Source organism: Bittarella sp. HCP28S3_D9, from assembly GCF_052065655.1.
Taxonomy (GTDB): domain Bacteria; phylum Bacillota; class Clostridia; order Oscillospirales; family Ruminococcaceae; genus Bittarella; species Bittarella massiliensis.
The window spans coordinates 1-57,339 of record NZ_JBQHTP010000020.1 but is presented as its reverse complement, the minus strand read 5'-3'; the positions used below and the strand labels follow the sequence as shown (position 1 = coordinate 57,339).

The 57,339-nt window shown below is 63.9% G+C and carries 50 protein-coding genes, 1 tRNA gene and 1 riboswitch; of the genes, 37 read left to right on the top strand and 14 right to left on the bottom strand.

Annotated elements, in window-relative coordinates; translation table 11 throughout:
* Positions 1-1,293 precede the first annotated feature (1,293 nt).
* The 4 genes from ACTNAU_RS10640 to ACTNAU_RS10625 all read left to right on the top strand — a co-directional run bounded on the left by ACTNAU_RS10640 (position 1,294) and on the right by ACTNAU_RS10625 (position 7,304).
* Positions 1,294-1,812, top strand: a complete 519-nt coding sequence (locus tag ACTNAU_RS10640; RefSeq protein WP_441098401.1) for a hypothetical protein — start codon at positions 1,294-1,296, stop codon at positions 1,810-1,812.
* Positions 1,813-2,102: 290 nt separating this feature from the next.
* Positions 2,103-4,082 (top strand): DNA gyrase/topoisomerase IV subunit B, encoded by a 1,980-nt coding sequence (locus ACTNAU_RS10635; RefSeq protein ID WP_216402267.1) that lies wholly within the window; start codon positions 2,103-2,105, stop codon positions 4,080-4,082.
* Positions 4,083-4,124: 42 nt separating this feature from the next.
* On the top strand, positions 4,125-6,365 hold the full coding sequence (locus tag ACTNAU_RS10630) for a DNA gyrase subunit A (protein ID WP_441098400.1): 2,241 nt from the start codon (positions 4,125-4,127) through the stop codon (positions 6,363-6,365).
* 282 nt (positions 6,366-6,647) lie between these two features.
* A complete protein-coding gene (locus ACTNAU_RS10625) occupies positions 6,648-7,304 on the top strand; it encodes a CatB-related O-acetyltransferase (protein WP_441098399.1) in 657 nt (218 codons plus the stop codon).
* A gap of 101 nt (positions 7,305-7,405) precedes the next feature.
* Here the strand turns inward: ACTNAU_RS10625 and ACTNAU_RS10620 are convergent, their stop codons facing one another.
* Positions 7,406-7,735 (bottom strand): winged helix-turn-helix transcriptional regulator, encoded by a 330-nt coding sequence (locus tag ACTNAU_RS10620; RefSeq protein ID WP_216402264.1) that lies wholly within the window; start codon positions 7,733-7,735, stop codon positions 7,406-7,408.
* Positions 7,736-7,927: 192 nt separating this feature from the next.
* On the opposite strand from ACTNAU_RS10620, the gene ACTNAU_RS10615 reads away from it, so the two are divergent.
* From ACTNAU_RS10615 to ACTNAU_RS10600, 4 genes are all read left to right on the top strand, one after another.
* Positions 7,928-8,329: a pyridoxamine 5'-phosphate oxidase family protein gene (locus ACTNAU_RS10615; protein WP_441098404.1), complete on the top strand. Its 402-nt coding sequence runs from the start codon at positions 7,928-7,930 to the stop codon at positions 8,327-8,329.
* A 15-nt stretch (positions 8,330-8,344) separates the two neighbouring features.
* The gene (locus ACTNAU_RS10610) at positions 8,345-8,968 is read left to right on the top strand and encodes a 4Fe-4S binding protein (protein WP_216402263.1); all 624 of its coding nucleotides are present in this window, start codon (positions 8,345-8,347) and stop codon (positions 8,966-8,968) included.
* 109 nt (positions 8,969-9,077) lie between these two features.
* Positions 9,078-9,854, top strand: a complete 777-nt coding sequence (locus ACTNAU_RS10605) for a protein-ADP-ribose hydrolase (RefSeq protein WP_441098398.1) — start codon at positions 9,078-9,080, stop codon at positions 9,852-9,854.
* The gene (locus tag ACTNAU_RS10600) at positions 9,799-10,668 is read left to right on the top strand and encodes an SIR2 family NAD-dependent protein deacylase (RefSeq protein WP_441098397.1); all 870 of its coding nucleotides are present in this window, start codon (positions 9,799-9,801) and stop codon (positions 10,666-10,668) included. The genes ACTNAU_RS10605 and ACTNAU_RS10600 overlap by 56 nt, the downstream gene beginning before the upstream one ends.
* A 78-nt stretch (positions 10,669-10,746) precedes the next feature.
* Here ACTNAU_RS10600 and ACTNAU_RS10595 read toward each other — a convergent pair whose 3' ends face one another.
* The 4 genes from ACTNAU_RS10595 to hemA all read right to left on the bottom strand — a co-directional run bounded on the left by ACTNAU_RS10595 (position 10,747) and on the right by hemA (position 14,998).
* Positions 10,747-11,274, bottom strand: coding sequence for a QueT transporter family protein (locus ACTNAU_RS10595; protein WP_243164493.1), 528 nt, complete (start codon positions 11,272-11,274; stop codon positions 10,747-10,749).
* A gap of 172 nt (positions 11,275-11,446) precedes the next feature.
* Positions 11,447-12,724: a glutamate-1-semialdehyde 2,1-aminomutase gene (gene hemL / locus ACTNAU_RS10590; RefSeq protein WP_441098396.1), complete on the bottom strand. Its 1,278-nt coding sequence runs from the start codon at positions 12,722-12,724 to the stop codon at positions 11,447-11,449.
* Positions 12,724-13,707, bottom strand: coding sequence for a porphobilinogen synthase (gene hemB, locus ACTNAU_RS10585; protein WP_441098395.1), 984 nt, complete (start codon positions 13,705-13,707; stop codon positions 12,724-12,726). The genes hemL and hemB overlap by 1 nt, the downstream gene beginning before the upstream one ends.
* A gap of 49 nt (positions 13,708-13,756) precedes the next feature.
* Positions 13,757-14,998 (bottom strand): glutamyl-tRNA reductase, encoded by a 1,242-nt coding sequence (gene hemA / locus ACTNAU_RS10580; RefSeq protein WP_441098394.1) that lies wholly within the window; start codon positions 14,996-14,998, stop codon positions 13,757-13,759.
* Positions 14,999-15,370: 372 nt separating this feature from the next.
* Here hemA and secG point away from each other — a divergent pair, with 372 nt between their 5' ends.
* From secG to ACTNAU_RS10560, 4 genes are all read left to right on the top strand, one after another.
* Positions 15,371-15,622 (top strand): preprotein translocase subunit SecG, encoded by a 252-nt coding sequence (gene secG / locus ACTNAU_RS10575; protein ID WP_207721336.1) that lies wholly within the window; start codon positions 15,371-15,373, stop codon positions 15,620-15,622.
* Between the two features lie 123 nt (positions 15,623-15,745).
* A complete protein-coding gene (gene rnr, locus ACTNAU_RS10570) occupies positions 15,746-17,854 on the top strand; it encodes a ribonuclease R (RefSeq protein WP_441098403.1) in 2,109 nt (702 codons plus the stop codon).
* A 160-nt stretch (positions 17,855-18,014) separates the two neighbouring features.
* Complete coding sequence (locus ACTNAU_RS10565; protein ID WP_021659759.1) at positions 18,015-18,284, top strand: DUF2508 family protein; 270 nt, start codon at positions 18,015-18,017, stop codon at positions 18,282-18,284.
* Positions 18,285-18,320: 36 nt separating this feature from the next.
* Complete coding sequence (locus ACTNAU_RS10560) at positions 18,321-18,587, top strand: pro-sigmaK processing inhibitor BofA family protein (protein WP_161213615.1); 267 nt, start codon at positions 18,321-18,323, stop codon at positions 18,585-18,587.
* A 219-nt stretch (positions 18,588-18,806) separates the two neighbouring features.
* On the opposite strand, the gene ACTNAU_RS10555 is transcribed toward ACTNAU_RS10560, so the two are convergent.
* The 5 genes from ACTNAU_RS10555 to serS form a co-directional block, all read right to left on the bottom strand.
* On the bottom strand, positions 18,807-19,394 hold the full coding sequence (locus ACTNAU_RS10555; protein ID WP_441098393.1) for a hypothetical protein: 588 nt from the start codon (positions 19,392-19,394) through the stop codon (positions 18,807-18,809).
* A gap of 358 nt (positions 19,395-19,752) precedes the next feature.
* Entirely contained in the window at positions 19,753-20,379 is a 627-nt protein-coding gene (locus ACTNAU_RS10550; RefSeq protein WP_441098392.1) for a hypothetical protein, read from the bottom strand.
* Between the two features lie 106 nt (positions 20,380-20,485).
* Positions 20,486-21,145 (bottom strand): hypothetical protein, encoded by a 660-nt coding sequence (locus ACTNAU_RS10545; RefSeq protein ID WP_441098391.1) that lies wholly within the window; start codon positions 21,143-21,145, stop codon positions 20,486-20,488.
* A 1-nt stretch (position 21,146) separates the two neighbouring features.
* The gene (locus ACTNAU_RS10540; RefSeq protein ID WP_441098390.1) at positions 21,147-21,341 is read right to left on the bottom strand and encodes a hypothetical protein; all 195 of its coding nucleotides are present in this window, start codon (positions 21,339-21,341) and stop codon (positions 21,147-21,149) included.
* Positions 21,342-22,481: 1,140 nt separating this feature from the next.
* Positions 22,482-23,765, bottom strand: a complete 1,284-nt coding sequence (gene serS, locus ACTNAU_RS10535) for a serine--tRNA ligase (RefSeq protein ID WP_441098389.1) — start codon at positions 23,763-23,765, stop codon at positions 22,482-22,484.
* A 459-nt stretch (positions 23,766-24,224) separates the two neighbouring features.
* On the opposite strand from serS, the gene vanR reads away from it, so the two are divergent.
* From vanR to ACTNAU_RS10465, 14 genes are all read left to right on the top strand, one after another.
* Positions 24,225-24,920: a VanR-ABDEGLN family response regulator transcription factor gene (gene vanR, locus ACTNAU_RS10530; protein ID WP_441098402.1), complete on the top strand. Its 696-nt coding sequence runs from the start codon at positions 24,225-24,227 to the stop codon at positions 24,918-24,920.
* Positions 24,910-26,064: a sensor histidine kinase gene (locus tag ACTNAU_RS10525; protein WP_441098388.1), complete on the top strand. Its 1,155-nt coding sequence runs from the start codon at positions 24,910-24,912 to the stop codon at positions 26,062-26,064. Before vanR ends, ACTNAU_RS10525 begins: the two co-directional genes overlap by 11 nt.
* 857 nt (positions 26,065-26,921) lie before the next feature.
* Positions 26,922-27,680 (top strand): coenzyme F420-0:L-glutamate ligase, encoded by a 759-nt coding sequence (locus ACTNAU_RS10520; protein WP_441098387.1) that lies wholly within the window; start codon positions 26,922-26,924, stop codon positions 27,678-27,680.
* Positions 27,681-27,694: 14 nt separating this feature from the next.
* On the top strand, positions 27,695-28,183 hold the full coding sequence (locus ACTNAU_RS10515) for a hypothetical protein (RefSeq protein WP_441098386.1): 489 nt from the start codon (positions 27,695-27,697) through the stop codon (positions 28,181-28,183).
* Between the two features lie 77 nt (positions 28,184-28,260).
* Positions 28,261-28,716, top strand: a complete 456-nt coding sequence (locus tag ACTNAU_RS10510) for a GNAT family N-acetyltransferase (protein WP_216402253.1) — start codon at positions 28,261-28,263, stop codon at positions 28,714-28,716.
* Between the two features lie 219 nt (positions 28,717-28,935).
* Positions 28,936-29,382, top strand: a complete 447-nt coding sequence (locus ACTNAU_RS10505) for a CtsR family transcriptional regulator (protein ID WP_021658814.1) — start codon at positions 28,936-28,938, stop codon at positions 29,380-29,382.
* 12 nt (positions 29,383-29,394) lie between these two features.
* Positions 29,395-29,889, top strand: a complete 495-nt coding sequence (locus tag ACTNAU_RS10500) for a UvrB/UvrC motif-containing protein (protein WP_185916410.1) — start codon at positions 29,395-29,397, stop codon at positions 29,887-29,889.
* A complete protein-coding gene (locus tag ACTNAU_RS10495; protein ID WP_216402251.1) occupies positions 29,889-30,965 on the top strand; it encodes an ATP--guanido phosphotransferase in 1,077 nt (358 codons plus the stop codon). The genes ACTNAU_RS10500 and ACTNAU_RS10495 overlap by 1 nt, the downstream gene beginning before the upstream one ends.
* Positions 30,966-31,030: 65 nt before the next feature.
* Positions 31,031-33,466 carry an ATP-dependent Clp protease ATP-binding subunit gene (locus tag ACTNAU_RS10490; RefSeq protein WP_185916412.1) on the top strand — a complete coding sequence of 812 codons (2,436 nt, stop codon included), beginning with the start codon at positions 31,031-31,033 and terminating at the stop codon, positions 33,464-33,466.
* Positions 33,467-33,493: 27 nt separating this feature from the next.
* Entirely contained in the window at positions 33,494-33,883 is a 390-nt protein-coding gene (locus ACTNAU_RS10485) for a thioesterase family protein (RefSeq protein WP_216402250.1), read from the top strand.
* Between the two features lie 174 nt (positions 33,884-34,057).
* Positions 34,058-35,434 (top strand): MATE family efflux transporter, encoded by a 1,377-nt coding sequence (locus ACTNAU_RS10480; protein WP_441098385.1) that lies wholly within the window; start codon positions 34,058-34,060, stop codon positions 35,432-35,434.
* 133 nt (positions 35,435-35,567) lie between these two features.
* A complete protein-coding gene (locus ACTNAU_RS10475) occupies positions 35,568-36,089 on the top strand; it encodes a GNAT family N-acetyltransferase (protein ID WP_021658821.1) in 522 nt (173 codons plus the stop codon).
* Between the two features lie 212 nt (positions 36,090-36,301).
* Positions 36,302-36,799 (top strand): helix-turn-helix domain-containing protein, encoded by a 498-nt coding sequence (locus ACTNAU_RS10470; RefSeq protein WP_059005495.1) that lies wholly within the window; start codon positions 36,302-36,304, stop codon positions 36,797-36,799.
* Positions 36,796-37,038: a hypothetical protein gene (locus tag ACTNAU_RS10465; protein ID WP_021658843.1), complete on the top strand. Its 243-nt coding sequence runs from the start codon at positions 36,796-36,798 to the stop codon at positions 37,036-37,038. The genes ACTNAU_RS10470 and ACTNAU_RS10465 overlap by 4 nt, the downstream gene beginning before the upstream one ends.
* A 990-nt stretch (positions 37,039-38,028) precedes the next feature.
* Here ACTNAU_RS10465 and ACTNAU_RS10460 read toward each other — a convergent pair.
* Complete coding sequence (locus ACTNAU_RS10460; RefSeq protein ID WP_044992182.1) at positions 38,029-39,126, bottom strand: DUF362 domain-containing protein; 1,098 nt, start codon at positions 39,124-39,126, stop codon at positions 38,029-38,031.
* A gap of 34 nt (positions 39,127-39,160) precedes the next feature.
* Positions 39,161-39,844: an endonuclease III gene (nth, locus tag ACTNAU_RS10455; protein WP_021658848.1), complete on the bottom strand. Its 684-nt coding sequence runs from the start codon at positions 39,842-39,844 to the stop codon at positions 39,161-39,163.
* 631 nt (positions 39,845-40,475) lie between these two features.
* On the opposite strand from nth, the gene ACTNAU_RS10450 reads away from it, so the two are divergent.
* From ACTNAU_RS10450 to ACTNAU_RS10440, 3 genes are all read left to right on the top strand, one after another.
* The gene (locus ACTNAU_RS10450; protein WP_021658851.1) at positions 40,476-40,901 is read left to right on the top strand and encodes a DUF2752 domain-containing protein; all 426 of its coding nucleotides are present in this window, start codon (positions 40,476-40,478) and stop codon (positions 40,899-40,901) included.
* A 399-nt stretch (positions 40,902-41,300) separates the two neighbouring features.
* Positions 41,301-42,557 carry a serine hydroxymethyltransferase gene (gene glyA / locus ACTNAU_RS10445; RefSeq protein ID WP_161213524.1) on the top strand — a complete coding sequence of 419 codons (1,257 nt, stop codon included), beginning with the start codon at positions 41,301-41,303 and terminating at the stop codon, positions 42,555-42,557.
* Positions 42,558-42,660: 103 nt separating this feature from the next.
* Positions 42,661-43,944, top strand: coding sequence for a replication-associated recombination protein A (locus ACTNAU_RS10440; protein ID WP_021658854.1), 1,284 nt, complete (start codon positions 42,661-42,663; stop codon positions 43,942-43,944).
* A gap of 73 nt (positions 43,945-44,017) precedes the next feature.
* On the opposite strand, the gene ACTNAU_RS10435 is transcribed toward ACTNAU_RS10440, so the two are convergent.
* Positions 44,018-44,524 carry an MFS transporter gene (locus ACTNAU_RS10435; RefSeq protein WP_021658855.1) on the bottom strand — a complete coding sequence of 169 codons (507 nt, stop codon included), beginning with the start codon at positions 44,522-44,524 and terminating at the stop codon, positions 44,018-44,020.
* 180 nt (positions 44,525-44,704) lie between these two features.
* Positions 44,705-44,944, top strand: a riboswitch (cobalamin riboswitch).
* A 143-nt stretch (positions 44,945-45,087) separates the two neighbouring features.
* Here ACTNAU_RS10435 and ACTNAU_RS10430 point away from each other — a divergent pair.
* From ACTNAU_RS10430 to ACTNAU_RS10420, 3 genes are all read left to right on the top strand, one after another.
* Entirely contained in the window at positions 45,088-49,473 is a 4,386-nt protein-coding gene (locus ACTNAU_RS10430; protein WP_216402247.1) for an immunoglobulin-like domain-containing protein, read from the top strand.
* Between the two features lie 254 nt (positions 49,474-49,727).
* Positions 49,728-50,288 carry a hypothetical protein gene (locus tag ACTNAU_RS10425; protein WP_216402246.1) on the top strand — a complete coding sequence of 187 codons (561 nt, stop codon included), beginning with the start codon at positions 49,728-49,730 and terminating at the stop codon, positions 50,286-50,288.
* 50 nt (positions 50,289-50,338) lie between these two features.
* Positions 50,339-51,598, top strand: coding sequence for an Ltp family lipoprotein (locus ACTNAU_RS10420; protein ID WP_441098384.1), 1,260 nt, complete (start codon positions 50,339-50,341; stop codon positions 51,596-51,598).
* A 288-nt stretch (positions 51,599-51,886) separates the two neighbouring features.
* On the opposite strand, the gene ACTNAU_RS10415 is transcribed toward ACTNAU_RS10420, so the two are convergent.
* Positions 51,887-51,963: transfer RNA gene (locus ACTNAU_RS10415), tRNA-Pro, on the bottom strand.
* A gap of 340 nt (positions 51,964-52,303) precedes the next feature.
* Between ACTNAU_RS10415 and potA the strand changes: the two genes are divergently transcribed.
* The 5 genes from potA (at position 52,304) to ACTNAU_RS10390 (ending at position 57,246) form a co-directional block, all read left to right on the top strand.
* Entirely contained in the window at positions 52,304-53,353 is a 1,050-nt protein-coding gene (potA, locus tag ACTNAU_RS10410; RefSeq protein ID WP_256136650.1) for a spermidine/putrescine ABC transporter ATP-binding protein, read from the top strand.
* Positions 53,350-54,162, top strand: a complete 813-nt coding sequence (locus ACTNAU_RS10405) for an ABC transporter permease (protein WP_185916050.1) — start codon at positions 53,350-53,352, stop codon at positions 54,160-54,162. Before potA ends, ACTNAU_RS10405 begins: the two co-directional genes overlap by 4 nt.
* Positions 54,163-54,176: 14 nt before the next feature.
* A complete protein-coding gene (locus ACTNAU_RS10400; RefSeq protein ID WP_185916216.1) occupies positions 54,177-54,965 on the top strand; it encodes an ABC transporter permease in 789 nt (262 codons plus the stop codon).
* Positions 54,962-56,209 carry an ABC transporter substrate-binding protein gene (locus ACTNAU_RS10395; RefSeq protein WP_185916051.1) on the top strand — a complete coding sequence of 416 codons (1,248 nt, stop codon included), beginning with the start codon at positions 54,962-54,964 and terminating at the stop codon, positions 56,207-56,209. The genes ACTNAU_RS10400 and ACTNAU_RS10395 overlap by 4 nt, the downstream gene beginning before the upstream one ends.
* A gap of 200 nt (positions 56,210-56,409) precedes the next feature.
* Complete coding sequence (locus ACTNAU_RS10390; RefSeq protein WP_185916052.1) at positions 56,410-57,246, top strand: endonuclease/exonuclease/phosphatase family protein; 837 nt, start codon at positions 56,410-56,412, stop codon at positions 57,244-57,246.
* The last annotated feature ends 93 nt before the right edge of the window (positions 57,247-57,339 follow it).

Sequence of the window (57,339 nt, the reverse complement as noted above, 5' to 3'; positions counted from 1 at the left end):
TGTTTGGGGGGTGCCTTTGTATGGGCAGCCGCCTTTTTGCGCCCGCTGGCAGGGGGCCATCTGCTTGGCAGCCGGTGTGTTTTTTGCCCTCCTCCCTTTTTTTCGCAGTCCCGGAGGAGGAAGCGGCAGTCGTCCTGGCGCACTGGTCTGCCGGTGCAGTGGGAAAAGTAGCGCTCTTGGCCCGGGAAAGAAAGTGCCGGTCCTATCGCCACGCCAATCCGCCGATGTAGTGGAAAAGCCGCCCTCTTGCCCTAGAGGAGGAGCCGGAAGCTTTCCCGCTGCGTCAGCCCACCAGTGAAGTAGGAAAAGCCGACCTCTTGGCCCGGAGGGGGTGGCAGTCCTCCCGCTGCGCCGGTTCGCCGGAGCAAAAGAAAAAGCCGACCTCTTGACTCAGAAGGGACAACATTCGCCCTGCCGTGCCGGTTCGCCACTGCAGTGGGAAAAGCTGCCCTCTTGTCCCAGAGGAGGAAGCGCTAGCCCTCCTATCGTATCAGTTCGCCGATGCGGTGAGAAAAGTCGTGCTCTTGCCCTAGAGAAGGGGACGATAGTCCTCCCATCTTGCCGATTTGTCGGTGCAGCGGGGAAAGCCTCGCTCTTGCCCTAAAGGAGGGAACAGCAACCCTATCGCTGCGTCAGCCTGCCAGTGAGATAGGAAAAGCTTACCTCTTGTCCTGGGGGAGACGTCGGCCCTCCCGCCGTGCCGGTCTGCCGGTGCAGTGGAAAATGCAGCGCTCTTGACCGGGAGGAGGGGATGCCGGCCCTCTCGCCGCGTCAGCCCGCCAGTGAAGTAGAAAGAGGCTACCTTTTGGCCCGGAGGAGGTGTTCGCCGGAGCAAAAGGGAAAGCCTCCCGCTAGACTCAGAGGGGACAATATTTATCCCGTCACGCCAGTTCGATGGTGTAGAAGGAAAAGCCGATCTCTTGTCCCAGAGGAGGAAGCGCTAGCCCTCCCGTCGTATCAGTTCGCCGATGCAGTGAGAAAAGTCGTGCTCTTGCCCCAGAGGAGGGAACACCAACCCTCTCGCCGCGCCAACCTGCCAGTGAAGTAGAAAGAGCTTACCTCTTGCCCTGGGAGGACGCCAGCCCTCCCGCCGTGCCGGTCTGCTGATTCAGTAAAAAATGCCGTGTTCTTGACCGGGAGGAGGAAGGGCTAGCCCTCCCATCGCGCCAACCCGCCGGCGCGAAAGAAAAAGTTGTCCTCCCTTTCGCCGCCCATTTTTTACCCAAATCTCACCGCCCCGTCACTGTTTTTTCACAAAAGCTGGGTATCCTATCAGCACAGTGAGGTGACGCGATGGATTGCTATTACGAGATCGACAGCTATGTGACGAGAGAGGGGCTGCAGGCCATGGGCGCGGCGCTGGCCCCCGGGCGCGGGGTACAGCGCGTCACCCGCGCCGCCCTGTTTGCTACCGCCCTCCTCTTTTTTGCCGCCGCCCTCGCCCCGGCCCTCTCCTCGGTGTGGGGCGGGCTCCTCCTGCAGGCTGCCTTCTTCCTGCTGGGGCTTACCGTGTTGGCCCTTGCCCTCTTCTGGGAGGGGCTGCTGCCCCGGCTCTACTGCCGGAAAAACAGCCCTCTGCTGGGCCGCCAGCACCTGATGCTGGGGCGGCGGCAGCTGATCTGTGCTGCCGGCGGGCGGGAATGGCGCCTTGTATACGCCGAGGTGGTGCGTGCCCGAGAGCAGGGCGGCGTCATCTACTTGAGCGACGGGGCGCGGCACCTGGCGGTGGACCGCCGCGGTCTGCCCCTGGAACAGGCGCAGGAGATCGCGGCGCTGCTGCACCGAAAGCTGCCCGGCGGGGTCTGGGGATAGCCCCCCTTTTGCCCGCCGGCAGAAAAAATAGATGGCGCGGGGGACCGGCTGTGCAATGAGCCGGCCCCCCCGCGCCCCTTTTGTGCGCGCCCCGAGGCGGGTGCATAAGTGGGCAAAAAGGGCGCAGAATCACCAAAGACGGCTGTCGGCCCTTGACAGTCCGCCCTGTTTTGAGATACTCTAATAAAGTTGGGAAGTGCGCCCGCCGCCCCCTGATCCAGAGGGGTCCGCCGGGCGCCGCTCCCGTTATCCGACGCCGCACCGACAGAGAAAAAGGATGTAGAGCAGATATGACAGCGAAAGCCAAGCAGTACGGCAACGAAAGCATCACCGCCCTGAAGGGGGCTGACCGGGTCCGCAAGCGCCCCGGTGTTATTTTTGGTTCAGACGGGCTGGAGGGCTGCGAGCACTCGGTCTTTGAGATCCTCTCCAACTCCATCGACGAGGCCCGCGCGGGCTTTGGCGATAAAATCGTGGTCACCAAGTACCGGGACAACTCCATCGAGGTGGAGGACTTTGGCCGGGGCATCCCGGTGGACTACAACACCCGGGAGAAAAAGTACAACTGGGAACTGGTGTTCTGCGAGCTCTACGCCGGCGGCAAGTACGGCCAGGGCGGGGACAACTACGAGTACTCCCTGGGCCTCAACGGCCTGGGGCTCTGCGCCACCCAGTACGCCAGCGAGTACATGGACGTGGAGATCTACCAGGGCGGTTTCCGCTACGAGATGCACTTTCAAAAGGGCGAGCCGGTGGGGGAGCTGCAAAAGGAGCCCACCACCCGCAAAAAGACCGGCACCCGCATCCGCTGGCGGCCCGACCTGGACGTCTTCACCGCCATCGACATCCCGCTGGAGTACTACCAGGAGACCATCAAGCGCCAGGCGGTGGTCAACCCGGGGGTCCTCTTTCTGCTGCGGGCAGAGGGGGACGGCGGCTTTGAGGAGTTCACCTACCGGTACGAAAACGGCATCAAGGACTATGTGCAGGAGCTGGCGGGGGAGGACACCCTCACCGCCGTCCAGTACTGGCAGACCGAGACGGCCGGCCGGGACCGGGCCGACAAGCAGGACTACAAGGTCAAACTGTCGGTGGCCTGCTGCTTCTCCAACCGGCGGCAGGTGGTGGAGTACTACCACAACTCCAGCTTCCTGGAGCACGGCGGCTCCCCCGAGCGGGCGGTGAAGACGGCCTTTGTCTACCAGATCGACGCCTACTTGAAGCAAAACGCCAAGTACCTCAAGGGGGAGAGCAAGATCACCTACCAGGATGTGGCCGACGCGCTGGTGCTGGTCTCCTCCTCCTTCTCGACCCAGACCTCCTATGAAAACCAGACCAAAAAGTCCATCACCAACGCCTTTATCGCCCAGGCCATGACCGACTTTCTCAAGCGCTCGCTGGAGGTCTACTTCATCGAGAAGCCGGAGGAGGCGGGGAAGATCGCCGACCAGGTGCTCATCAACAAGCGCAGCCGGGAGAAGGCGGAGAACACCCGCAAAAACCTGAAAAAGACCCTCACCGCCACCATCGACATGGCCAACCGGGTGCAGAAGTTCGTGGACTGCCGCACCAAAGACGTCTCCCGGCGGGAGGTCTACATCGTGGAGGGCGATTCGGCCCTGGGGGCCTGCAAGCTCTCGCGGGACGCCGAGTTTCAGGCCATCATCCCGGTGCGGGGGAAGATCCTCAACTGCCTCAAGGCCGAGTACGACAAGATTTTCAAGAGCGAGATCATCACCGACCTGATCAAGGTGCTGGGCTGCGGGGTCGAGGTCAAGAGCAAGGCCAACAAGGACCTCCTGAGCTTCAACCTGGACCAGCTCAAGTGGAACAAGGTCATCATCTGCACCGATGCCGACGTGGACGGCTTTCAGATCCGCACCCTGATCCTCACCATGCTCTACCGGCTGACCCCCACCCTCATCCGGGAGGGGTACGTCTTTATCGCCGAGTCCCCCCTCTATGAGATCACCACCAAGGACAAGGTCTACTTTGCCTACAACGAGAGCGAAAAGGCCGACATGCTGCGGGAGATCGGCAGCCAGAAATACACCATCCAGCGCTCCAAGGGGCTGGGCGAAAACGACCCGGACATGATGTGGATGACCACCATGAACCCCGAGAGCCGGCGGCTGATCAAGGTCACCCCCGACTCGGTGGAGGAGACCGCCGCCATGTTCGACATCCTGCTGGGGGACAACCTGGCCGGCCGCAAGGAGTTTATCGCCGAGCGCGGACAGGACTACCTGGACATGCTGGACGTGTCCTGATCCAGACGCGCCCCAGGAAAACGCTTTTGAGAGGGAAATGATATGGCACCCAAAAAGAAAAAAGAGGCCCCGCGGCAGAAGCGGGCCATCCCCAACGCCGAGATCGCCGGGGCGGGGATCGTGGTGGAACAGCCCATCACCAACACCCTGCAGGAAAACTACATGCCCTACGCCATGAGCGTCATCGTCTCCCGGGCCATCCCCGAAATCGACGGCTTCAAGCCCGCCCACCGCAAGATCCTCTACACCATGTACAAGATGGGGCTGCTCAAGGGCGGGCGCAGCAAGTCGGCCCGCATCGTGGGCGAGACCATGAAACTCAACCCCCACGGGGACGCCGCCATCTACGAGACCATGGTCCGCCTCTCCAAGGGCAACCAGACCCTGCTGCACCCCTACGTGGACTCCAAGGGCAACTTCGGCAAGGCCTATTCCCGGGACATGGCCTACGCCGCCTCCCGGTACACCGAGGCCAAGCTGGACCCCATCGCCGAGGAGCTCTTTCGCGACATCGACAAGGACACGGTGGACTTTGTCGACAACTACGACAACACCATGAAGGAGCCCACCCTGCTGCCGGCCACCTTCCCCACCATCTTGGTCAACGCCAACCTGGGTATCGCCGTGGGGATGGCCAGCGCCATCTGCTCCTTCAACCTGCGGGAGGTCTGCGAGGCCACCATCGGCATCCTCAAGGACCCGGACTGCGACATCAGCGAGACCATCAAGGCCCCCGACTTCCCGGTGGGGGGCATCTACCTCTACGACGAGGCAGAGCTTCGCAAGGTCATCGACACCGGGCGGGGCAGCTTTAAAATTCGCGCCAAGTACCGCTATGACGAGAGGGAAAACTGCCTGGAGATCACCGAGATCCCCCCCACCACCACGGTGGAGGCCATCATCGACAAGATCATCGACCTCTCCAAACAGGGCAAGCTGCGGGAGGTCAACGACATCCGCGACGAGACCGACCTGGGCGGGCTCAAGATCGCCATCGACCTAAAGCGCCGGGTGGAGCCGGACAAGCTGATGGCCAAACTCTACCGGATGACCCCCCTGCAGGACAACTTCTCCTGCAACTTCAACGTCCTCATCGCCGGGTCGCCCCGGGTGATGGGGGTGCGGGAGCTGCTGCAGGAGTGGACGGCCTTTCGCCGGGAGTGCGTCCGCCGCCGTGTCTATTTCGATTTGGAGAAGAAAAAGGCCCGACTGCACCTGCTGCTGGGGCTCGAAAAGATCCTGCTGGACATCGACAAGGCCATCCGCATCGTGCGGGAGACCAGGGAGGAGCAGGAGGTCGTCCCCAACCTGATGATCGGCTTTGGCATCGATAAGATCCAGGCCGACTACGTGGCCGAAATCAAGCTGCGCCACCTCAACCGGGAGTACATCCTCGCCCGCACCGGCGAGATCGAGACCCTGAAGGCGGAGATCGCCGAGATGGAGGAGATCCTCGGCAGCCAGAAGAAGCTGGACAAAATCATCATCGGCGAGCTCAAAGAGGTGATGGCCAAGTACGGCCAGGACCGCCGCACCGAAATCAGCTATGTGGACGAGCACGTCTACGAGCCGGAGGAGGAGCAGGTGCAGAGCTACGAGGTGCGGCTGTTCTTCACCGCCGAGGGCTACTTCAAGAAGATCACCCCCCAGTCCTGGCGGATGAGTCAGGTGCACAAGCTCAAGGAGGGGGACTTCATCGCCCAGGAGATGGACGCCAACAACGACTGCGAGCTGCTCTTCTTCACCGACCGCCAGCAGGTCTACAAGGCCCGCTGTGCCGACTTTGCCGACACCAAGGCCAGCCTCATCGGCGACTTCATCCCCGCCAAGCTGGAGATGGAGCCGGGGGAGAAGTGCCTCTACATGGTGGCCACCAAGACCTTTGAGGGGTACATGCTCTTCTTCTTTGAAAACGGCAAGGTGGCCAAGGTGGGCCTCTCGGCCTACCAGACCAAGACCAACCGCAAAAAGCTGGTGGGCGCGTACAGCGACAAGTCCCCCCTGGTGGCCATCGACTACGCCCCCGAGGACAAGGAGTACCTGCTGCGCACCTCACTGGACCGGATGCTCATCGTCAATTCGGCCCTCATCGCCCCCAAGCAGACCAAGAACACCCAGGGGGTGGCGGGCATCAAGCTGACCAAAAAGGCGGTGCTGCAGAGCGTGCGCCCCCTGCGGGAGGCCGAGCTGGCCGACGAGCACCGCTACCGCACCAAGACCATCCCCTCTATGGGGTCCAAAATCGCCGCGGAGGACCTGGCCAGCCAGCTGACCCTGGGCTGATGGGCCGACGGCGAAAAACGCTTTCAAAATGCAGTGGGCGCCCTGCGGCGCGGCGAGAGGCCGTGCCGGGGGCGCCCCTTTTTTGTGCGGCTGGGGAGGATCTGCCTCTGCCTTTCCACCCGCCTGGGGTGTGGACAACGGCCCTTTTGTGGGGTAGGATAGAGGGGAAGGCGGGCCGCCCGGCCCGCAGAGACAGAGAGAAGGGGATCGGGTGAAGCGCTGCATTGCCGCCGCCGGGATAGCACCGAACTAAAACACCGCTTACAAGGAGGTTTTTCAGTTATGTCTATTCCGGCCAAAACCATCTACCCGCGCACCGGGGACCGCCAGACGGTCTATCTGGACGCGGTCACCGAGGGGCCCCGCATTCAGGTGGGGGCCTACACCATGTACAACGATTTTGTCAACGACCCGGTGGACTTTGCCAAAAACAACGTGCTCTACCACTACCCCGTCAACGGCGACAGGCTGATCATCGGCAGCTTCTGTTCGATTGCCTGTGGGGCCAAGTTCCTCTTCACCAGCGCCAATCACACCCAGCGCTCCCTCTCGACCTACCCCTTCCCCCTCTTTTACGAGGAGTGGGGGCTGCCGGTGGCCGAAGTCGCCACCGCCTGGGACAACCGGGGGGACATCGTCGTCGGAAACGACGTCTGGATCGGCTACGAGGCCGTCGTCCTCTCGGGCGTCCACATCGGCGACGGGGCCATCGTCGGGGCGCGGGCGGTGGTGACCAGGGACGTGCCGCCCTACACCGTGGTGGGGGGCGTGCCGGCAAAGCCCATCAAGCGCCGCTTTGATGAGGAGACGGTGCAGCGGCTGCTGGCGGCCCGCTGGTGGGACCTGCCGCGCCCGGCCATCGAGGCGCTGCTGCCCGCCATCCGCAGTGGCGATGTCGAGGCCCTCTGCCGGGCGGGGGAGGGGCGTCCCCTGTACTGATTGCCCGCCCCATTGCCCTGAGACGGGGTGACAGGGGAGAGATAAAAAGAGAGGGCGGGTCGCCGGCGCAGAGCTGGCAGCCCGCCCTCTTCTCTTTTTCCCTAGGCGGAGGGGGCGTTTTGGGCCTTGTACTGTTCGCCCCAGTCCCACATGGCGTCGAGGATGGGGCGGAGGCTGTACCCGGTCTCGGTGAGGGTGTACTCCACCCGGGGCGGCACCTCGGGGTAGACCTTGCGGCTCACCAGGCCGCTGGCCTCCATGGCCCGCAGCTGGGCGGTGAGCACCTTCTGCGAGACGCTGCCGATGGAGCGCTTGAGCTCGCCAAAGCGCTTGGTGCCCGAGAGCAGGTCCCGCAAAATCAGCACCTTCCACTTGTCGCCGATGAGGGTGAGGGTGGTCTCCACCGGGCAGGCGGGCAGCTGTTTTTCCATCTCGACTCCTCCTTTTCCCGTGTGCGGAGGGAAGGGAGTTCCCCACAAACCGCACGGTTACACAATGGTTTCTATTTGGTAACTACACCACTTTGCAGTGCGTACTTTACGAAAAGCACCTGTGGGACTAGTATAAAGTCGTGGGAGGAAAAAGTCAACTCCTCCCCTAAGCGACACAGGAGGTGCCTTATGATGAGCGAAGTGGTCACATTTTTGCAGGAGAACCCGGTACAGTATCTGGCGACCGTGGGGCGGGACGGCAAGCCCAAATGCCGGCCGTTCATGTTCTGCTTTGAGAGAGAGGGCAAACTCTGGTTTTGCACCAACAACACCAAAGAGGTCTACAAGGACCTGCAGGAAAACCCCTATGTGGAGGTCTCCACCTCCAGCCCCGCCTACGCCTGGATCCGCCTGAGCGGCAAGGCCGTCTTTGCCGACGACCGGGCGGTGAAGGAGGGGTGCATGGAAAACCCCATTGTCAAGGGCCAGTACCAGAGCGCCGACAACCCGATCTTCGTGGTCTTCTATCTGGAGGGGGCCAAGGCGGTCCTCGCCGACTTTTCCGGCAACCCGCCCCGGGAGTACACGCTTTAGAGGGGAGAGAACGCGGTGAACGCACAGCAGTGTCTGACCTACCTGGTGGAGGGGATCCACTCCACCGTGGCGGCCACGGTGGATGAGCAGGGACTGCCCCACACCTGCGCCATCGACATGATGCTCGCCGACGAGGGGGGCCTCTACTTTCTCACCGCCCGGGGCAAGGCCTTTTACCGGCGGCTGATGGCCCGGCGCTACCTGGCCCTCAGCGGGATGAAGGGAGAGGACACCCTCTCCACCGTGGCCGTCTCGGTGCGGGGCTGGGTGAAGCCCATCGGCCAGCAGCGGCTGGAGGAGATCTTCGAGAAAAACCCCTACATGCGGGAGATCTACCCCACCGAGGCCAGCCGCCGGGCGCTGGAGGTGTTCTGCCTCTACCGGGGGGAGGGGGAGTATTTCGACCTCTCCCAGCTGCCGCCCTTTCGCCAGACCTTCTCCTTTGGCGGGGAGAGAGCCCGGGCGTCGGCCTATCAAATCGACCCGGCCCGCTGCATCGGCTGCCAGGCCTGCCGGGAGGTCTGCCCCACCGGCTGCATCAGCGGGGAGAGCCCCCGCGCCATCGACCCGGCCCACTGCATCCACTGCGGCAACTGCGCGGACGCCTGCCCGGTGGGGGCGGTGGAACGACCCAGTTGAGCGGCAAGCGCAAGTCCCCCCGACAGGGCAAAACCGGCCGGGGGGCATTGCCATCTCAAAACGGAGGACCCGAAACCGGCGCACAGCGACCAGAAGAGGAGGAGAAGCGATGAATCAGGACGAGCGCAGAGTCTATCTGCTGCGAACCCTTTTGGCGGAGCGGCAGGAGGAGAGGGGGACGATCCCCCCCTCGCCGGAGGAACAGTGGCGGCTGCTGCGCAGCCTTTTCAACGTCCGCCCGCCCCGGCCGGTCAGCGAGGCATTTTTGCAGGTGCAGGACGCCTACTTGCAGGAGGAGACCGCCCGCAAGGGGATCGTCGACTGGGCGGACCTCCCCCCGGTGGAGGAGGGCATCGCCCTCTGGCGGGGGGACATCACCGCCCTGCGCATCGACGGCATCGTCAACGCCGCCAACAGCCAGCTGCTGGGCTGCTTCTGCCCCTGCCACGGCTGCATCGACAACGCCATCCACACCTACGCCGGGGTGCAGCTGCGCCTGGCCTGTGCCGAGCTGATGGCCCGCCAGGGGGAGGAGGAGCCGGTGGGCCGGGCCAAAATTACCCCCGGTTTCAACCTGCCCTGTCGATACGTCCTCCACACAGTGGGCCCCTACGTGGCCGGCCCCCTGACCGAGGGGCACCGCCGTCAACTGGCCGACTGCTACCGCGCCTGCCTGGCGCTGGCGGAGGAGCGGGGGCTGCACTCCCTGGCCTTTTGCTGTATCTCCACCGGGGAATTTCACTTCCCCGCCGAGGCGGCGGCCGAGATCGCCGTCGAAACCGTTCGGGCCCACCGGGCCCTGTCAAAGCGACCACTGGAGGTGGTGTTCAATGTCTTTACAGAGAGGGACCTCACCCTCTACCGGCGGCTGCTGGGCAGAGGTTGAGCGGCTGCGGCAGGCCCTGGCGGCGGCCGACGCGGTGGTGGTGGGGGCCGGGGCCGGGCTCTCCACCTCGGCCGGGATGACCTACACGGGGGAGCGGTTCGAGAAGAACTTTGCCGACTTCAAGGCCCGCTACGGCATTGGGGACATGTACTCCGGCGGCTTCTACCCCTACGGCAGTTTGGAGGAGTACTGGGCCTGGTGGAGCCGCCAAATCCTCCTCAACCGCTATGACCAGCCGCCGGGCGAGCCCTATCTCGACTTGTTGCGGCTGTTGGCGGGAAGGGACTACTTTGTCCTCACCACCAACGTGGACCACCAGTTTCAGCTGGCGGGCTTTGACAAGAGGCGGCTTTTCTACACCCAGGGGGACTACGGTCTCTGGCAGTGTTCCCGCCCCTGCCATGACCGCACCTACGACAACGAGGAGACGGTGCGGCAGATGGTCCAGCGCCAAAAAGGCCAGCGAGTCCCCAGTGAGCTGGTGCCGCGCTGCCCGGTCTGCGGCGCGCCCATGGCTATGAACCTGCGCTGCGACGGCCGCTTCGTGGAGGACGAGGGCTGGCATGAGGCGGCCCTGCGCTACCAGGCCTTTTTGAAGGGCCACCGGGGCCGGCGCCTCCTCTTTTTGGAGCTGGGGGTGGGGGGCAACACCCCGGTCATCATCAAGTACCCCTTCTGGCAGATGAGCGCCGAAAATCCCAGGGCCACCTACTGCTGCATCAACCTGGGGGAGGCCTCCGCCCCGCGGGAGCTGGCGGGGCGGGCCATCTGCATCGACGCCGACATCGGTCAAGCCCTGGCGGCCCTCGAGTAAAAAGGGGGAGCCCAAAAAGAGAGAGTGCCCGGCACGCAAACTGCGCGCCGGGCACTTCTTTTGACCTATATCAACGACTTACTCCCCAAAGAGCTGGCGGTGCAGCCCCTTTTTCTCCAGCAGCAGGGCCAGGGGGATGCCCAGCAGGTAAACTATGGTGACCTCGCCCACCGCCACCCAGAGGGCGTTGGTGAAGAAGACCGGCAGGGTGAACGCCTCGCCGGGCACCAGCCAGATGGTCAGCTCGACGCCCACCACCACCGCGTTCCACAGAACCGGCATCAGCGCGGGGAGGAGGGGGAGCCGCCGCACCCGCACCTGGCGCAGGGCGCGGGTGCAGAGGGCGGCCCCCAGGGTGGCCAGGGTGCCAAAGACGATGTCCACCACCCCCATGGGGCTGCCCAGGTTGCCCACAATGCAGCCCACCGCCAGGCCGGGCACGGCGGCGGGGGTGAAGAGGGGCAGGATGCACAGCGCCTCGGACAGGCGAAACTGCACCATGCCGTAAGCGAGCCCCAGGGCGTTGGAGAGGTAGGTGAGCGCTACATAGAGGGCGGCGATCATGCCGGCCTGCACCAGGTAGCGCGTCGGGTTCCTTCGTTTCATCATTTCATCCATCCTTTAGTTTTATTTTGGGTCAGGAAGGTCTCGAACTGACCGCGCCGCCGGAGAAGGACCCGGCAGACGCAACTCCTAGAATAGCGCATTTTTCGGCAGAAAACAAGCCTCTTTCCGCCGCCGAAAAGAGGCTTGTGAGGGGCGCTGAAAGGGGGGGAAATCAGCGGGTGAAATAGGCCCTGGCCACCTCCAGGGTGCGCTCGATGTCCTCGCTCTGGTGGGCGTTGGAGAGGAAGATGGCCTCGAACTGGGCGGGGGCGAAGTAGCAGCCGTTTTGCAGCATGTGGCGGAAGTAGGCGCCGTAGGCGTCGGTGTCGGCGCGGCGGGCGCTGGCGGCGTCCACCACCGGACCGGGGGTGAAGAAGAGGCAGCCCAGGGAGCCTACGCTGTTGACGGTGCAGGGCGCGCCCCTCTCCCCGATGATCTCCCGCAGCCCGTCAAAGAGCTCGGTGGCGCGGGCGGCGGCCCGGGCATAGACCTCCGGGTGGCCCTTGAGGATGCGCAGCTGGGCCAATCCGGCGGCCATGGCCACCGGGTTGCCGCTGAGAGTGCCCGCCTGGTAGACCGGCCCCACCGGGGCGATCTGCTCCATCACGTCCCGGCGGCCGCCGTAGGCCCCCACCGGCATCCCCGCGCCGATGATCTTGCCGAAGGTGGTCAGGTCGGGCTGCACCCCGTAAAAGCCCTGGGCCCCGTCGAGCCCCAGGCGAAAGCCGGTGATCACCTCGTCGAAGATGAGGAGGGCCCCCTCTTTTTTGGTGATCTCCCGCAGCCCCTGCAAAAAGCCGGGGGCGGGGGGGACCAGCCCCATGTTGGCGGCCACCGGTTCCACGATGACGGCGGCGATCTGCCCGGGGTTGTCGGCAAAGAGGGCGCGCACGCTGCCCAGGTCGTTGTAGGTGGCGGTGAGGGTGTCCTCCGCCGTGCCCGCGGGCACCCCGGCGCTGCTGGGCACCCCCGCGGTCATGACGCCGGAACCGGCCTTGACCAGCATGGCGTCGCAGTGGCCGTGGTAGCAGCCGTCAAACTTGACGATCTTGGGGCGGCCGGTGTAGCCGCGGGCGGCCCGCAGGGCGCTCATCACCGCCTCGGTGCCGGAGTTGACCATCCGCACCATCTCGATGGAGGGGACCAGCTCGCAGATGAGCTCAGCCATCTCCACCTCCTTTTCGGTGGCCGCGCCAAAAGAGAGGCCGCTCCCCGCCGCCGAGATCACCGCCTCGCGGATGGCGGGGAAGTTGTGGCCCAGGATCATCGGCCCCCAGGAGCCGATGTAGTCGATGTAGCGGTTGCCCTCCACATCCCAGATGAACTGCTTGTCCGCCTTGCGGATAAAGCGGGGGGTGCTGCCCACCGCGGCAAAGGCCCGCACCGGGCTGTTGACCCCGCCGGGGATGTGCTGCGCCGCCCGGGTAAAGAGCTCTTCTGAACGGCCCATCAGCCGATCCTCCCTTCGTCCATCCACCCGGCCAGCTCCTTGGCGTAGTAGGTGATGAGGATGTCCGCCCCGGCCCGGTAGACCGAGAGGGCGGCCTCGCAGGCCACCGCCGCCTCGTCGATGAGGCCGGCCGCCGCCGCGGCTTTGATCATGGCGTACTCCCCGCTGACGCTGTAGGCCGCGCAGGGGAGGGGGAAGGCCTGGGACACGTCGCGGATGACGTCCAGGTAGGAGAGGGCGGGCTTGACCATCAGCAGGTCGGCCCCCTCCTCCACGTCCAGGGCAGCCTCCTTTATGGCCTCCCGCCGGTTGTGGGGGTCCATCTGGTAGCCGCGGCGGTCGCCGAAGGCGGGGGCGCTGTCCGCCGCCTCCCGGAAGGGGCCGTAAAAGGCCGAGGCGTATTTCACCGCGTAGGAGAGGATGGGCACGTCGCTGCGGCCGGCCCCGTCCAGCGCCCGGCGGATGGCCCCCACCCGCCCGTCCATCATATCGGAGGGGGCCACCATGTCCGCCCCCGCCTCCACGTGGGAGAGGGCGGTCCTGGAGAGCACCTCCAGGGTCTTGTCGTTGTCCACCGTCTCCCCGTCGAGGATGCCGCAGTGCCCGTGGGAGGTGTACTCGCAGAGGCAGACGTCGGTGATGAGGTAGAGTTCGGGGAAGGCCGCCCTGGCCTGGCGCAGCGCCCGCTGCACCACCCCGTTTTCGTCCCAGGCGCCGCTGCCGCAGGCGTCCTTCTCGGCCGGCAGCCCGAAGAGGAGGACGGCGGGCACCCCGGCCTTCACCACCTCTTCGAGCCCCTGGCAGAGGGTGTCAGGGCTGTATCGCAGCTGGCCGTAGAGGGAGGGGATCTCCTCCACCACGCCGCTGCCCTCCCGCACAAACACGGGGTAGATCAGGGAGGACTTGTCCACCCTGGTCTCCCGCACCATCCCTCGCAGAGCGGGGTTCCCCCGCAGGCGGCGGGGGCGCTTGGTCATATCCATATCGGCAATGCTCCTTTGCAGGTGATTTCTGTGGTGAAAAGGGCGGGGGTCACTCCCCCTCGCCCCGGGGCCGGGCCGAGCGCCGCAGCGCCTCGATGCAGTCTTGGTAGAGGGTGCGGTCCAGCTCCTCCCGCAGGCCGTAGAGGAGGCGGGCGGCCGCCTTTTCGCAGGCGTCCCGCGCCCGGCGCTCCAGCTCGGCCGCCGCCTCGGGCCCGGCGGCCAGCTTGGCGATGGGCCGCTCCAGCCGGGCGGCCGCGTCGTCGGCCACCAGGGCCGCCACCTCCCGCACGGCGGGGAGATGGGGGCGAAAGTCGCACCAGTCGCAAAACCCGTCCGCGGCGGCCTGCAAAATGGCCTCGGCCCGCGCCACCTCCTGGCGGTGGGCCTCCCCCTCGCCTCCCCCCTCCAGGTCGTCGATGTCGTAGAGGGTGACGCCGGGGAGAGCCCCCAGCCGGGAGGAGATGTCCCGCGGCACCGCCAGGTCGATGAGCACCCGCTCCACCCCGTCGGCGAGGACGGGGGCAGCCTCCTCGTAGCGGAGGGTGTGGTGGGGGCTGGCGGTGGCGCTGACGAGGGCGCGGCAGCGGGCCAGCCCCTGCAGCCGCTCGTCGTAGCGGATCACCCGGCAGCCCGCGGGGATCTTGACCTCCCCCGAGTGGTACTGCCGCACCGTCATCTCCACCCGACAGCCCAGGGAGACCAGGGTGGAGGCGGCCAGCCGGCCCATCTCCCCGTTGCCGATGACCAGGCAGGGAAGGCCCTTTAAATCGGCAAAGTGGCGGCAAATCAGGTCGGCCGCCCGGCTGGCGGAGGAGCTGTCCACCGCCGTCAGCCGCACCGAGGTCTTGACCTCTTTGGCGGCGGTGACGGCCGAGAGGAAGAGGCGGTCGAGCACCCCGTCGGCGCTGCCGCAGCTGCGGGCCAGGGCCAGGGCGCCCTTGACCTGGGCGATGATCTGGTCCTCCCCAAAGACCCGGGAGCGAAGCCCGCAGGCTAGGGCGAAGAGGTGGTCCACCGCCGCCCGCCCCCGTCGGACGACAAAGGGGATGTCCGCCGGGTCGGCCCCCTTGAGGGCGCCCAGCAGCGCGGCGGGGTCGAGGGACGCCCCTTCGGCGCAGGAGAGCCAGAGCTCGGTGCGGTTGCAGGTGGAGAGGAGGACCGCCCCCTCGAGCGCGGGATGTTCGGCCAGCCGGGCCAGGGCCTCGGCCGCCTCGGCCTTGGTGAAGGCAAAGCGCTCCCGCAGCTGCAGGGAGGCGCGGCGGTGGTCAATGCCCGCCATGGCGATATTCAAAAGCGCTCACCCCCAAAAGAAAGAAGCCCCGCGAGGGGCAGTGAAGATCTCTCTTTTCCCATTTTACGACAACCGCCCCAAAAGCACAAGGAAAAGAGGGGGGCGGCCAGGGGAAAATTTGGCGGCCCCGCCGCCCCCTTCTTTGGGCAAAAAGGAGAGCCGGCGGTTTCCCGCCGGCTCTGTCCAGTGGACAATACTTGCAAACGCCAAAAAATAAAGGTACACTGGACAAGAACTAGTCTGTCCCCGCCACCGGGTATTTATGCGAAAAATCGGGGAAAAACAAAATTGACAAGCCCCGGTGGGTGTGCTAGAATATGAATGTTATTTTGAGGTCTTGAGCGAGAAAAAATTCTATTCGGAGGGTTCGCCGTGAATACAATTCAAATCGTAGCGGGCGTGTTGCTGATCATCGCCTGCCTGGTAATCATCTTGATGGTGATGATGCAGGAGGCCACTTCCGGCATGTCCGGCGCCATCAGCGGCGGCGCGACGCAGTCCTACCTGGGGCGCTCCGGCGGACGGACCCCGGAAGCTCTGCTGGGGAAATGGACCAAGATTGCAGCGGTCGCCTTTTTTGTACTGACAATTTTAGTCGGCGTACTTGAAATATTTTTTAAGTAAGATGAGAAAAAGCACCCTGCCGGATGTGCAGGGTGCTTTATTTCGCAAAAAATTCGTCGGATATTGTGGATGAAAAGACAGTTGGGCCGGGACGGCCCCTGGGAAAAGGACAGGTGAACGACCATTAAACTGAAAGAAACGGTAGAGAAACAGCTGCGGGAATCCCGTCAGCCCTACATGAACATGAAGCTGCTGTGCACCCGGATGCCCAGCTTTCAGAAGTACCAGATCCGGGCCTGCCTCAACGAGCTGGAGAGGGAGGGCAAGGTCTACTTCTCCAAGGAGAGCGGCTACGCCCTCTGCTCCCGGCTGGGCATCGTCAGCGGCACGGTGGTCAAGGTGGCGGGCAAGTTCGGCTTTGCCCAGCTCGACGACGAGGAGGGCACCCAGGTCTTCATCCCCGGCCGCTTTTTGATGGGGGCCATGGCGGGGGAGAAGGTGCTGCTGAAGACCCGTCCCAGCCGCACCGGCCAGTCGCTGGAGGGCGAGGTGCTCCACGTCACCCCCGACCCCGACGGCGGCTATATCGGGGTGCTGCACCAGGCCGGCCAGAGCTGCTGGGTGGTGCTCGACTCGATGCCCAAGACCGATATCCAGGTGCGCCCCTCCAGCGTGGGGACCGCCAAGGACGGCGACAAGGTGATGGTCAAGCTGGCGGTGCGGGGCAAGAGCCACTTCAGCCACGTGGCCGAGGTGGTCACCGTCTTCGGCGACAGCAAAAAGGCCAAAAACTGCTGCGACGCCATCCTGGTGGAGAACAAGGTCAAGCTGGACTTTGACGAGGCCACCCTGCAGGAGGCCGCGGCCGTGGGCGAGCGGGGGGTGGACCCCGCCGACTTTGCCGGCAGAGAGGACCTGCGGGACTGGTGCATCTTCACCATCGACAGCAAGGAGACCAAGGACATCGACGACGCCATCTCCTTTCGCCAGGTGGAGGGCGGCTTTGAGCTGGGGGTGCACATCGCCGACGTGTCCCACTACGTGAAGCGGGGCAGCGCCCTGGACGCCGAGGCCTTTGAGCGGGGCACCTCGGTCTACTACGCCAACGCGGTGGTGCCCATGCTGCCGGTGGAGCTCTCCAACGGGGTCTGCTCCCTCAACCCCGACGAGGACCGGCTGGCCCTCTCCTGCATCTGCAAGATGGCCCCCTCCGGCGAGATCCTCGACTACCGCATCGCCAAGACGGTGATCCGCTCCTGCAAGAAGTGCGCCTACAGCGAGGTGAACGCCCTTCTGGACGGCACCGCCACCCCCGAGGTGGAGGCGGCCTACGCCCAGGTGAAGGAGACCCTTTTGCAGATGGGTGCCTTCGGCAAGGTGCTGGAGGCCCGCCGCTTTGGCCGGGGGGCCATGAACATCGAGAGCATGGAGGCCAAAATCGTCATCGACGAGAACGGCGACCCGGTGGACATCCTGGTGAGGGACCGGGGCGACTCGGAGAAGATGATCGAGGAGTTCATGCTCACCGCCAACGAGGCCGTGGCCCGCTTTGGCAGGGAGAAGCAGCTCCCCTTTGTCTACCGGGTGCACGAGGACCCCGACCCCGAGCGGTTGGAGGTGTTGCAGGGGATCGTCAAGGCCTTTGGCCACCCCTACCTGAAAATCAAGGCCGGGGCCCCCTCCAAGGTGTTGGCCGACGTGCTGGACGCCACCCGGGGCAAGCCCGAGCAGATCCTCATCCACAAGATGGTGCTGCGCTCCATGGCCAAGGCCAAGTACGCCGAGACCCCTCTGGGCCACTACAGCCTGTCGCTGCACGACTACACCCACTTCACCTCCCCCATCCGCCGCTATCCCGACCTCTCGATCCACCGCATCCTCACCGACTATCTGGATGGGGTGCCGGCCGAGGAGATCAAAAAGCGCTACGGCGAGTTTGTCAAGGAGGCGGCCCTTCAGTCCACCAACCGCGAAATCGGGGCCATGCTGGCCGAGCGCTCCTGTGACGACGCCTACAAGGCCCAGTACATGGAGCGGTTTGTGGGCCAGGAGCTGGACGGCACCATCTCCGGCGTGGCCAGCTACGGCTTTTATGTCCAGCTGCCCAACACTGCTGAGGGGCTGGTGCGGCTGGCGACCATCGAGAACACCGACTTTGAACTGTCGGAGGACGGCACCAAGCTGGTGGAGGAGCGCACCGGCCACACCCTGCGCATCGGCGACCCGGTCAGGGTCAAGGTGCGGGCGGTCAACGTCTCCCTGGGCCAGGTGGATTTTGACCTGGCAAAATAGGATTTTTTCCCCCTAAAACGCCTTTGCGAGGGCGGAGCTGCGGCTCCGCCCTCTTTTTGCGCCCGGGTGCGGGTTACTAAAACCTTCCCCCGCTGCATACAAATGGTAGCGACCGGGCAGACTACCACTACCGACAGCGAAGCGGAAGGGGGATTTCCCAGTGGAAGCGATCATCAAGGCGCGCGCGAGCGCGCGAGACTGGCTGCGCCGGGCCAAAGGCGAGGAGCAGCCCTCCGACCTGGAGCAGATATTGGGGGACATCGCCCGCACCAACGACGAGTTGGCGGCGGCGGTCAACCGGTTCAACTTTTCCTGTGACGACCTGCTCATCGACGCGGCTGCCTTTGAGATGCAGGCGCTGGAGAGCAGACTCGCCTTTCTCTACCGCAAGGCAAAGGAAAAGGGACTGCACATCGGGGCGCAGGGGTGAGCCCTGCCCCCGCCATAAAAGGGGATGGAAAACAGGATGGACAGCTATACCTGGGCCCTCATCGCGGTGGCGGTGGTGGCCGTGCTCTGCATGATCTGGGCCTTTTCGCGGGGGCGACACCCCTGTCCCACCGCCCTCTTTACCGGCCTGGCGGGCATCTGCGTTCTGCTGCTGCTCAACGTGCTCTCGCCCTTTATCGGGCCGACCCTCAAGCTCAACTTCTACACCTGCGGCGCCTCGGCGGTGCTGGGGGTGCCGGGGGTGGTGGGGATGCTCTTCTTGAAATTCCTCTTTGGGCTGTGAGGGTACATAGGGGCGGCCGCCGGGCCAAGTCCCCAGAGGGAGAAAAAAGGCATTTGGCCCAACCGGGCCGAATGCCTTTTTTTGCGGCGGTTTTCCAATCTGCCCCGCGCGGCGGGGAAGGGGGCGGCGATTTTGACCCCTGTTCCCTGCAGCGCGGAGACAAAAAGCAGGCGGGCGCTCCCGTTGGGGCGCCCGCCTGTTTTGATTGTTCGGTGCGATCTACTGCTCGTAAACGCCCGAGATCAGCCACTTGTCGCCGTGATCGACGACGGTCACCTTCAGGGTGGTGTCCACGTAGGGGGCAGCGGCGACGATCTCTTCCATCTTGTCAAACAGCTGGGGGGCCAGGGCGTCGGTCAGCTTCTGCTGCATGGCGGCCTCTCCCTCGTTCTGCATGACTTCCAGCAGTTCGTCCATGTGCTCCAGCGCGTAGGTCTGGCCCAGAAGGGCGAACTCCTCGGAGGCGGTGGAGAAGTCGATGCTGTCAAAGTCGAGCTGTTTGATGTTGACGACGGCATAGGCCTCGCCGTCTTTCTCCTCGGCGCTCACCAGGGTGTACTCTTTGATCACCTTGCCGACCACGTTTTTGAAGAAGTCTTTGGCCTCGGTCTGGAAGACCTCGCCCATCTCGTCGCCGCCGAAGGACTCGTCGAGGGTTTTCTCAAAGTCGACCAGCCCCATCTCGTCGGAATAGCCCTCTTCACAGGCCGCGCTCAACGCCTGCACATCCCCCGCCTGCATGGCGGTGAAGTAGCTGTCCACGGCGTTTTTGATGGCCTCTTTGTTGTTTTTCCCACAGCCGGTCATGGAGACGCAGAGCGCCAGGACCAGTGCGAGAGTTGCCAGTTTTTTTATATGATCCCTCTTTCCGAAGAAATATTGCTGCCATTATACCACAGGCGCCGAGCGCGCAGCGGGATGACCAGGCAGGGAGTAAACGCTGTTTATTCCCTGCCTGGCCATCCCAGGTATAATGGTCACTTGATGGACATTATACCACAGATACAAAAATTTGTGGACTATTTTAGCCAAAAAACAGAAGATCAAAAGAAAAAGCGAACAGATGACAGCATGGAAGGGGAAGGGCAGCGCCCGCCCGGCCGCCGGGGCAAAAAAAGAGGGCCGCGCAAAGCGGCCCTCTTCTGTGCAGGGGGAGAAGCCGGACCTACCGGGAGAGCTGGGTGATGACCCAGCGGTCGCCCTGTTTTTCGAGTTTCACCTCAAAGGTGTAGTCCACTGCCTTGATCTTGTCCACACTCTCGCCCATCTTTTGAAAAATCAGGGGGGCCATGCCGTCGTAGAGCTTTTTCTTCATGGCCGCCTCTCCCTGGCTCTGCATCACGGCAATCAGCTCGTACATGTGGTCCTCGGTGTACTGGTTGCCCAGCTCCCGCACCAGCCCGGTGTTGTCCATGGGGAGCTGGCCCAAGTCGAGCATCTTGACGGTGAGGGTGGCGACCGCATTCCCCTTTTCGATGGAGAGGCTGTCCAGCTTGTACTCCTTGACGAATTTGGCGATGGTGTCCTTGCCAAACTGCTCGGCCTCGCTTCGAAAGACGTCGCCGAATTGGTCGGTGGCAAATCCCTCCATCACCTCGCCGGAGAGGATCATGGTGGTGTGATCCGAGAGATCGTCGTCGCAAAAGGCCTTGGCCCCGCTCAAATCCCCCGCCTGAAAGGCGGCGAAATAGCCGTTGACCACCTCTTGAATGGCCTTTTCGTCCTTGTTGCCGCAGCCGGTGAGGGCCAGGCAGAGCACAAAGACCAGGGCGGTGCCGATCAACTTTTTCATCTTTCTTCTCCTTTCGCGGGCGATGGCCCAGGCGGGTCGACCGCCCTTTCAAAGCGCTCTGCCGGGGATGGGGCATCCCCCCTTTTTTTGCCGGCAGGCGGCTTTTTTACAGTTCCTGAATGCGATCGATGCGCCACTCGCCGTCGTTTCCCTTGAGGGTCAAAACGCAGGCGAAGTCGACGGGCTCGATCTCGTCGACCTGTTTGCAGAGGTCGTCGTAAATCAGGGGGGCGACAGCGTCGTAGAGCCGCCGGCCTATGGCGTCCTCCCCCTGGGAGCGCAGGATGGCGGCCAATTCGTACAGGTGGGTGTTGGTGTACTGGGTGATGATGGCCTCCGGCTCCAACTGCAGGGGCAACTGGTGAAAATCAATGGACTTGCCGCGCACCGTCACCCTGGCCGTTCGCTCTTTGGTGGGGGAGCCCCTCTCGATTTCAATGCTCTCGATGGCGTAGCTGGGGACAAATTTGCTCAGGGCGTGATGGAGAAACCGCTCTCCCTCCTGGCGGAAGGTGTCGCCCAGGTTCTCGCGGAGGAGGACGTGGATCAGGTCGTAGTAGTAGGCGACCTTGTCCTCGATGCGGAAGGTGCCGGAGTCGTAGCGCGAGGTGCAGTTCTCCTCCTTCGCCCTCTCCCACTCGCCCTCCTGCACGGCGGCAAAAAAGTTGTTGACGGTGGTCTCAATGGCCTGCTGGTCCCTCTTCCCGCACCCCGAAAGGGCGAGGCAGAGCAGGGCGGCCAACAAAATGCTTCCCCATTTTTTCATATTACTTCCCCCTTTTGCAAACGGCCTTTTTCGGCGGGCCGCTCTGCGCCTCCATCTCGTTGGGCCGAGCGCGGCCGACCAGCCGCCTTCCATCAGCCTGTTTTGAGGGCATCTCCATCTCAAAGTGCCTGGCCACCGAGGCGCGCATCTTCCCAAAGAGAAGGTCGTAGGCCCCCTCGGAGACGGTTCCCTTCACCGCCTCTTTCCCAAATCTGCAGGGCCATCAGCAGCTCGCGGAGGGGCCCGTTGACGTACCGGGTGCCCAAGGCCTCGCCATACACGGGGAAGGAGTGATTGAGCAGGTCGACTTTCTTCCCCGTAAAGGCGATGGTGACCAGGCCCTTTTTCCCTCTGGCGCTCACCAGGCTGTACTGGCGGCTGGCGTGTGCGGCCGGGTGCCCGGCGAATGCCTGCCCCGCGCCCCAAACCCGCTGCCCGGCGAGGTGGCGCCAGATCCCGCCTTCATGTCTTCATGACAGCGCAGGAAAAGCGGATTTTGCACCCGTCGGCGAAGTCATCGGTGCACAGCTTGTCCAGCCCCTCCCAATCGCCTTGCCTGCAGGGTGGCAAAGCAGCCGTCGCCCTTTAATTGCCTCTTTGTGGTTGCCCCCACAGCCGGTGAGGGACAGCGTCAAGGCGAGGAGCAGCGCCGGCGTCCCGCCGAACCTCTTCTTCGCACTGCCCCTCCTCCCGAATGGATGAGCTGCCCACATCGACTGATTTCGACAAAACCTTTTTACCATTATAGCATAAAAAACAAAACGGTGAAGAGTTTGTGAAACATTCTATGACAGTGTAGAAAAGTGGAGACTAAAATTATGCAAGAGCACAGGGGGGAGAGGGGGTCGCCTTGCGGCGGGCCAAGCGGACCTGTGCGATCCCACGAAAAATATGGGAGAAGGGGCTTTTCGGTGGAGCTGCGGAAGCGGCTGTCGTCGCTGGAAAAGAGGCTTTTTGCGTGGGCCGATCCCTCCCACCGTGAGGGCCGACGTCGGGCGCAGTACAGCGATTTTCGGGGGGGCGGCGGGGATGTCCCAACAAGGCGGCGGTGTCTCCGCTTGTTTTCGGGGCGGACAGGGAGATTATCGGCAACTGTGCGGCCGAGCCTCTCTGCCCGCCCTGCCACCGGGCCCGCTGTTTTGCCCGCCCGGGCGGCAGGCGGCCGCCCCGGCGGAAGGGGAGAGGCCCGGGCAGACGCGCCACCGTCGGGTGACGCCCTTTGCCGGCGAGGGGGAGCGGGCGGAGGGCTGAGGGTGGAGAGCGGAGGGAAAACGGGAAAATGGCCGCAAAAAAGAGAGGGGCGCCAGACCGGCGCCCCTCTCTCGGGCAGATCGCTCTATTTTCCCAGCTTGTCCTTGCCGCCCATATACATCCGCAGCGGCTGGGGGATGGCCACGGTGCCGTCTGCCTGGAGGTTGTTCTCCAGGTAGGCGATGAGCATCCGCGGCGGGGCCACCACCGTGTTGTTGAGGGTGTGGGGGAAGTAGTTTTTCCCGTCGGCCCCCTTGACGCGGACGCCCAGCCGCCGGGCCTGGGCGTCGCCCAGGTTGGAGCAGCTGCCCACCTCGAAATACTTTTTCTGGCGGGGGGACCAGGCCTCCACGTCCAGGCTCTTGACCTTCAGGTCGGCCAGGTCGCCCGAGCAGCACTCCAGGGTGCGCACCGGGATGTCCAGGCTGCGGAAGAAGTCGACGGTGTTCTGCCACAGCTTGTCGTACCACATCATGCTGTCCTCGGGCTTGCAGACCACCACCATCTCCTGTTTTTCAAACTGGTGGATGCGGTAGACCCCCCGCTCCTCAATGCCGTGGGCGCCCACCTCTTTGCGGAAACAGGGGGAGTAGCTGGTGAGGGCCTGGGGCAGCTCGGCCTCGGGGAGGATGGTGTCGATGAACTTGCCGATCATCGAGTGCTCGCTGGTGCCGATGAGGTAGAGGTCCTCCCCCTCGATCTTGTACATCATGTTCTCCATCTCGGCAAAGCTCATCACCCCGGTGACCACGTTGCTGCGGATCATGAAGGGGGGCACATAGTAGGTGAAGCCCCGGTCGATCATAAAGTCCCGGGCGTAGGAGAGGATGGCCGAGTGCAGCCGGGCGATGTCCCCCTTGAGGTAGTAAAAGCCGTTGCCGCTGGTGCGCCGGGCGCTGTCCAGGTCGATGCCGTCGAGCCCCTCCATGATGTCCACGTGATAGGGCACCTCAAAGTCGGGCACCACCGGCTCGCCGAAGCGCTCGATCTCCACGTTCTCGCTGTCGTCTTTGCCGATGGGGACCGAGTCGTCGATCAGGTTGGGGATGACCAGCATCCGCTCGCGGATCTGCTGGGTCAGCTCCTCCTCTTTGGCCTTGAGCTCGCTCAGCTCCCCGGCGATGGCGGCCACCTTGGCCTTGGTCTTCTCGGCCTCTTCCTTGAGCCCCTTGCCCATCAGGGCGCCGATCTCCTTGCTGATGGAGTTGCGCTGGCTGCGCAGCAGGTCCCCCCGGGACTTGGCCTCGCGGAACTCCCGGTCCAGCTTTACCACCTCGTCTACCAGGACCAGCTTTTCCTCCTGAAATTTTTTCTTGATGTTCTCCTTGACCCGCTCGGGGTCCTGCCGCAGCAGATTGATGTCCAGCATCGCTTCTCTCTCCTCTTCTCTCAAAGCTGTGGGGCAACAAAAAAGCCCCTCGTCCCCAGCCGCCCTCTCGGCGCTGTTGGGACGAAAGGCGTTCCTTCCGCGTTGCCACCCAAATTGCTCGCCCCCACAGGGGGGCGGCCTCTCGACAGTGCGGTAAAGGGCACCGGCCTTCGGCTCGTCGCCGACAGCTCGGGGGTGGAAAGGCCCGTCCCTCCCGCCGGTTTGCACCAACCACCGGCTCTCTGGGCGGATTCGCGGACCGCAGTTCCCGTCGTCGCTGTGAAATGTGATTTTCTTGCCTTCAGTATACCCCATTTTCCCCCGCCGCGCAACCAAAATGCAAAAAAGTCCGCCCGTTTGAGGGGCGGCCGCATTTTGCAAAAACACAGAAATTCTCAATAAATATCCGCCCCCTTTTCTGGTACAATGGGAAAAACGGGAGAAGAGGGGGATGCGCAGATGGGCGAGACGGTGTTGGTGGTGGACGACGAGCGGGAAATCGCCGACCTCATCGAGGTGTACTTGAAAAACGAGGGCTTTGCAGTGCGGACCTTTTACCGGGCCAAAGACGCCCTGGCCTGCATCGCCGAGGAGAAGATCGACCTGGCGGTGCTGGACGTGATGCTCCCCGACGGGGACGGCTTTGCCCTCTGCCGCCAAATCAGGGAGGAGCACACCTTTCCCATCCTCCTGCTGACGGCCAAGGGGGAGGAGACCGACAAGATCACCGGCTTTGCCCTGGGGGCCGACGACTACGTCACCAAGCCCTTTCGCCCGCTGGAACTGGTGGCCCGCGTCAAGGCGCAGCTGCGGCGCTACACCCGCTACAACCCCGCCGCCGCCCGCCCCGACGGGCTGCTGGTGCGGGGCGGGCTGACCGTCGACCCCGGCACCCACGAGTGCACCCTCGACGGGAAGCCCCTGGTGCTCACCCCCACCGAGTTTGCCATCCTGCAGATCCTCTGCGAGGAGCGGGGGCGGGTGGTCAGTTCAGAGCAGCTCTTCGCCCAGATTTGGGGCGAGGCCTATTTCACCAAGAACAACAACACCATCGCCACCCACATCCGCCACCTGCGCGAGAAGATGGGCGACTCGGTGGAGCGGCCGAAATACATCAAGACGGTGTGGGGAGTGGGGTATAAAATTGAGGGGTAACGGCTGGCGGCAAAAGCCCTATCGGCAGATGATGCGCAAGGTGTTCGGGCGGGTGCTGGGCATTGCCCTGCTGGCGGTGGTGACGGTGGTGGTGCTGCGCTCGGCCGGGCGGGGGAAGATCGGCAACTGGATCGCCGGGCTCATCAGCACCTACCTGGGGGTCAGCTGGGAGACCGCCGCCCGGCTCTACTTCAACCATGTGCGCCAGTACCTGGACATCTTTTTGGGGGTGGCCATCGTCGCCTTCTTCCTCCTCTTCTTCTGGGCGCTGTTGAGCTGGTTCACCGGCTACTTTGACGAGATCATCGCGGGGGTGGACTGGCTGGCCGGCGGGAAGGGGGAAAACCTGGTCCTCCCGCCCGAATTGGACTTTATGGCCGAGAAGCTGGGGGCGGTCAAGGACGAGTTGGAGCGCAGCGCCGCCGCCGAGCGGGAGGCCGAGCGCCGCAAAAACGACCTGGTGCTCTACCTGGCCCACGACATCAAGACCCCCCTCACCTCGGTCATCGGCTATTTGAGCTTGCTGGACGAGGCGCCGGATATGCCCCCCCAGCAGCGGGAGAAGTACATCCGCATCGCCCTGGAAAAGGCCGGCCGCCTGGAGGGGCTGGTGGGGGAGTTTTTCGAGATCACCCGGGATCTGCTGCAACAGGAGGCCCTTTCCCGCCAGCCGGTGGACCTCTGCTGCATGCTGGTACAGGTGGCCGACGAGGCCTACCCCCAGCTGGCCGCCGGGGGACGGCAGGCGAGGCTGCACCTCCCCCCCTCGCTCTGCGCCTGGGTCGACCCGGACAAGATGGCCCGGGTCTTTCAAAACCTCCTCAAAAACGCCGTCGCCTACGGCGCGCCGGGGAGCGATATCCACATCTTCGGCAATCGGACAGGGGAGAGGGTCTCTGTCTGCTTTGAGAATGCCGGCGACATTCCCCAGGAAAAGCTGGAGGCGATCTTTGAGAAGTTTTACCGGCTCGACGCCTCCCGGCAGACGGCCACCGGCGGCGCAGGGCTGGGGCTGGCCATCGCCCGGGACATCGTGCAGCGCCACGGGGGGGATATCCGGGCCGAGAGCGGGGGCGGGCGCATCGCCTTCACCGTCGACCTGCCGGTGGGAGCCGGTGGAGGGCCATCAGGACCGGCGAGATAGAGAGAGGAGCGGGCGGTTGCCGAACGGGGCAGCCGCCCGCTCTCTTTGCCGCCCGGCTTTTTTGGCCGGTCTCGCTTCCGCGCCGTCTGCTCACGGGGTTTCCCGCGCCATCCCCCCTCAGCAGCGCTCCTGTTGCCCTTCCCGTGCCGCCTCTCCCGGTTCTCCTCCCGCGGTTTTCCCGCGCTGTCGCTCTCACCCCCCGCTTGCCGATTTTTCTGCACGGCCCCTCCCGGCGCCGCTCCGTCAGCTTTCCGGCGCCGCCGCTCTCGAGCGCCCTCCCATTGGTTTCCCCATGCCGCATTCCCCGCCCCCCTTCTTGCCAGTTTCCCTGCGCGGCAGCTCCCAGTCGCCCTTCCGCCAATTCCCCTGTGCCCTCCCGTCTCCCAGACATCCTCTCATTGCTTTCCCTGCGCTGCGGCGCGGGGTATGCTCTCGCCATTTTTCCCGTGCGATCGCATTGGGCAACCCCCCTGCTGCTTTTTTGTACCGCCGTTTCCGCCCGCCCTACAAGGTTTCTTGCACCACCCCTCCCGGTTGCTCCCTTGCCGGTTTCCCTGTACCATGGCCACTGGCTTCCCTTCCGCCGATTTCCCCATACTGTGGACATCGGCCTCCTTCTTGCCGGTTTCTCTGCGCTGGAACGCTCGGCCCCCCTGCCCCCTCCACCTCCCCCTGCCGCTGTGACCGCCTATCTCTGGACCGTTTTTGTAGCCCCTTCCGTCAAGTCTTGAGAAAGCCTCCATCAATTCCCCACGTTTTCTCCACCTCCCCTCAAAACACCGCTCCGCCGCCCGCGCTAGAATGGGTCTTGTCAAAGAGAAACGGGCCCGCCTGGGCCGGAGAGGAGCAGCCGAGAGATGGACGAGAGAGAAAAAGAGCAGTCGAGAGACGGGGAAAAGGGGGTACAGCGCCCCGCCTCGGTGGCGGGGACCGTCATCAACCCCGACAAGGAGGAGGAGATCACCTGGCAGGGGATGCGCTACCGGCGGCTGTGCATCCGCACCCCAGTCATCACCGCGGGGGACGACATCGTCCAGGTGGCGGGCCGGTACGCCGGGCCGCTGCTCGAGAAGGGGGACATCCTCTTTGTCACCGAGAAGGCGGTGGCCTGCACCCAGCGGCGGGCCATCCCCCTGGAGGAGATCCACCCCCGCCCTCTGGCCCGCTTTTTGAGCCGGTTTGTCCGCCGCACCCCCTACGGCATCGGCCTGGCCATGCCCGAGACCATGGAGTGCGCCCTGCGGGAGTGCGGCACCCTCCACATCCTGCTGGCGGCGGCGGTCTCGGCGGTGGGGAAACTGCTGGGGGAGCGGGGCTGGTTTTACCGGGTGGCGGGGTATCGGGCGGCCAGCATCGACGGGCCCTGCCCCAACACCCTGCCCCCCTACAACCGCTATGTGGTGCTGGGCCCCCTCCGCCCCGACGGGGTGGCCGAAGAGCTGGCCCAGGCCCTGGGCTGTGCGGTGGCGGTGGTGGACCTCAACGACCTGGGGGGCGAGATCCTCGGGGTCTCCGACCGGCGGATGGACCGGGCGCACCTGTGCAACCTATTGCGGGACAACCCCCTGGGCCAGTGCAGCGAGCAGACCCCCATGGGGATCCTCCGCCGGGGGTAGCAGGGCAGGGTCCGGTGTGTTATGGTGGAAAAAACAGAGGGGGGTGGTGCGCCGCGGTCACAGAGGAGCCGACAAAAGAGAGGACCGCGCAGTGGCGGGCCCTTTGGGAGGGGGACCGCGACCGGCTGCGGCCGGACCGGGTCTCGGGGCGGGCGCTGCTTGGCTATCTGCAGGGCAGGTACGAGCTGACTGAAATGTTCGACGGGTGGGCCGCCGACTGCGTGGCCGGCAGCGTTTTGGAAAATGCCTGCTACTGCGAAAAGCTGCCGGCGGGCGCCCGCCCTGCCGCGCGGACCTTTTACCTGGAAAACAGCGGGGCGGGAAAGACCCTGTGCGGGGAGGGCGGCGACTCGGTCCCCGGCTTTTTCACGGTGGAGGGGAGCACCCTGCTCTGGGATGAGCTCTGCGCCGCCCGGGGGCTGGATGAAGAGGACCTCCAGAACTTCGCCTCTGTCGCCCAGTTGGTCGCCGTGAGGGAGCGGCCGGGCCGCCCGGTCGGGTGAGACTGCCCGCGCCTTTTCCCCACCTTCCCTTTGTGCTATAATGGCGGGGAATCGTGAAAAAGGGGAGGGCGCTTGAGATGGCGAGACAGCTGCAGAGCGAGGCCCTGCGGTGCGAGTGGCACCGGGGCAAAGAGGGGGCAGAGGACGGATTTGCCCTGCGGATGGAGGTCTTTACCTACGAACAGGACTTTCCCGCCGAGATCGAGGTGGACGAGGTGGACGACACTGCATACCACCTGATCGTCCGCCGGGGCGGCGAGGCGGTGGCCGTCTGCCGCCTCTTTCCCGGAGAGGAGCCGGGGCAGTACATCGTCGGCCGGGTCTGCGTTAAGAAGAACTGCCGGGGCCAAAAGCTGGGCCTCTTGCTGATGGAGGAGACCGAGGGCAAGGCCCGCGAACTGGGGGCCCGCTCGCTGCTGCTGCACGCCCAGGTGCAGGCGGCGGGCTTTTACGAGGCGGCGGGCTACACCTCCCAGGGCAAGGCCTTTACCGAGGACGGCTGGCCCCATGTGAGCATGCTCAAAGAGCTGTGAGAGAGAAGAGAGAGCGGGCGCTGGTGAAGCGCCCGCTTTTTTTGCCAGAAGGCGAAAAACGGCGAACGATTTCAAAAATGGACGCGCGGGAGAGCTATTTCCAATATTTAATACTTTGACTTTTCCTGACTTATGGGTATACTGATTCTATAAGGTCAGATAAAGTCAGCTCCTATTGCATAGAGATAGAGACGAGGCCCAGAAAGGGGAAGGGGAACGATGAAAATCAGCGACTTGATTACCCAGCGCATCCTCCAGCTGATGGAGGAGCAGGACGGCATTGCCGAGATCCAGCGCAACGAGTTTGCCGGGGAGATCGGCTGTGTGCCCAGCCAAATCAACTACGTCCTCACCTCCCGCTTTACGCCGGAGCAGGGCTACACCATCGAGAGCCGCCGGGGGGGCGGGGGGTACATCCGCATCACCCGCATCACCGTGGGGCCGCAGAACTTCATCATGCACGTGGTCAACTCCATCGGCGAGGCGCTGGACGAGAACACTGCCCGCATCCTCTTAAAAAATCTGGCCCAGCGGGAGATCTTGAGCGAGGACACCGCCCGGCTGATGCTCTCGGCGGTGTCCGACAAGACCCTGCGCCCCTGCCCCCCCGACTGTCGCGACCGGGTGCGGGCGGCCCTGTTTAAAAATATGCTGCTCAACGCGTGAGGAGGAAGCGATATGCTCTGTGACATCTGCAAGAAAAACCAGGCCCAGATCAGCTACCGCCAGGTGGCGGGCGGGCAGGAGACCATTTTGCACCTCTGCCCCAGCTGCATGGCCAACATGGGACTTTTGGGCGGCGGCATCCTCGCCGGGGCCCTCTTCGGGGAGGGGCACACCCCCCAGGTGCAGCGGCGCTGCCCGGGCTGCGGCAGCACCTTTGAGCAGATCGCCGAGAAGGGGAAGTTGGGCTGCGCCCAGTGCTACGACTTCTTCGGCGAGGACGTGGCGCGGATGGTGGGCAAAATCCACGGCAACCTGACCCACCAGGGAAAGATCCCCCACTCGGCCCACCTGGCCCCGCGGCAGGATCGGTCGGCCGAGCTGGCCGCCCTCAAGGAGGAGATGCAGGCGGCCGTCGAGAGCCAGAACTTTGAGCGGGCGGCCGTGCTGCGCGACCAGATCCGCGCCCTGGAACAGCCCGAGTGCGCGAGAGGGGAGGGGGAGCAGTGATGGGCGAGAAGTGGTACTTTCAGTCGGGCCCCGAGGGGGACGTGGTGATTTCCAGCCGCATCCGCCTGGCCCGCAACGTGGGCGATCTGCCCTTCCCCGATTTGATGAGCGCCCGACAGCGGGCCGCCTTCATCCAGCGGGTGCAGGCGGCGGTGGAAAACGCCGCCTTTGGCGAGGGGCTGCAGCTGCGCTATGTGGACGTGGGCGCCCTTGACCAGAGCCACCGCATGGCCCTGGTCGAGCGCCATCTCATCAGTTTGGAGATGGCCAAGGCCGGGGGCGGCCTCCTCCTCTCGGACGACGAGACGGTCTCGGTGATGCTCTGCGAGGAGGACCACCTGCGCATCCAGATCATGGGGGCCGGCCTCTGCTGCGAAGAGTGCTGGCAGCTGGCCGACCGGCTCGACGACCTGCTGGACGAGGGGCTGCACTTTGCCTTTGACGAGCGGTGGGGCTACCTGACCCACTGCCCCACCAACCTGGGCACCGGGATGCGGGCCTCGGTGATGGTCCACCTGCCGGCGCTGGAGCGCTCGGGATACCTGCGCAGCCTGATTAACAGCGCCTACAAATTGGGCATAACTATTCGGGGCACCTACGGCGAGGGCACCTCGGCCGAGGGCAGCTTCTACCAGATCTCCAACCAGTTGAGCCTGGGCCTCTCGGAAAAGCAGGTGCGGGACAATCTGGCCGCGGTGGTGCGGCAGTTGGCCGCCGAGGAGCGCCGCCAGCGCGCCCAGTTCTGCGCCGAGGACCCCCTGGCCTTTGAGGACCGGGTCTATCGCGCCCTGGGGGTGCTGGAAAACGCCCGGCTCCTCTCCCACCGGGAGGTCATCGACTGCGTCTCCCAGCTGCGGCTGGGGATCGCCGGGCAGGTGGTGGAAAAGCTGGACTTCTTCACCGCCGCCCGCCTGCTGGGGGAGACCGGGGCCAATTCCATCGCCGCGGCCCACCCCGAGGCCCAGTCGGCCCGGGAGCGCGACCGCATCCGCGCCCAGATCGTGCGGGACATCCTGGGCCGGGAGCGGCGGGCCCGAGAAGACCGGCCCCCGGCAGAGGGCCGGGAAAACCAGTGACAGAGGGCGGCAGAGGCCGCCGAGAGCGCCCGCCCACAGGGCGGGGATAGAGGAGGGATGAAATGATGTACTCATTTCGCGGATTCACCGAAAAGGCCAACACGGCCTTGAACATGGCCATCGAGACGGCCCAGAACCTGGGCCACACCTATATCGGCAGCGAACACATCCTGGCCGGGCTCATCAAAGAGGGCTCCGGGGTGGCGGGGCAGGTGCTCTCCGAGAGCGAGATTACCTACACCGACTTGGAGCAAAAAATCGTGGAGATGGTGGGGCGGGGCATCCACTCCAGCGTCACCCCAAATGACTTCACCCCCCGGGTGAAGCGGATCTTGGAGCTGTCCATCCTCCAGGCCCGCAAGATGGGCCACAACTACGTGGGCACCGAACACCTGCTGCTGGCCCTGCTGAGCGAGCGGGACTCGGTGGCGGTGCGGCTGCTGGAACAGTGCGGGGTGGACATCGACCGCCTGTACGGCGAGTGCGCCGAGTCGGTCTCGGCCGACGGCGGCGAGGCGGTGGAACCCGGCGCCCCCAAGGGGGGCAAGGGGAGCACCGCCACCCTGGACAAATACGGCAAGGACCTGACCAAGGCCGCCCGCGACGGGCTGCTGGACCCGGTCATCGGCCGGGATCGGGAGATCGAGCGGGTGACCCAGATCCTCTCCCGGCGCACCAAGAACAACCCCTGTCTCATCGGCGAGCCGGGGGTGGGCAAGACCGCCCTGGCCGAGGGGCTGGCCCAGAAGATCGCCGCCGGCGAGGTGCCCGAGATCCTCAAGGGCAAGCGGGTCATCACCCTGGATCTGACCGGGATGCTGGCGGGCACCAAGTACCGGGGCGACTTTGAGGAGCGGCTGAAAAACGCCATCGCCGAGCTCACCGCCTCCAAAAACGTCATCCTCTTCATCGACGAGCTGCACACCATCATGGGCGCCGGCGCGGCCGAGGGGGCGGTGGACGCCGCAAACATCCTAAAGCCCGCCCTCTCCCGGGGGGAGATTCAGGTCATCGGCGCCACCACCCTGGACGAGTACCGCAAGTACATTGAAAAGGACGCCGCCCTGGAGCGCCGGTTCCAGCCGGTGACGGTGGAAGAGCCCTCGAAGGAGGACTCGGTGGAGATCCTCAAGGGGTTGCGGGACAAGTACGAGGCCCACCACAAGGTCAAGATCACCGACGAGGCCATCGAGGCGGCGGTGGAGCTCTCCACCCGCTACATCAGCGACCGCTACCTGCCCGACAAGGCCATCGACCTGATCGACGAGGCCTGTTCCCGGGTGCGGCTGAAAAACTACACCGCCCCCCAGGACGTGCGGGAGCTGGAAGAGCAGTTGGGCCAGCTGGCCGCCGAGAAGGAGTCGGCGGTCAACGCCCAGGACTTCGAGCGGGCCGCCGCCCTGCGCGACCAGGAAAAGGCCCTCAAGGAGAAGTTGGACGCCCAGAAGAAAAAGTGGGAGGAGGGCAACACCCACAAGTCCGACGAGGTGGGCCCCGAGGAGATCGCCCAGGTGGTCTCCCTCTGGACCAAGGTGCCGGTGAGCCAGCTCACCAAGCAGGAGAGCGAGCGCCTGCTGGACATGGAAAACATCCTCAAGCGGCGGGTCATCGGCCAGGACGAGGCGGTCACCGCCATCGCCAAGGCCATCCGCCGGGGGCGGGCCGGGCTCAAAGACCCCCGCCGCCCCATCGGCTCCTTCATCTTTTTGGGGCCCACCGGCGTGGGCAAGACCGAGCTTACCAAGGCCCTGGCCGAGGCCCTCTTTGGCGACGACACCGCCATGATCCGGCTGGACATGTCCGAGTACATGGAGAAGCACACCGTCTCCAAGCTCATCGGCTCGCCTCCGGGGTATGTGGGCTACGACGAGGGCGGCCAGCTCACCGAGAAGGTGCGCCGCAACCCCTACAGCGTGGTCCTCTTTGACGAGATCGAAAAGGCCCACCCCGACGTCTTCAACATGTTGCTGCAGATCATGGACGAGGGCACCCTCACCGACAGCCAGGGCCGCAAGGTCAACTTCCGCAACTGCGTGATCATCATGACCTCCAACGTGGGGGCCCGGCTCATCACCGAAAAGCGCCAGAGCCTGGGCTTTTCCGGGGTGGCCGACAGCCTGGAACAGGACGTCAAGGCCCGGGTGATGGAGCAGCTCAAAGAGACCTTCCGCCCCGAGTTTTTGAACCGGGTGGACGACATCATCGTCTTCTCCAAGCTCACCCAGGAAAACATCGAGCAGATCGCCGGCAACATGCTGGGCGAGCTGGCCGGGCGGCTGAAAAACGTAGGGGTGCAGATGGACTGGACCGAGGCGGCGGTCAAACAGCTGGCCTCGGTGGGCTTTGACCCGGTCTACGGGGCCCGCCCCCTGCGCCGGGCCATCGTCTCCCACGTGGAGGATATGCTCTCGGAGGAGCTGTTGGCTGGAAAACTGCAAAAAAATGACGCCATTACCCTTGACTATGGCGACCAGTTCTTCTATACTAAACACGATTCGTAAAATATCGGACGATTGAGGGGGAGCCCAATGGAGCAGGAAAATCGCAGCTACACCGCCACCGAAGAGGTGACGCCTGAAAAGACCGCCAAAGCCGTGGGCAGCGGCGAGTTGGAGGTGTACGCCACCCCCGCCATGCTGGCCTTGATGGAGAAGGCGGCCACCGCCTGCCTGGCCCCCCTGTTAAAAGAGGGCGAGACCTCGGTGGGGGCCCAGATCGGCTCGACCCACCTCTCCCCCAGCCCGCTGGGGGCCACCGTCCGGGCCACGGCCACCCTGCTGTCCTTTGACGGGCGCACCGCCCGCTTCGCCGTCACCGCCGAGGACGACTTCGGCAAGATCGGCGAGGGGGAGCACACCCGCGCCGTGGTGGGGGCCCAGCGCTTCCTCCAGCGAATGCGGGAGAAAAAGCCCCTTTAAGGGACGTCTCAAAAATAGCCGCAGGGGCCTTGTCAGGGCCTTCACCGGCGCCAAGAACCAACCGAATTGGGTGCGGCGAGCCATCGCCGTGCCCCTTTTTGGGGGTATATAGTATAACTTTGGACTAATTTTTCCGGCGCCATCCGCCGCCGGTTTTGACAGAGGAGGATTTGTTTGAAACAGTACGATTTGACCAGGGGAAGTGTGAAGGGGCACTTCGCCCGCTACTTTGTGCCGACGCTGCTGAGCAACTTTTCCGTCTCGGCCTTTGCCTTTGTCGACATGTTCTATGTGGGCAAAGGGGTGGGGGCCGACGGGCTGGCGGTGCTGAGTTTGGCGCTGCCCTTTGTCATTGTGGGCGGGGTCATCTCCCTGCTGCTGGGCATCGGCGGCTGCACCATCCTGGGCATCGAGACCGGGCGGCGAAACGAGCGGGCGGGGACCGAGCTCTTCTCCCTCTGCGTGAGCTTGGGGGCGATCGCCGGGGTGCTCATCACCGCCGTGGTCCTGCTCTTTTTGGACCCCATCGCCCGCTTTTCCGGCGCCAGCGAGGAGCTGTTGCCCATGGTCAAGGACTACCTGCTCCCCCTCACCGCCACCCAGGTGCTCTACATCCTCAACCAGATCATCGGCTTTTTTGTGCGGGTGGACGGGGCCCCCAACCTGGTGATGGGGGCGACCATCGCCTCCAACAGCTTCAACATCATCTTCGACTACGTCTTCATCTTCCCCATGGGAATGGGGGTCTTCGGCGCCTCTCTGGCCACCGGACTGGCCCCGGCGGTGGGCATTGCTGTCAACCTGCTCCACTTCCGCAAGGGGCACCCCCACACCATCGCCTTCCGCCCCTCCAAAGCCATGTTCTCCTGGCTGGGGCGGGTGGCCAAAAACGGCTTTGGCTCCTGCGTGTCCGAACTGGCCTCGGCCTTCACCATCTTCTGCTTCAACAACGCCATGCTGCGGCTGGGGGGCGACCTGGCGGTCTCTGCCTACTCGGTGGTCTCCAACCTCTCCTTCGTGGTCTTCTCCATGTGCAACTCCATTGGCCTCTCGGCCCAGCCCCTGGTGGGGGTCAACTACGGCGCCGGCAAGGGGGAGCGGGTCAAGCGCTCCCTCGTCACCGCCTATGCGGTGGCGGTGGGCTTTGGGCTGTTCCTCTTCGCCCTCTTCCAGCTCTTCCCCAGCCAGGTGATCGGGGTCTTTGCCAAGGCGGGGGAGGACGCCCTCATCGCCGTCGGCACCCACGGGCTGCGGCTGTACAGCTTCGCCTTTCTGACCATGGCCTGCAACCTGACCACCATCGCCGTCTTTCAGGGGCTCGAGTGCTCCCGCAGCGCCAACCTCCTCTCCATCTGCAAGGGGGTTGTCTTCATGCTGCTGGGCCTCTGGACCCTCTCGAGCCTGCTGGGGGTCGACGGGGTCTGGCTGACCACTCCCTCTTCCGAACTGCTGACCTTCCTGCTGTGCATCGGCCTGCTCATCTACAACCTGCGCAGCCGGTTGGCGGCCCTCCCCGAGGAGTCGGCAGAGCCGATAGTACAGGGGCAGTGACCCGTTTTCCACTGACAAAAAGCGCCCTGGACGGGACCCCGTCCGGGGCGCTTTTTTGCGTGTTGCGGGAGGGGGGCACATCCCGTATAATAAAAGGACAAACAGAGAAAGAGAAGAGGGAGGAGTGCAAGAGATGACATTTCGCAAGACAGAGGCCGCCGACCTGGACGGGGTGATGGAGATCGTCCGCCAGGCGCAGGCCTCCTTAAAGGCGCGGGGGATCGACCAGTGGCAAAACGGCTACCCCGACCGCCCCGCCATCGAGGCGGACATCGCCCGGGGCTGGTCCTATGTGCTGGCCGACGGGGAGCGGGTGCTGGGCACCACCGCCATCTCCTTTGCGGGGGAGCCCACCTACGACACCATCTCCCAGGGGAGTTGGCGGGGCGAGGGCCCCTACGCGGTGATGCACCGGGTCGCGGTGCGGGAGGATTGCAAGGGCCAGGGGCTGGCCGGCCGGCTGGTGTCGGCGGCGGCCGACCTCTGCAGGGCGCAGGGGGTGGGGCAGATCCGCATCGACACCCACCGGCAAAACGCCTCGATGCAGCGGATGCTCGAAAAAAATGGCTTTGCCTACTGCGGGATCATCTACCTGCAAGACGGCGCCGAGGCGGGGGCCGAGCGCCTCTGCTTTGACAAGCTGCTGGAGGTGTGATACAACCAGCAGTAGAGAGATGGACGCCGGTTGAGGGAAAACCGGCAAAATCCAACTCACGGTTGTGAAAAACCGGGGAAAAGCGGGCAAAATGCAACCAGCGCTCTCCCTTCGCTCAACGGCAAGTCCCTTCCGACGGGGGGCCATTTCCGGCATACTGGTACCAGGCCCCAAAGGGAGCCGCCTACATCACCGAAAGGGAGAAATGAAAAATGGAAGAGAATCAGATCGGCAGACAGATCGCGGAAAACCGGCGGGCCAAGGGGCTCACCCAGGAACAGCTGGCGGAGGAGTTTGGGGTTTCGCCCCAGGCGGTCTCCAAGTGGGAGAACGGCGCCTCCTGTCCCGACATCCTCATCCTCCCCCAACTCGCCGACTTCTTCGGCATCACCGTGGACGAACTGCTACGGGGCCCCCGGGGGGAAGAGGTGCGGCTGCTGCCGCCGGAGGAGCGGAAGAACGCGGACGAGATGCTCATCAAGATCATCGTCGACAGCGACGAGGGGGATCGGGTGCGGATCAAGCTGCCCCTCTCGCTGGTGCGCATCGGCCTGCAAATCGGACTGCAGATCCCCCAGGTGGGGGAGAACCCCGCCCTCAAGGACCTGGACTTCGACAAGATCTTTGATTTGGTGGAGCAGGGGGTCATCGGCCGCCTGGTAGAGGTCGACACCGCCAAGGGCGAACACGTGGAGATCGTGGTGGAATGAATATTCGCATCCGGGAGGGGGGCGTTCGCCTTCGCCTCCCCATCCCCAACCGCTTGGCCTTCAGCGGGCTCTCGGCCAGGGTTTTCGCCCGCGCGGCAAAAGACCGGGGCATCGAGCTGACGGCCGCGCAGATCCTGACCCTCTTTCAGGCCATCCGCCGCTACCGCAAAGCCCATCCGGGCTTCACCTTGGTGGAGGTGCGCACCAAAGACGGCGGCGTGGTGGAAATCAAACTGTGAAAAAGCCCTTGTGGGGCCGATGGTCAAAGGACCGCCGGCCCCCTTTTTCTGCCGGGGCGGGAGGGGAAAAGCGCGCCCCTTTGCCCTACACTCCAAAAGCGATGAAAGGGGATAGGAGAGGGGGGCGGCTGGTGAGGGTCAATTTTGACAGGGCTTTTTCCGACCGCGCCCACCTGTAGGGGAGAAAAGGGAATCCCTTTTCGGCCCTGCCCTCTTTTGCCCTTCTACATTGCCATATATGGCTGGAAGAAGGGATAACCCCAGGTGACGGGGTTGACGGCGGATCAAAAAGGCCCCACCGCCCCTGCCAGCGGGGCCTTCGGCCGGGAAGGAGAAGTTCTGCGGGACAGGCAGGGGAAAGCCCCGCCAACGCCCCGACGGGTTGTGGGGGGATTTTTGGAGGCTGCAATACGCGGCTGTGCGACCCGCCATTCCCCATGCGGCCGCGCTTTTAAGCGTCGCCCCGCGAGGGGATGTTTTTTTGACGATATTGTCGCAAGTGCTTGCTGTGATTGTTCACTCCACGTCCGGCGGGATGTTCCCCCTCCCTAGAGTGCACCCACCTTGCGTTGTACCGGCAGGGGCAGGGGCAGGGGCAGATGCGGCCCGCCTGGATGCCCCCCTTTGCGGCGGCGCGCCGCTGGCCCAAACGAGGGGGGAGGAAGCCGGTTGCCCCCGACCGATTGGCCCCCACTTCGAGCAGAAGGGGGCTGTGCCCTTGAAGCCCGGCCCGAACCAATCAACGTCTATTTTGGGGCGGACAAGAGGGGGAGGCAAGGGGAACGCCTTGCGGGGATCGCCCTCGGCGATGGCCCTGTTGCTGGGGCCAAAAGGCGGCCTGCCGGGCGCACCCGCACAGGGGATGGAGCAAAGGGCGAAAATATTTGGGGTGAAAAGAGGGCGCAAAAAGGCGGGGCCGGAAGGAGGATCCCTTCCGGCCCCGCTTTCTTTGGTGGACGGTTTTTCGCGCTGAAAGCCCGCCGGGCGGGCCTAGATTTCAACCAGTTCGTATTCGGTGCTGCCCAGGCCGATCTTCTCGGCGTGCAGCAGGGTGCCCTTCCAGTCGGTGGTGGGGTGGGCGGCGCAGAAGTGGTCGCCGTCCTCCCTGCCGTCCAGGTGGCTGCCGGGGAGGGCGGGCTGGCGGTTGGCCATGTCGGTGCAGGCCATGTCCAGCGCCACCGGGTCGAAGGAGGCGAACATCCCCACGTCGGGGATGATGGCCGCGTCGTTTTCAGCGTGGCAATCGCAGAAGGGGGAGACGTCGATCACCAGGCTGATGTGGAAGTGGGGCCGCCCCTGAAGCACCGCCAGGGAGTACTCGGCGATCTTGCAGTCGAGGATCTCGTTGGCCTCGTCCGACGCGGGCTGCACCGCGTCCGCCGGGCAGACGCCGATGCAGCGCCCGCAGCCCACGCAGCGGCTGTGGTCGATGCGGGCCTTTTTCTCCACAAAGGAGATGGCGCCGTGGGCGCAGTTCTTGCGGCAGCTGCCGCAGCTGATGCAGCGCTCCTCCTCCACATAGGGTTTGCCGCTGGAGTGCATCTCCATCTTCCCGGCGCGGGAGCCGCAGCCCATGCCGATGTTCTTGAGCGCCCCGCCGATGCCGGTGGCCTCGTGGCACTTGAAGTGGGTCAGGGAGATGACCACGTCGGCGTCCATCACCGCCTGACCGATCTTGGCCTCGCGCACATACTCCCCGTCGATGGGCACCAGGGCCTCGTCGGTCCCTTTGAGACCGTCGGCGATGATCACGTGGCAGCCGGTGGAAAAGGGGCTGTACCCGTTTTCATAGGCGGCGTCCAGGTGGTCCAGGGCGTTTTTGCGCCGCCCCACATAGAGGGTGTTGCAGTCGGTCAAGAAGGGGCGTCCCCCCAGCTTTTTGACCAGGTCGGCCACCACCTTGGCGTAGTTGGGCCGCAAAAACGCCAGATTTCCCGGTTCGCCGAAGTGGATCTTGATGGCGGCGTACTTGTTGTGAAAGTCGATGCGCTCCATCCCCGCCTCCCGGCAGAGGCGCTCCAGCTTCTGCAGCAGGTTTTCCTCCAGGGTGGTGCGCATGTTGGTGAAATACACTTTTGAAGGGGCCATGCTCTCTCTCCTCTCGTCTCTCTCCACTTGTTCCTCAGACCGCCGGTGCGGCCGCCTTTTTGGCGGCAGGCTTCTTGGCGGGCTTTTTCTCTACGTCGGTCTTTTTGCAGATGTCTGCCAGGGGGCAGCCCTCGCACTTGGGGCTGCGGGCGTTGCAGACGTCCCGCCCGAAGTTGACCAGCCGGTGGCAGAAGTTGTTGGACTCCTCCGGGGGGATGATCTTGCGCAGGGCCATCTCCACCTTCACCGGCTCTTTGCGCTCCGTCAGGCCGATGCGGTAGGACAGGCGGATGCAGTGGGTGTCGGTGACGATGGCCGGTTTGCCGAACACGTCCCCCACGATCAAGTTGGCGGTCTTGCGCCCCACCCCGGGCAGCTTGAGCAGCTCCTCCAAGCTGTCGGGCACCTGGGAGTCGTACTGGTCGATGAGCATCCCGCAGAGGCTGACGATGTCCCGCGCCTTGGTCTTGCCCAGCCCACAGGGGCGGACGATGGCCTCCACGTCCTTGGGGTCGGCGTCGGCCAGGGACTCCAGGGTGGGGAAGCGCTCGAATAAAATGGGCGTGATCTGGTTTACCCGCGCGTCGGTGCACTGGGCCGCCAGCCGCACCGCGATGAGCAGCCGGTAGGGCTGGTCGTATTCCAGGGTGCAGTCGGACATGGGGTAGATCTCCTTCAGCCGCCGCACCGCCTCTAAGGCGCGCTCTTTTTTGGTCATGAAACACCCTCCTCACAGGGCGGAAAAAGCCGCCGGAAAACGGCCTCTATCCCGCAAATTAGACAAAAATAGTGTACCATACCGCCCGGTGTTGCGCAAGACGGCGGGGGCGGATTTGCAGATTTTATCTGTCGTAAAATGGGGTGCGCCCCAACCGGCGGTTGGAGAGGGTCGCGAGCGCAGCTCCCCAAAGCTGTGCCGACCCCCCGTTTCGAGGCTGGCCGGGTTTGGCATTATAAGGGCGTTCGATTTCCCCGCTACGAGTTGGGCGTTTGCACAGGCGGCGGTAAAAAAATGCGGCCCGCGGCAGGGGGCGGCGTGCCCCCCCTTTTGCGGCTCTGCCGCCGGGGAAGTGGGACAGACCTGACAGGCAGGAGCGCTGTTGCATCGGGAAATTTTGAAATGGAAGAACCGTTCGGAGCACAGTTGAAAGGATACTTTATCCACCCACAGTTGGCAGAGAAAAGCCCTGCCGCCCGGTAAGCAGCCGGGTCCCTCGCCGATTTTTGCCCTGCTGGAAACCCGCCGCGCCCCTTTGCCAGCGGGGCCGTTTCATGGTAAAATAAAAAAATCGGCCGCCCGCTGCTCTGTGCTGGGCGGCCCGGAAAAACGAAGGAGAGGAGGTCTGTCCGTGAACCGTGTCCCATCCGCCCTCCGCCCCAAAAACCGCTGGCTGGTCTGGCTCATCGTCGCCCTCTTTGCGGTGGAGGTGGTGCTGATCCTCACCGGCCACTACCAGTGCCCCTTCTATGCGATCACCGGGGTGCCCTGCCCCGGCTGTGGCCTCACCCGCGCCGGGATCTGCCTGTTGCAGCTGGACTTTGCCGGTGCCTTCGCCCTCAACCCGGCCATCTATCTGGTGGCCCTGACGGCGGGGTTTGCCCTGCTCTCCCTTCTCCTCAAAAAGACCTGGCACACCCAGGTCTGGCCCTACGGGGCGATGATGGTGGGGGTGCTGCTGATCTACGTGGTGCGCATGGCCCTCTATTTTCCCCACACCTACCCCCTGGTCTGGAACGAGAGCGCCCCCCTCTTTCAAATGCTCGTCGGCCGCTAGGGCCCCCGCGGCACCTGTTGTCCCGCCCTTTCGCTTCCCCGGTGAAAGGGGGTGGAAAGCGCAGCCGGACGGCAGAAGGGGGCCCCATCAGGCGGCTGTGGCCGCGCCGGTCTGTGCGCCGTGGCGATGGCACGGGCGTAGGGGACATCCTCTGCCTGTCTGTGCGGTTTTGCCGGCCCCGCCCCTTCCCTTTGCGGCCGTGCGCCCTCACTCTGCGGGGGGACGGCGGATGGGGCGGGGGCGGTTCTGGCCGCATCCGCCCCACTTTGGGCAAACGGCGCCCGGTGAGAGGCCCGGCGGTCTGTGCGCCGCCTTGTGCTTTTGGGGAAATCGGGGTATACTGGTTGATAATGCGGCCGCGGCCCCGGTTTGCGGCTTGGAAAATAGGAGGGAAGAACTATGTTTGCAGATATGATGGACACCATCGGCTTTGTGGGAAAGACCGATCCCGAGCTGGCCAAGGCCATGGGGCTGGAGCTGGCCCGCCAGCGCCGCAATTTGGAGCTGATCGCCTCCGAGAACATCGTCTCGCCGGCGGTGATGGCCGCCATGGGGAGCATCCTCACCAACAAGTACGCCGAGGGCTACCCCGGCAAGCGCTACTACGGCGGCTGCGAGTACATCGACATGGTGGAGACCCTGGCCATCGACCGGGCCAAGGCGCTCTTTGACTGCCAGTGGGCCAACGTACAGCCCCACTCGGGCGCCCAGGCCAACATGGCCGTCTACTTCGCCCTCCTCGCCCCCGGCGACAAGGTGCTGGGGATGTCCCTGGCCGACGGCGGGCACCTGACCCACGGCAGCCCGGTGAACATGTCGGGAAAATACTTTCAGTTTGCCTCCTACGGGGTCACCCGCGAGGACGAGCAGATCGACTACGACGCCCTGCGCGCCCAGGCGCTGGAGTGGCGGCCCAAACTGATCGTGGCCGGGGCCAGCGCCTACCCCCGCACCATCGACTTTGAGACCCTTGCGGGGATCGCCAAGGAGTGCGGCGCCCTGCTGATGGTGGACATGGCCCACATCGCCGGGCTGGTGGCCGCCGGGGAGCACCCCTCCCCCCTGCCCTGGGCCGACGTGGTCACCACCACCACCCACAAGACCCTGCGGGGTCCCCGGGGCGGCCTCATCCTCTCCAACGACCCCGAGTTGGGCAAAAAAATCGACAAGGCCATCTTCCCCGGCACCCAGGGCGGCCCGCTGGAACACATCATCGCTGCCAAGGCCGTCTGCTTTGGCGAGGCGCTGCAGCCCGCCTTCAAGGACTACCAGCGCCAGGTGGTGAAAAACGCCGCCGCCCTGGCCGCCGGCCTCACCGAGCGGGGATTCCGCCTGGTCTCCGGCGGCACTGACAACCACCTGGTGCTGGTGGACCTGCAGAACTTCGACCTCACCGGCAAGGAGTTTGAGCGCCGGCTGGACGAGGTCTACATCACCGTCAACAAAAACGCCATCCCCTTTGACCCCAAGAGCACCTTTGTCACCAGCGGCATCCGCGCCGGCAGCCCGGCGGTCACCACCCGCGGCCTCAAGGAAGCGGACATGACCGAGATCGCCGAGCTCATCTACCTGGCCGCCGCCGACTTTGCGGGCCAGGCCGACGCCATCCGCCAGCGGGTGGGGGCCCTGTGCGAAAAATATCCCCTCTACCTCTAAAAAACAGGGGAGACTGTGTTACAATAGCAGATGGGCCGGCGGGGAGAAGCCCGCCGGCCCATCTGTTTTGACTTCACTTTGCAAAAAACAGGAGGAGACCGCCATGCCCTTGGCCGACCGCATTCGCCCCCAGACCCTCGACGAGGTGGTGGGCCAGCAACACCTGCTGGCCCCCGGCTCGGTCTTTCGCAACATCGCCGACTCGGGGCAGATCCCCAACATGATCTTTTACGGCCCTTCGGGGGTGGGGAAGACCACCGTGGCCCGCATCGTGGCCAAGCAGGCGGGGAAGGAACTCCACCGCCTCAACGGCACCACCGCCTCCACCGCCGACATCAAGCAGATCATCGCCGAGCTGGACACCTTCTCCGGCGCGGGGGGGATTCTCCTCTACCTGGACGAGATCCAGTACCTGAACAAAAAGCAACAGCAGACCCTGCTGGAATTTTTGGAGGACGGCTCCATCACCCTCATCGCCTCCACAACCGAAAACCCCTATTTTTACGTCTACAACGCCATTCTCAGCCGCTCCACCATCTTCGAGTTCCGGCCGGTGGAGCCACAGGAGGTCAAGCGGGCGGTGCTGCGCGCCTTTGAGAAGATGGCGGGGGAGATGGGCTACCCCATCCACTGCCCCGACGAGGTGGCCGACTACATCGCCCAGAGCTGCGGGGGGGATGTGCGCAAGTCCCTCAACGCGGTGGAGCTGTGCTGCAACGGCACCGGCTTTGACGAGGGCGGGGAGGAAAAGACCATCACCCTGGAGCGGGCGATGCAGGTGGCCCAGCGCTCGGCCATGCGCTACGACCGGGACGGCGACGCCCACTACGACGTGATGAGCGCTCTGCAAAAGTCGATCCGCGGGTCCGACCCGGACGCGGCCGTCCACTACCTGGCCCGGCTGCTGGCGGCGGGGGACCTGCCCTCGGCCTGCCGGCGGCTGCTGGTGATCGCCAGCGAGGACGTGGGTCTGGCCTACCCCCAGTGTGTGGCCATCGTCAAGGCCTGCGTCGACAGCGCCCTGCAACTGGGGCTGCCCGAGGGGCGCATCCCCCTGGCCCAGGCCGCCATCCTCATGGCCACCGCCCCCAAATCCAACTCGGCCAACCTGGCCATCGCCGCCGCCATGGCCGACGTGGAGGCGGGCCGCTACTCCGACGTGCCCGCCTCCATCAAAGACGCCCACTACGGCGGGGCGGCCAAGATGGGCCGCGGGCTCAGCTACCGCCTGCCCCACGACTACCCCGACCACTATGTGGCCCAGCAGTACCTGCCCGACAGCCTGCGCGGCCGGGTCTACTACCAGTACGGCCCCAACAAGACCGAGCAGGCCGCCAAGGCCTACTGGGACGGGATCAAGGCCCGCCACAAGGAGGGGGAGAAGTAGCCCCTTTCCAGCAAAAAAGCCGCCCCCGCCGCAACGCGCGGCGGGGGCGGCTTTTGGCTGCCGAAAAACGGGGTCATTCCTGGGGATCTTCGCCCTTTTGGCGGGCCTCTTCCTCGGCCTTGAGGCGGGCTTTCTCCTCGGCGTCCCGGCGGCGGGCCTCCTCCTTCTCGGCCTTGAGGGCGGCCACCGCGGCGTTGGCCTCTTCCGAACCGGCGATCATCACCTTGCCGTCGATGTAGACGATCTCACCCTCCTCGACCTGGCTGTACCCCTCGTAGTCAAAGTCGTCGGGTTCCTCCCGCTCCTCCTCGGGGAGGATGTCCAGGTCGTCGTAGGTGATGGCGGCCTGCCGGCGGCGGGCCTCCCGCTCCTGCTGGGCCCGCTCGGCCTTCTCCTCCTTGCGCTCCCGGTGGGTCTGGATGGAGTACCAGACCATGGCCACAAAGAAGAGCAGCAGCAGCACGCTGAAGGCCAGGAAGATCCACTGCCAACTGCCCCACTGGGCCAGCGGGGTGCGCACCAAAAAGAGGACGCAGGAGATCAAAATGAAGAGGATGGCTATTGCAACAAAAATTCCCATGGGGGAGATCGCTCCTTTTTCGTTTCAAGTCGGCGCCCCTTGCTCGCCGGGATCGATATTTTTTATCATACCATGAAACCGGCCGCAAAACAAGGAAGGCCGTCGATTTTGCGGGGAGGCCGCCCCCTGCCGAAAGGGGGAAAAATCGCTTGGTCAGGCATTGACAATTCCAAAAAATGCCTGTATCATAGGGGTGTCGGTACAGCCTTTTGGCTGTGGAGGCGGCGGGCAAAAGCCCTGCCGCCGGACGGGGAATGCGGTGCAAATCCGCAGCAGCTCACTCTACTGTGAGAGGGGACGAACCCCGCAACCACTGGCGCGCGTTCTGGGCGCGCGCTGGGAAGGGCGGGGGGAGGAGTGGCGGCCAACAGGCCGCCCGCAGCCTCAAGTCAGGATATCCGCCGGCGCATTGGAACCTATCTTTCGGTGAGGAAAAGACGGTACAATAGTGCGCGGGGGCATGTCCTGGCCCCCCAATCATGTTTGTACGCTCTTTGGGGCCCGCCGAGTTTCGGCGGGCCCTTTCCTTTTTCCCCCGAAGGGAACAAAAAAGGAGAGAGACAATGACAAAACGACTGACAAGCTTGGTCCTGGCGCTCTGCCTGGCGCTGGGCGCCCTGCTGACCCCGGCCTATGCCGCGGCCGGCGCCCCTCGGGGCGGCGCCGGGATTAGCACCACCCTGCGGGTCGAGGGGTACGGCTTTACGGCGGTTGAGCCGACGGCCGTCACCCTGCCCGACACCTACAAATCCCTGCCCGAATACGGCCTCACGGCCTGGGCGGACAAGGACCCCGGTTTTTACACCCCCCTGCACCTGCTGGCGCAGTACTGCGTGGACAACGGCCTGAACCCGGCGGACGTTATCGACGCCACTCCCGGCTTTTTGCAGGACTTTTTGGACACCAACGCCGACGCCCCGACCGATGTCTATTTCATGTACATGGTCAACGACGCCTATCCCGCAAAGGACGGCACCGGCTACCTCATCGACGGCTGCCCCCTGGCAAATGGCGACGAGGTCACCCTATACGACCTCTGGTACAGTGCATACGCCGGCAGCCTCTACACCTATTTTGCCGGTGATAGCCTGACGGCCAACACCGGCGAACCCGTCTCGGTCACCCTCATGGGCACCGCGGGGATGAATGCCGCCGCGGCGTCGCCGGTCAAGGGGGCCACCATCCTCGCCTCTAAAGACGGCGGGGCAGAGGCCGAGGTGGGCACCACCGACGAAAACGGCGTCGCCTCCCTCACCTTTGACGAGGCGGGCCTGTACACCCTCTCCGCTGTCCGCAAGAGCAGTTGGTACGACAGCAAGGGGAATCCGGCTATCGACATCAGCCGCCCCTATGCCGAGCTGACGGTCACCGAGGTGACCTACACCGACGCCGAGGCGGTGGCCAAGGCCAAAGGCGAGCTGGATCTGGGCGACCTCTCGGCGGTGAAGGGCGATTTGACCCTGCCCACCGCCGGCAGCGCCGGGACCAGCATCGCCTGGCAGAGCGACAATCAAGCGGTTCTCGGCGACAACGGCAAGCTCACCCGCCCCACCGACGGGGTGGATGTGACCCTCACCCTTACCGCCACCATCTCCCGCGGCAACGCGAGCGACACCAAGGTCTTTTCGGTCACCGTCAAGGCCGTCACCGCCGACGAGGTGCGCGCCGAGATCCAGGCCGCGGTGGACGGGGTGAGCCTCTCCGCGACCACCGGCCTCTATGTGCGGGAGACCGATTGGGACAGCGATTACAACGACGTGCCGGTGGACAATATTGAGACCACCTGGCAGTTGCGGATGGACCGCACCGACATTTTGGTCGAGGTGGTCTCCAGCGGCAACGCCAACATCTCCGCTGCGGCGGGCGATGAAAATGGGAAGGTCACCTTCACCGACGAAAAGGTGCAGGGAGAGGTCACCTTCCGCTTCTCCAAGGCGAGTGTCCCCGGCGTCTTTTGCGAAAAGACCGTTCTGGTCACCGTGCCGGCGCACACAAAGACCACCCAGGAGCAGATCGACGGCGCCGCCGCCCTCTTTGGCGGGGCGGACGGATTTGCCCTCATCGGCCTGGACAATGCCGACGCCGACCACGTGGTGGGCCCGCTGAAACTGCAAAAGACCCTCTCCTCCTATGGGGTGAGCGGGTATAGCGACGTCGCGCTGAAGTGGGCGAGTGACAACACCGCTGTTATCGATCCGCCCTCCTACGGCTCCAGCTCGGTGAAGGTCAACCGGCCCGCCTACGGCGAGCTCGACGCCACCGTCAAGCTGACCCTCACCATCGACAAGGACAGTTACACCTCCGGCTCGGTCACCAAGCGGACGGTGGAGATTCCCCTCACGGTCCCCGCCGTCACCCAGCAGGAGCACGACGCCGCCCAGACGGCCGTCGATGCGGCGCTGGCGGGGGTCACCCTCGACGGCTTTACCGAGATGAGCAGCCTGGGGCTGACCGAAATCGACCCCCAGGCGCTGGAATTCGACATTCAGCTCAAGGATGTCAGCGACCTGATCAAGGCGGGGGTGATCGCCGACACCCCCGAGAACAGGGCCATGAGTTACCAGTGGTCCACCGACAGCGCGGCGGCGGATGGGACCAACTACCTCACCGCCAGCTATCTGCGCTGCAATGTCTACCGCAGCGTCGGCGCGCCCGACACCCAGACCAACCTCAAATTGACCCTCACCTACCAGGGGGTCAGCGCCACCAAGACCTTCCCGGTCACCATCAAGGGGATCACCCAGGCCGAGGTGGACGTCGCCAACGCCGAGATGAAGGCCTATGAGGACGCCCTCTTTGACGGCATCAAGGGCGCAAACGAGAGCCCTGACTTCATCACCCACAACCTGGGGTGGGACCGGGCAAACGGCCACGTCTCCTTCTACCGGATGCACAGGGAGGGCGACGCCTTTGTCTACACCCTGAAAAACAGCTCCTGCCCCGGCAACGTGGGGGTGGAGCTGGGCAGCTGGAGCGCCTCTCCCTACGGCTACATCGGCACCACCACCGGTGGTTACGGCGGCTCCAACCTCTTTGAGCTGCTCAAGCGGCCCGACTTTGGCGAGCCCGACGCGCAGGTCACCCTCTCCACCCCTCTGAAGAGCCTGCGCTATGAGAAGGTGAAGAACGCCGACGGCACAGCGGCCGTCCCCGGCATCACCGCCCAGGTCGCGCTGACCATCCCCGCCTTTACCAACGAGGTTGCCGCCCTCTCGGTCGAGGGGCTCGACATCGCGTTGCAGCCGGGGGAGAGCAGCTACACCATCCCGGTGGACGAGGCCAAGGACGAGGTGACCCTCACCCTGAATGTCAAGGACCCCGCCGCCGTCGTCACCGTAAACGGCAAAGAGGTGGGGGCGCAGGCGGTCTCCCTGGCCGCCGAGACCAAGGGAAACCCGGTGCGCGTCACCATCCCCCTGACGGGGGAGGAGACCCCGGTCGTCCTCGCCGTCACCGTGCAGGGGCAGACCAACACCCTCGATCTGGTCCTCAAACGCACCCCGGTGCCCGGCCCGGTTCAGCCCGCTCTCCCCTCCGCCTGGCCGATGCACCAGGGGGATGTCGGCAACAACGCCGTCCTCCCCTCCCTCAAGCCCGCGGGCAGCAGCTCGCTGCTCTGGCAGCAGACCTGCACCGCGGTCGACCCCCTCTGGGGCGGCGGCTATGCCGGTTCCCCCATCCTGGTGGACGGCAAGTTGGCCCTGGTGCGGGACAACCAGGTGCAGCTGCTAAACGCCTCCACCGGCGAGGTGGAGAAGGCGGCGGCCCTGGCGGCCCCGAACGGCTACTACGCCTATCTCGCCTACGGCGAGGGCAAACTCTTTGTCCCCCTGGGGGACGGGCGGGTACAGGTCTTTAGCGCCTCTACCCTCGAATCCCTCTTTTTGACCGAGGGCGTCAGCGGGATGCAGACGCTCTCCACCATCACCTACCGCGACGGCGTCTTCTACACCGGCTTTACCAACGGCTCTTCCGGCAGCCGGTTGAAGGGGTACTTTGCCGCCTTCTCGGCGGCGGATACCGACGGCCGCCGCAGCGATGAGGAGGTGGCCCCCCTCTGGACCTACGGCGTGGACAGCCCCGGCTACTACGGGGCGGGAGCCGCCATGGTGGGCGACTTCATCGTCTTTGCCGGGGACGACGGCGTGCTGGTCTCGGCCGACGCCAAGACCGGTGCCGTCAAGGGGACCCTCGACCTGGGCGGCGGGGTGCGCAGCGCCATTGTCCAGTCGGGCGGGGCCCTCTACTGTGCCACCAAAGACGGCCAGCTCTGCCGCGTCACCCTGAGCGAGGGCGGCGTCCCCACCCTCTCGGCCAAGGCCGCCCTCCCCGCCGGCACCAATGCCAGCCCGGTGGTGGCGGAGGGCAAGGTGTTTGTGGCCGGCGGGACCTTCGCCGACGGCTACCTGGCGGTGTTTGACAGCGCCACCCTGGCCCCCGTCACCCAACTGGCCCTGGCGGCCGCAGGCAACACCCCCACCCTCACCGTTGACGGGGAAGAGGTGAGTGCCTGGTTCACCCAAAACGCCAACCCGGGCGCCCTCTACCGGGCGACCCTCAAAGATGGGCAGCTGACCCTCGCCACCGTCTACACCCCCCAGGAGGGGAGCCAGAACTACTGCCTCTCCAATGTGGTCATCGACGGGGCCAGCGGCGTCGCCTACTACGGCAACGACTCGGGCGCCCTCTTTGCCGTCAAGGCCTTGGTTGCCGCCGGCACAGAGGAGCCTGACCCCATCCCCAAGCCCGATCCCACGCCTACCCCCGACCCTGCCCCCGATCCCGCGCCTACCCCCGACGGGGGAGAGCCGGACGGCGGCAGTCCCACCACCGGCGAGAAGGGGGTTGGGATGGTCCTCCTCCTGGCAGCCCTGGCTGCCGGCCTGGGAGGGCTCACCCTTCTTCCCCGCCGCAACCGCAGAACAGACAGCTCCCCCTCCTCCCGGTGACGGGAAAGGGATGACGGCCCCAATGTAAAAGTAAGGGGCGCCGTGTCGTTTGCGGCTGTCTGCGCCCCCTAATAGAGAACAGGGCCCGCATCATGTGCGGGCCCTGTTTTTTTAAAAGGGGAGGGCGAGAATGGGGGCTTTGGGCCGCCGGGCAATCTGCACAACCTGTGTGTCGAATTTTCTCCTTTTTTGTCGTTTGGGATGTGTTATAATGGGCAAAACGGGCCGTCGACGGCCCGCAAGGAGGAGTTTGTATGAAAAGGTGTTTGGCAGTCGTCATGGCGCTGTGTCTGGCCCTGCAGCTGACGGGGTGCGGCAAGGGGAAGCCCCAGAAGGGCGGGGAGAGCGCGTCGAAGGTGGCGATGAAGACGGTGTCCCTGCAGGGCATCACCTACCAGGTCCCTGAGGAGTGGGCGCAGCAGGCGGGGGAGACAGGCTACTGGCACTACCCCTCTTCCGACAAGACGGCGGGGCTGCTCAACGTCAACTATATGGAGGCGGACCTCTCGGTCGCCGCCAGCGAAAATGCCCTCAAATTGGGGTACGAGCTGGCCTTTCAGGGGGTCCAGGGCAGCGCGGACAATTTTCGACTGGACAAAAAGGAGTATGTAGATTTGGCGGGCAAATTGGCCATGAAAGTCACCTACACCCAGACCATTGGCGGGCGGGGACCCTACACCACCGTGGTCTACCTGTTGGCCGATGTGGACAGCGACATCATGTACTTTCTGATTTTCATCATGAACGACGAGCTGGCCAAGACCATGAAGCCAGCCATCGAACCCATTGTCAACAGCGTGCAGTTTCACAGGTGAGAAACCGGGCGGTCAGGTGGGCCTGCAGATGATTGTTTGGAGGCGTTGATATGAAGAGAGCGGTTGGGACCATCCTCGCGCTGGCCCTGTGTCTGCAGCTGACGGGCTGCAAAACGATCCTCAAGAGGGAAGAGGGCGAAAAAGAGAGCACTGTCCCCCAGCTGGAGAGCGTACAGCTGGAGAGGCTTTCCTATAAAGTGCCCGCCGAATGGCGGAGGGTAAAGGACGACACGAGGTGCTACCACTACCCCACCCAGGAGAATAAGGCGGGCTATTTCTTCCTCTTTTACTCCGACCGAGATGTCTCCTCTGCCGCCGACACCGAGGCACTCTATGGGGTGTATGACGCGGTCTTGGAGGGAATGGAAAAGGGAGCGGTCGACTTTCACCTGAACAAAAAAGAGCGGGTCAAGCTGGCGGGGGTGGAGGCGCTGAAGGTCAATTACACCGAGCGGGTTGACCCCTACGGGGTCTACACCATAGAGGCGTATATCTTCGCCGGCCCGGACAAAGAGGCCATGTATTTTGCCATCTTCACCATGGGCGACGCCCTCAAAGAGGAGATGAGCGCCCAGATCACCCCCATCACCGACAGCTTTCATTTCAGCAGCCGAGGAATCGGCTGGGGGCAGGTATCCGGTGGCGGGGAAAGCGGCGGATCGTCAAAGCCCTCTTCCAGCGCCGCGGCGGGCGACGGTACGGCCGGCGGCTCTCAGGGAACTGCCGGCAATCAGGGCGGGGGCAGCCATGCCGGCGCGAGCAGTTCTGGCCAAAGCGGCTCGACCCAGAGCGGTGCGGGGCAGAGCAGCTCAAAACCCGGCAGCAACAGCGCTCAGAGCAGCGCTTCTCAGAGCGGTGGAAACAGCGCCTCCTCCGGCGCGACGGCAGGGCAGAAAAACGCCCTTAGCACAGCCAAGTCATACCTGAGCATCTCTGACTTTTCACACAAGGGTCTGGTGGAACAGCTGGAATACGAGGGGTTCTCCCATGAAGAGGCTGTCTATGGAGCCGACCACTGTGGAGCAAACTGGAATGCACAGGCGCTGAAGGGGGCCAAGTCCTATCTGGAAGTCGCTGCCTTCTCCCAAAAAGGGCTGGCACAACAGCTGCAGTATGACGGGTACACCGGCGAACAGGCCGCCTACGGAGCGGCTAACTGCGGGGCCAACTGGAACGAGCAGGCCGCCAAGTCGGCCAAGTCTTATCTGGAGATCTCCCCCCATTCCCGTCAGGGGCTGATCGATCAGTTGAAATACGAGGGATTCACAGAGGAGCAGGCGGTCTATGGGGTAAGTGCCGTCGGGCTGTAAATAGAAAAAGCGGGTCCGTCGTGAGACGGGCCCGCTTTTTTGACCGAAGGTGCGCCGGACAGCCGAGAGAAAAAGGTTGTGACTGTCACTGGGAGGCTTGTAACTGCTGTCCACATACGGTGTTGCCGTGGTGGAAATCGCAAAAATAAATGATGAGATGTACAGATAGAATTTTTAACGCCGACTTTGGCATTGGAAGGAACCCGATGTAGCGGTTTTCCCAAAGGTCGGTTCAAACCATCCCTTCAGAAAACACAAAAAAGGTGAATCGATTCAATCGATTCACCTTGGTCCGAGTGACAGGAGTCGAACCTGCGGCCTCTTGAACCCCATTCAAGCGCGCTACCAAACTGCGCTACACCCGGAACTGCCCTACTAATATAGCATATTCAATTTTGAATTGCAAGGGGGTTTTTTCAAAAAAACCGTCTCTTTTTGCTTGCCCCCTCAAAAAGGGGATGGCCATGCCATTTTCCGCTCAAAAATGTATTTTACAAGAGCAGAGGGCTGAATTTGTTGACAAAGTGTTACAAAGCACGTATAGTGTAGGGGTATCTCATTCATGCAGGCACATGTGCATGGCAGCGTATGCCCACAGAAACCGGGGCAATCCGGTAAAAACCTTTTGCGGGGTGGAGTCAAAAGCTGTCGCGCGCAAGCCGGGAGGCGGCCTGCAAAAAACCGCAAAGGGGATGTGATAAAGAGATGAAAAACAATATAATTGAAATCAAAAACCTTGTCGTCGATTACGACGACGAACGCGTCATCGACGGGATGGACCTGGACATCGGCGACAAGGAGTTTGTGACATTGCTAGGGCCATCCGGCTGCGGCAAGACCACCACCCTCCGCGTCATCGGCGGGTTCGTGGAGCCGACAGCAGGAGAGGTCCTTTTTGATGGCAAAGACATCAAGGCCCTGCCGCCCCACAAGCGGCAGGTGAACACCGTCTTTCAGCGCTATGCCCTCTTTGCCCATCTCAATGTCTTTGAGAATGTGGCCTTCGGGCTGCGCATCCAAAAGCTGCCGGAGCAGGAGATCGCCAACCGGGTGCAGGAGATGCTGGCCCTGGTCAACCTCTCGGGCTACGAAAAGCGCAGCATCGACCAGTTGTCCGGCGGGCAGCAGCAACGGGTGGCGATTGCCCGCGCCCTGGTGCTGCGCCCCCGCGTCCTCTTATTGGACGAACCCCTGGGCGCCCTGGACCTGAAATTGCGCAAGGGGATGCAGGTGGAACTCAAGCGGATCCAGAAGAGCTTGGAAATCACCTTTGTCTACGTGACCCACGACCAGGAAGAGGCCCTCACCATGAGCGACACGGTGGTGGTGATGAACGACGGGGTCATTCAGCAAATCGGCTCCCCCGAGGATATTTACAACGAGCCCATCAACGCCTTTGTAGCCAACTTCATCGGCGAGTCCAACATCCTGCCCGGCATCATGCGGCGGGACTTCCTGGTGGAGTTTGGCGGCGCGGAATTTGTCTGCGTGGACAAGGGCTTTGAGAAGGACGAGCAGGTGGACGTGGTGGTCCGCCCGGAGGACGTGAAGATCGTCCCCCAGATTTCCGGCCAGATCACCGGGGTGGTGGAATCCATCATCTTTAAGGGGGTACACTTCGAGATCGGCATCGACTCCATGGGCTACCACTGGAAGGTCCACTCCACCCAGAGCGAGCAGGTGGGCGCCGTGGTGGGGATGACCCTCACCCCCGACGACATCCACATCATGCGGAAGATGGAGGGGGAGAGATGAAGTCAAAGCTGCCCTCCCTCCCGTACCTGATTTGGATGGCGGTCTTCATCGTCGTCCCGGTGGGGCTGGTGCTCTACTTTGCCTTCACCACCCAGGACGGGGCCTTCACCATTGAAAACATCTCCCAGGTGGGCGAGTACACCGGGGTGCTGCTGCGCTCCATCTGGCTGGCGGCGGTGGCCACGGTCATCTGCCTGCTGATCGCATACCCCCTGGCCTTCTTCCTCTCCCGCACCCGGGCCTCGGTCCAGCGGACCTTCATCATGCTGGTGATGCTCCCCATGTGGATGAACTTCCTGCTGCGCACCTACGCCTGGATGACCCTGCTGGAAAACGGCGGCCTCATCAACAAGTTCCTGGGCTTTTTCGGCCTGGGCCCGGTGCAGATGATCAACACCTCCGGCGCGGTGGTGCTGGGGATGGTCTACAACTACCTGCCCTTTATGATCCTGCCGCTACACTCCATCATGGTCAAAATCGAAAACACCACCCTGGAGGCGGCCCAGGACCTGGGCGCCAACTGGTTTCAGAGCTTTCGCCGGGTGGTCTTCCCCCTGAGCCTGCCCGGGGTGATGACCGGCGTCACCATGGTGTTCGTGCCGGCCATCTCCACCTTCATCATCTCCCGGATGCTGGGGGGCGGCGGCAACAGCCTCATCGGCGACATCATCGAGCTGCAGTTCATCGGCGCCAGCTACAACCCCCACATGGGCTCCGCCATCTCGCTGGTGCTGATGGTGATCGTGCTGCTGTGCATGAGCCTCTTTAACCAGTTCGACAGTTCTGGAAAGGAGGGCATCTACTCGTGAACAACAAAAAGAAAATGTCCTTTGGCGCCAAGTTCTACATGGTGCTGGTCTACGCCTTTCTCTACCTGCCCATCTTGGTGCTCATCGTCTACTCCTTCAACGAGTCCAAGAGCCGGGCGGTCTTCTCCGGCTTCACCTTTGACTGGTACGCCAAGCTCTTTCACAACGAGGCCATCATGTCTGCCCTCCTAAACTCCCTGGTGGTGGCGCTCATCGCCTCGGTGGCGGCCACCGCCATCGGCACCCTGGCGGCCGTGGGCATCAACGCCATGGGCCGCAAGATGCGCAGTCTGGTGATGAACTTCACCTATCTGCCGGTCATCAACCCGGAGATCGTCATCGGCGTCTCGCTGATGCTGCTGTTTGTCTTTCTGCGCTTTCAGTTTGGGCTCACCACCCTCATCATCGCCCACATCACCTTTGATGTGCCCTATGTGATCCTCAACGTCATGCCCAAGCTGCGCCAGATGGACGCCCACCAGGTGGAGGCGGCCCGCGACCTGGGCTGCAACCCGGTGCAGGCCTTCTTCAAGGTGGTCATCCCCGAGATCATGCCGGGGATCATGTCCGGCTTTTTGATGGCCCTGACCTACTCCTTCGACGACTTCATCATCAGCCACTTTGTGGCTGGACCCACCGCCCAGACCCTGCCCCTGGCCATCTACTCCATGACCCGCAAAAAGGTCAGCCCCGAAATCAACGCCCTCTCGGCGGTGATGTTCGCGGTCATCCTCTCCCTGCTGGTGATCTACAACCTGATTTCCGCCCGGCGGGAGCGCAGCAAAGGGAGGGCGGGAAGATGAAGAAGAATTGTCTTTTCAAGCGGGTGTTCTCCCTGCTGCTCTGCCTGGCGCTCCTCCTCTGCGCCGCCTGCCCGGCCCTGGCCGAGGAGGACGGCTACGAGTTCGACACCACCGGGGTGGACTACCAGAAGTTCCGGGGGCAAAATGTCTCCATCAACGTCTACAACTGGGGCCTCTATATCGCCGAGGGCGAGGACGACTCCATGAACGTCTGCAAGGAGTTTGAAAAGCTCACCGGCATCAAGGTCAACTACACCAACTTCGCCACCAACGAGGAGATGTACGCCAAACTCAAGAGCGGCGCCTCCAAGTACGACGTGATTTTCCCCTCCGACTACATGGTGGGCAAGCTCATCGAGGAGGGGATGTTGGCCGAGCTGAATTTCAAGAACATCCCCAACTACGACCGCTATGTGGACGACAACTTTAAAAACCTGGAATACGACCCCGAGGGGAAGTACTCGGTGGCCTACACCTGGGGGACGGTGGGCATCCTCTACAACACCACCATGGTGGAAAAAGAGGTGGACAGCTGGGACATCCTCTGGGACATGGACTACGCCGGCCAGATCTTGATGTTCAACAACTCCCGCGACGCCTTCGGCATCGCCCTGAAGAAGCTGGGCTACTCGATGAACACCACCGACAAGGATCAGCTCAAAGAGGCGGCCGACCTGCTCAAAGAGCAAAAGCCCATGGTGCAGGCCTATGTCATGGACGAGATCTTTGACAAGCTGGGCGCGGGGGAGGCGGCCATCGCCCCCTACTACGCGGGGGACTACGCCCTCATCAAGGCCGACAACCCGGACATCGCCTTCGCCTTCCCCAAAGAGGGGGTCAACCGCTTTGTGGACGCGGCCTGCGTGCCCAAAGACTGCAACAACCAAGAGGCGGCGGAGCTCTTCATCAACTTCCTCAACGACCCCGCCGTGGCCTACGAGAACTTCGAGACCATCGGCTACTCCTCCCCCAACACCGGGGCGGTGGAGCTGATGGACGAGGAGGAGAAGGCCGACCCGGTCCTCTACCCCGGGGACGAGGTGTTGGGCAGCGCCGAGACCTTCCTCAACCTGGACGACGAGACCAACGAGTACATGCAGCAGCTCTGGATCGAGGTACTCAGCGACGACCAGAACGTCAACCGCTGGATCATCCCCGTCTTTGTGGCGGGGGCCATCGCCGTCTCCCTCTTCATCAACGTGCGGCGGAGCGTCAAAAATCGCCGCAAGCGGTATGAAAAATAGCGTTTTTTACAGGGGAGGACAGCCAACGGCTGCCCTCCCTTTTTTGCCTTCTACGGGGGGCGGGGAGGAGGTGCTGTCGGGGCGGCAAAAAAGCTTACAAAGCCCTTTCAAAGTGCTGAAAATTCCTCCCAACCCCCTGGGGACAGGTTCCCTTTTGCGGCGATTGTGGTATACTGAAAAGGTAAGTTGGAGGGATAGCTGTGAGTGAGCAGGTGCTGAAAGTCATCACCTTTAACCTCAAGCGGGACAGCCGATTTGCCCGCAAAAAAATATGGGAAAACCGCCGGGAGCTGGCGGCCGGGGTCATTCGCGACTCGGGGGCCAGCGTGGTGGGGGTGCAGGAGTTGATGCCGGTGATGCGCCAGGACATCGCCTCCCTGCTGGAGGGGTACAGCCTCTTTGGCTGGGGCCGCAAGCGCAATTTGGGGGACGAGCACTCGGACATCATCGTCAAAAACGAGGACGTGGACGTCCTCTTTCACGACACCTTCTGGCTCTCCAAGAGCCCGGCCAAGATCGGCAGCCGCTACGCCTTCGCCATCTTCCCCCGCATCTGCACGGTGGTGGAGATCTATTTGAAGAAGGTGCGCCAGCGCATCCGGGTCTTCAACACCCACTTTGACCACCTGCTGCCGGTGGCCCGCAACCTGGAGGTCAAGGTCATCTTCGACCGCATCGCCGAGTACCAGCGGATCGACCCCCTGCCCACCATCCTGATGGGGGACCTGAACGCCGGGCCCCGCTCGGGGTCGGTGCGGCGGATCCAGGAGCGGTCGCTGAAAAACGGCCCCCGCTTTCAGGACGTCTTCACCGCCCTGCAAAACGGGGGACAGGGGGTCAACACCTTTCACTATTTCAAGGGAAAGGACAACACCACCCGGCGGCTGGACTACATCTTCGTCACCGAGGAGTTCGAGGTGCTGGACGTGCAGCTGGACAAGCGCAGCGAGGACGGGTTCTATCCGTCGGACCACTACCCGGTCATCTGCACCCTGCGGCTGCGCACCCAGGACGCCAATTCCCAGGCCGCTGACTGACGGAAAACCGCGAACTGCCCGGGGGGGGGGGGCCCATCGCGCCGCCCGCCCCCCCTGTGTGGGGGCGACCTTTTCCGGGGCGGGCGGCTGTGG

Bases quoted from the DNA above. Each gene is read 5' to 3' on its own strand.
- ACTNAU_RS10510 (WP_216402253.1), top strand. From the start codon at position 28,261: ATGGCGAGACAGCTGCAGAGCGAGGCCCTGCGGTGCGAGTGGCACCGG.
- ACTNAU_RS10555 (WP_441098393.1), bottom strand. From the start codon at position 19,394: ATGACCGGCTGTGGGAAAAACAACAAAGAGGCCATCAAAAACGCCGTG.
- hemB (WP_441098395.1), bottom strand. From the start codon at position 13,707: ATGGATATGACCAAGCGCCCCCGCCGCCTGCGGGGGAACCCCGCTCTG.
- ACTNAU_RS10440 (WP_021658854.1), top strand. From the start codon at position 42,661: ATGCCCTTGGCCGACCGCATTCGCCCCCAGACCCTCGACGAGGTGGTG.
- ACTNAU_RS10550 (WP_441098392.1), bottom strand. From the start codon at position 20,379: ATGAAAAAGTTGATCGGCACCGCCCTGGTCTTTGTGCTCTGCCTGGCC.
- ACTNAU_RS10520 (WP_441098387.1), top strand. From the start codon at position 26,922: ATGGACGAGAGAGAAAAAGAGCAGTCGAGAGACGGGGAAAAGGGGGTA.
- ACTNAU_RS10605 (WP_441098398.1), top strand. From the start codon at position 9,078: ATGAATCAGGACGAGCGCAGAGTCTATCTGCTGCGAACCCTTTTGGCG.
- ACTNAU_RS10600 (WP_441098397.1), top strand. From the start codon at position 9,799: ATGTCTTTACAGAGAGGGACCTCACCCTCTACCGGCGGCTGCTGGGCA.
- ACTNAU_RS10420 (WP_441098384.1), top strand. From the start codon at position 50,339: ATGAAGAGAGCGGTTGGGACCATCCTCGCGCTGGCCCTGTGTCTGCAG.
- potA (WP_256136650.1), top strand. From the start codon at position 52,304: ATGAAAAACAATATAATTGAAATCAAAAACCTTGTCGTCGATTACGAC.
- ACTNAU_RS10460 (WP_044992182.1), bottom strand. From the start codon at position 39,126: ATGGCCCCTTCAAAAGTGTATTTCACCAACATGCGCACCACCCTGGAG.
- ACTNAU_RS10560 (WP_161213615.1), top strand. From the start codon at position 18,321: ATGGACAGCTATACCTGGGCCCTCATCGCGGTGGCGGTGGTGGCCGTG.
- ACTNAU_RS10425 (WP_216402246.1), top strand. From the start codon at position 49,728: ATGAAAAGGTGTTTGGCAGTCGTCATGGCGCTGTGTCTGGCCCTGCAG.
- ACTNAU_RS10545 (WP_441098391.1), bottom strand. From the start codon at position 21,145: ATGAAAAAATGGGGAAGCATTTTGTTGGCCGCCCTGCTCTGCCTCGCC.
- ACTNAU_RS10485 (WP_216402250.1), top strand. From the start codon at position 33,494: ATGGAGCAGGAAAATCGCAGCTACACCGCCACCGAAGAGGTGACGCCT.
- ACTNAU_RS10630 (WP_441098400.1), top strand. From the start codon at position 4,125: ATGGCACCCAAAAAGAAAAAAGAGGCCCCGCGGCAGAAGCGGGCCATC.
- nth (WP_021658848.1), bottom strand. From the start codon at position 39,844: ATGACCAAAAAAGAGCGCGCCTTAGAGGCGGTGCGGCGGCTGAAGGAG.
- ACTNAU_RS10500 (WP_185916410.1), top strand. From the start codon at position 29,395: ATGCTCTGTGACATCTGCAAGAAAAACCAGGCCCAGATCAGCTACCGC.
- ACTNAU_RS10595 (WP_243164493.1), bottom strand. From the start codon at position 11,274: ATGAAACGAAGGAACCCGACGCGCTACCTGGTGCAGGCCGGCATGATC.
- ACTNAU_RS10635 (WP_216402267.1), top strand. From the start codon at position 2,103: ATGACAGCGAAAGCCAAGCAGTACGGCAACGAAAGCATCACCGCCCTG.
- ACTNAU_RS10505 (WP_021658814.1), top strand. From the start codon at position 28,936: ATGAAAATCAGCGACTTGATTACCCAGCGCATCCTCCAGCTGATGGAG.
- ACTNAU_RS10400 (WP_185916216.1), top strand. From the start codon at position 54,177: ATGTCCTTTGGCGCCAAGTTCTACATGGTGCTGGTCTACGCCTTTCTC.
- glyA (WP_161213524.1), top strand. From the start codon at position 41,301: ATGTTTGCAGATATGATGGACACCATCGGCTTTGTGGGAAAGACCGAT.
- serS (WP_441098389.1), bottom strand. From the start codon at position 23,765: ATGCTGGACATCAATCTGCTGCGGCAGGACCCCGAGCGGGTCAAGGAG.
- ACTNAU_RS10640 (WP_441098401.1), top strand. From the start codon at position 1,294: ATGGATTGCTATTACGAGATCGACAGCTATGTGACGAGAGAGGGGCTG.
- ACTNAU_RS10490 (WP_185916412.1), top strand. From the start codon at position 31,031: ATGTACTCATTTCGCGGATTCACCGAAAAGGCCAACACGGCCTTGAAC.
- ACTNAU_RS10435 (WP_021658855.1), bottom strand. From the start codon at position 44,524: ATGGGAATTTTTGTTGCAATAGCCATCCTCTTCATTTTGATCTCCTGC.
- ACTNAU_RS10620 (WP_216402264.1), bottom strand. From the start codon at position 7,735: ATGGAAAAACAGCTGCCCGCCTGCCCGGTGGAGACCACCCTCACCCTC.
- ACTNAU_RS10395 (WP_185916051.1), top strand. From the start codon at position 54,962: ATGAAGAAGAATTGTCTTTTCAAGCGGGTGTTCTCCCTGCTGCTCTGC.
- ACTNAU_RS10405 (WP_185916050.1), top strand. From the start codon at position 53,350: ATGAAGTCAAAGCTGCCCTCCCTCCCGTACCTGATTTGGATGGCGGTC.
- ACTNAU_RS10615 (WP_441098404.1), top strand. From the start codon at position 7,928: ATGAGCGAAGTGGTCACATTTTTGCAGGAGAACCCGGTACAGTATCTG.
- ACTNAU_RS10625 (WP_441098399.1), top strand. From the start codon at position 6,648: ATGTCTATTCCGGCCAAAACCATCTACCCGCGCACCGGGGACCGCCAG.
- hemL (WP_441098396.1), bottom strand. From the start codon at position 12,724: ATGGGCCGTTCAGAAGAGCTCTTTACCCGGGCGGCGCAGCACATCCCC.
- ACTNAU_RS10470 (WP_059005495.1), top strand. From the start codon at position 36,302: ATGGAAGAGAATCAGATCGGCAGACAGATCGCGGAAAACCGGCGGGCC.
- vanR (WP_441098402.1), top strand. From the start codon at position 24,225: ATGGGCGAGACGGTGTTGGTGGTGGACGACGAGCGGGAAATCGCCGAC.
- ACTNAU_RS10495 (WP_216402251.1), top strand. From the start codon at position 29,889: ATGGGCGAGAAGTGGTACTTTCAGTCGGGCCCCGAGGGGGACGTGGTG.
- ACTNAU_RS10430 (WP_216402247.1), top strand. From the start codon at position 45,088: ATGACAAAACGACTGACAAGCTTGGTCCTGGCGCTCTGCCTGGCGCTG.
- ACTNAU_RS10475 (WP_021658821.1), top strand. From the start codon at position 35,568: ATGACATTTCGCAAGACAGAGGCCGCCGACCTGGACGGGGTGATGGAG.
- ACTNAU_RS10465 (WP_021658843.1), top strand. From the start codon at position 36,796: ATGAATATTCGCATCCGGGAGGGGGGCGTTCGCCTTCGCCTCCCCATC.